Raw genomic sequence first — 57,671 nt, 5'->3', positions numbered from 1 at the left:
AATATTACGGTTATTTATATTTTGAAATACTTTATCCTCAATAGCATCAAGACTTACATTTATTCTTCTTAAACCTGCATCGTATAAATTTTGTCCGTGCTTTTTTAACAGTAATCCATTTGTAGTTAAACCTATATCTTCGATAGCATCTATTTGTGACAACTGTTCTATTAACTTATATAAATCTCTGCGCATTAATGGTTCGCCACCAGTAATGCGAATTTTCTTCACGCCAAGTTGCGTATAGATTTCGGCAATACGAGTCATTTCGTCAAAAGTTAATAACTCTTCTTTTGGGAGAAATACGTAGTCATCTCCAAATATTTCTTTCGGCATACAATAATCACATCGAAAGTTACAGCGATCGGTAACTGATAATCTTAAGTCTCGAATTGGTCTACCTAATTTATCAGTTATTTGTTCAACCATTTTAAGGACCTCCTTATTTATTTAACACTTGTTCTAAAGAGTCCAAATCTTGTTGATAATTAATATTTTTAAACCAATATTCTGGTGCATCAATATCTCCAACGTTTAACCAAGCATGATCGACTCGGCTATATACATTTTTGAAGCTATAATCATCAGAATTTAAAGCTTGTTCAATATATTGTAATGTTTTAGGACTGTAAAATGCTATAGTCGGGATTGGGTAATTATCTGCGATAAAACCGGCTATATCTAATTTATCTTCTATTAAATGCGCTACCATGAATTGATAAAGTTTGCTAATTGCTTTTTTAGAAATCATCGGTGTATCAACAGAAACTACGAAAAATAATTCATCGTCATATTGTTTCATGACTGTGCAAAGTCCTGCCAATGGGCCCTTATCTTTAAATTGCGGAGCGTCTACGACCACATCGCTATAATCAAATTTTGGCGCTAATGTTTCGTTTGTACTAATGATTATTTTATTAAACATGTTTGTTGCTTCAAGCACATCTATAATGCGTTGATAAAAATACTGTCCTTGTATTTGTGCAAATGCTTTTTGAGCGCCAAATCTTTCCGAACGCCCACCGGCAAGGATTATTGCTTTCATCTCTATATTAACCTCCGCTAACTGGTGGAATCAACGCAACCGTATCATTTTGTTGCACGATGTCATCGTCTTTAACAAATTCTTCATTAACGGCTACTTGATAAGTTTTATTTTTTAATGCTGGATATTGTTCAAGTAATTTATTTTTTAATTGTTCAACAGTCAGTGTATTATCTAAAGGTATTTCTTCTGACTGTTTAGCTAAAATTTCTTTTATTTCTGCAAAATATAAGACTTTCAATTCCTAGCCTCCTTCAATTGCATCTTCATGATAACCTCTTTGATGGCCTTGCCATTCGGCACCATCTTCCCATATTTCTTTTTTCCAAATTGGTACAATCTCTTTAATGCGTTCTATCGCATATTCATTTGCTTCATATGCATCTCTTCTATGTGGTGAAGATACTGCGATCAATACTGCTATGTCAGAGATATTTAACGCACCTATTCTATGAACAATGCTCGTCTTTGTGTCTGGCCAACGTGCTGTAATTTCTGCGCCAATTTGCGCGAGTTTCTTTTCTGCCATTGGTACATACGCTTCATATTCCAAATACTCAGTCTTTATCCCTTTTGTCCACTCTCTCACATGGCCAGTAAATACAACAGCAGCACCTTTTGTAGCATCAACTACAAAAGCTCTATATTGTTCAGTTTGAATAGGTGTATTTGTAACTTCAAACTGTTTCATCGAATCAGCCCTTTTGTACGTAGAAAAGTAAGTAACCATGCTTCATATTGTTTGTAAGCCATTTCTTCGCTTAAATTAATATGATATTGCACGTTAGATAATTGAGTTAGCTTATGATAATCTGCTTGATTATGATATACGATAACTTTATCATACGGTGCGTCTTTAAAACCTTCTACTAAGATTATGTCACTGTCTATTGTAACAGATTCAGCAATCAGTTCCTTAAGATTTTGTTTTGCTACATGTGTTACTGTTTGACGATAATTTTCTCCCTGCACAATGCTTTGATCGGCTCCAGCAGAAAAATGTTTCATATGGTCTACATTACTATCTTGTAGCGTTATTTCACCACCATGACCATGATTTTTTACTGTAGCAACCTTTAAACCCAACGATTTCAACAATTTAATTGTCTGTCTCATTAAAGTTGTCTTCCCTGTATTTTTATAACCGACGATTTGCAAAATCATAATAGTAATTCCTCTTCGTAACTCGATGATTCAGTCAAAATCACATCGACTGTACGTCCTTTTTTATAGCCTCTCGTACCACCAGGCAACATTATCATCGCATTGCTGTGTGCTATAGCTACAACTGCACCAGATTTATTAAAGCCGGACGGCACGGCTGTCATTTCACCGCCTGTAAAGGTTGCTTTCGCTCTAATGAATCTGCTAAATGGGTTCGGTTTTGTAAAGTCTTCCATTAACGTTGCTTTAACAATTTGGGGGTAGCAAGCGTTGGCACCTGTCATCTTGTTAAGTGCAGGTTTTACAAATAATTCAAAACCTGTAAAACAAGCAGACGGATTACCAGACAAACCAAATAAATAAGTATTACCTGCTACTGCAACAGTCGTTACGCTACCTGGTCGCATGGCAACTTTATTAAACAAAACTTCTGCATTTAACGCTTCATAAATCGCCGGTAAATAATCAAAATCTCCGACTGACACACCGCCTGTAGTAATTACCATGTCATGTTTCCCTTTAGCTTCTTTAACGACTTGAATACTACTTTCTAAATCATCTTGTTGTATTTTATATGTTTCTACCTCTAGACCGACTTTAGTAGCTAATGCTTGAATCATTGGACCATTCGAATTACGAATCTTACCAGGTTCGAGATCATCACTGACGTCCAACAATTCACTACCTGTGGCAATAATCGCAACGCTAGGCTTTTTATAAACAGGGACGTCTTGATAACCGTAAGTAGCTAAAACAGCAATACCTCCTGCATTAAGATGTTGTCCTTTTTTTAAAACAATATCCCCAACAGTTGTTTCTTCGCCTTTTAACGATACATTTTCATATGCTTCAAATGGTTTTCTAATAGTAAATGAGCGTTCTTTCTCTATAGTTTGTTCCAACATAACTACAGCGTCGGCACCTTGAGGTAACTCGGCACCTGTCATGATTCTAACTGCATCATTAGGACCTAATTTTTTATCAGAAACGGAACCAGCTCCAATATGATCAATAACATTAAATTCAATACGCTTATCTCCACTTGCACCGACTGAATCTTCACTTCTTATCGCAAAGCCATCGTACGGTGATTTATTGAATCTAGGTATGTCATAAGTCGCTACAATATCTTGCGCTAACACATGATCTAAACTTTGTTGTAAAGGTACTTCAATAATAGGCATTGTAATGTTTTGTTTCATAACTCTCGCAATTGCTTCTTTTACAGTAATTGGATTTCTTTTTTCTACTGTCATTCCTAATCCCCTTTCTTATTTACGCCATGTTATACTATGAATTGTTTAGGAGGTATATTATGTCAAAATTCACACATATTAATGAACAAGGTAATGCAAAAATGGTTGATGTATCAGACAAAAGCAATACTAAACGTACTGCTATTGCACATTCTAGCATTACCGTTAATGCCGATATTCATCAACAAATCGTTGAACATACGAACCAGAAAGGTAACGTCCTTAATACAGCTCAAATAGCTGGTATCATGGCAGCCAAAAATACTTCAACTATCATACTGATGTGCCATCCCTTACCTTTAAGTGGCATCGATGTCAGTTTTGATTGGGTTACTAACGACAATGACTATACACTTAACATTACAACTTCAGTTTCTACGACAGGTAAAACTGGTGTTGAAATGGAAGCTTTAACGGCCGCCTCTGTTGTAGCACTAACCATTTACGACATGACAAAAGCATTAGATAAAGGTATGGTTATCGGTGAAACTTACCTATCCTCTAAAACTGGCGGTAAATCTGGAAACTATACGCGTAACCAATAATATACTTTTTGGGCAGGATAAACATTTAAATAACATGATTATATCTTGCCCAATTATTTTGTTAATTCATGTACTAAATGATTTAATTCAGGCTTAATTAATTTATTTAATGCTAATTTCACTGCTCCACTAGAACCCGGTAAGCAAAATACCAATTTATCATTTACAGTGCCTGCAATGGCTCTAGATAATAATGCTTTTGTGCCTACATCTTCGGTATAGCTTAAGTACCTAAACAATTCACCAAAACCTTCTATTTCTTTCGAAAATAATGGTCTAAGTGTTTCTATAGTAATATCTCGTGGTGATATGCCAGTACCCCCAGTAGTAATAATGACATCAATGTCAGCGTTTAACCACTGTTCAATTTGAGACTTAATGGCTTGTGGTTCATCTTTAACAATTTTATAAGCCGCTTCCCCTACTTCAACATTTTCTTCCGCAAGTAAAGCCTTAATCAATTGGCCACTTTTATCCGTCTTATAATCTCTTGTATCAGAAATCGTCAACACTGCAACTTGTATTTTTCGTGTTAATTTGATATCACTATGCATCAAAATGTCCCCTTTTTTATCCAAATAATTTATTCATTAGTTTTGCCGCTTCACTCGGTTGTGACATATTATGAATGAGAAATCTACCATCATGAAAGTTGACTAAACGATAGCCATCGTAATGAAACATAATAAGATAATCGTTTGTTTTATAATTAATATTATTTTCTACTAAAAAGTTTACTAACATTTCCTGGGAAATATGTTTATTTTGATATTGTACCGTATCTCTACCACATAATGACGCATATTCATGTGCTTGTTTATTTAACTGGGGAAACGTAGGTTCTGCGCCACACGTTAGACAATCATTATCTGACATGCGACTAAAACCAAAGACATGATGTTCGCCATTCCAAATATCACCGTAAGTATATTTTGCTGGGACATTATTCCCCGTTATAATTTTAAGGGCATCTTTCAATTGCAAACTTGTAGTCATAGTTACAGCTGGTTGAATAACGCCAACAGTATCACATGTTAAGTTAATCGCAGGCAGTTGTGGTAATAAACAATTAAAGCAAGGCGTCTCTCCAGGTATGAATGGTGCTTCAACATAAGTACTTTGTACTACACCCCCATAAATCCATGGAATATTATATTTAAAGGCAAAATCATTGATTAACATTCTAGTATCAAAATTATCCGTAGCATCTAATATTAAAGTCACTTCACGACTATGTTCTTCTAAAAAAGCATAGTCAACTTGTTCAATAAATGTATGAATCGTGACGTCCCCACTGATAGCTTGCAATGCTTTTTTTGCAGCAATAACTTTAGGTAAGGCTTCAACCGCATCATTAGCTGAATACAACGTTTGGCGTTGTAAATTACTTTCTTCAATATAATCTCTATCTACTATTGTTAATTCACCAATACCCGCTCTTACTAAACCTTCAGCAAGGTGTGATCCTAATGCACCCATACCTATAATAATGACGTGTGCCTGTGCTATTAAAGTTTGTCCTTTTTGACCAATACCTTTAAATAGTATTTGTCTTGAATAGCGATTATTATCCACAGCAATTGTCCTCTCTTAAATCCATTACATCTATTATAAATCTAACTATGATGAGTCACAATAATTTTAAGTGCTACATCAATCATCACTAAATAGAAAATTGAGCTTGCTATTCATAATGTATTAAAATCTCAACAGAATAATTAAATTCAAAAAACCCCTTTACTTATTAAGTAAAGGGATCCAAATATATCTATGCAATATACTTAATTACCAAATGTAATAATTTCATGCGCTAATTGCTCTGCTTCATAATTTGAATGTGTCACAAATATAATAGGTATTTGCCATTCTTTAAATACATTGTTAACTATTTTTATACTTTCATCCTTAGTATAGTCATCTAAACTAGAGAATGGTTCATCCAACAATATTAAATCTGGTTTGGTACTCAATGTACGTGCTAAAGCTACACGTTGAGACTCTCCACCAGACAATGTATATGGATATTGCTCAACTAAATGCGCTATATTCAACTCTGACGTTAAGTCTTCAATATGTTGTGAATATGGCGTCATAAAAGTTATATTTTTCAATACATTCATATTAGGAAATAGTTGGTAATCTTGAAACAAATAGCCTATATTACGTTGCTGAATTTTTACATTCACATCAGCTTCAGTATCTGTTAACACATTATTATTCACTTTAATTAGTGCTTCGTTAGGCTGTCTTAGACCCGCAATCATGTTTAATACCGTTGTTTTACCTATACCAGAAGGTCCCCTCAAAGCATATATTTTAGGCTCTTGGTCATTAATATCAATCGTTATCGGAGTATTTTTTAATTGATGTTTTAATTTAATAGTCAGCATCTAATCTCCCTCCAAATAACGGTCTTTGTTCAAGACATTAATAGTACCGATTATCGTTATTGCGAAGGCAACTAAGACTAGTACCCATAACCAGGCTTGATTTTCTTTACCTTGTTCCACTAAGAAATAAATTTCTAATGGTAAAGTGTTTGTCTTATTTGGTATATAACCAGCAACCATCAACGTAGCACCAAACTCGCCAATACCTCTAGCAAAACTCATCATTACGCCAGATAGGATAGAACGTTTCGATAACGGTAATATAAGTTGCGTGAAAATTTTATTTTCACTTGCTCCCATCGTACGTGCCGTATTTAACATTTTTTTGTCAATCCCTCTGAAGCCTTGCACCGTGTGCTGATACATTAATGGAAAGCTTACAATAATAGAAGCAATGATTGCACCTGTCATGGTAAACACGACAGGAATATGCAAAACATGACTAAAGAATTGACCAACCGGACTTTTAGGTGAAAAAACAATAAGCAATATAAAACCCATCACCGTCGGAGGTAAAACAATAGGCAATACAATAATACTTTCTAATAGTCTAGCGACTAAGCCATGCCTACTATACAACCATCTTGCGACTATGATACCGATGAAGAAAACGATGATCGTACTACTAACTGCTACTTTAATTGATATCCAAAATGGCGTTAAGTCGACCATCGCACTCCCTCCTTCAGTTACTATTCTTCAAATTTATATTTTTTCATGATTTTTTTAGCATCTTTTGTTTTTAAGAAGTCTACCCATTCTTTAGCTGTTTTTTTGTCTGAAGTCGTTGCTGCTTTATAAGTAATTGGTTTTTTCAACTTAGCAGCATTGATTTCTTTAACTTTGTTGTTACCATTTTTTTGACTTTGTGCTAAATCTGTTTTATAAACATAGCCTAATTGCGCATTTCCTTTTTCTACGTAGTTCAATACTTGGCGAACATCTTTCGCGTATACCAAGTTTGATTTTACATCGTTATATAACTTTTGATCTTTTAAGTATTGTTCGGCATATTTTCCAGCCGGCACAGACTTAGTCTCACCTATTGCTAATTTATCGCCTTTTTTAATATCTTTTACAGATTTATATTTACTATCTTTATCACCGATAAGAACTAGCTTATTCTGTGCATAATTATATGTATTTTTTGCTTTCTTATCTTTTACTAACATATCGACGTCTTTTGTGTTTGCAGACATCATAACGTCACTTGGTGCACCTTTTTCAATTTGTTGTCTTAACGCACCAGAACCACCATAATTAAATGAAATCTTTGTATTTTTATGGTCTTTCTTAAATTCTTTAGCTAAGTCTTTGCTTACGTCAGTTAAACTTGCTGCTGCAGAAACTGTAATTTGCTGTTTTTTATTGGAATCGCTTTTAGAACTCTCTTTACTCTTGTCGTCACTTCCGGAATTTGAGCACCCCGCTAACACTACACTTGCCGTAGTCATACCAACTAATAATTTTTTTATATTCATTTTATTACCACCTATATATTTTTATTATAGACTTGTGAAATATAAAAAAAAAGGATGAATGTATCATCCTTCTTAAAGAACATTTAAAAATTGTTTAAATGCATTATTACCTTGCTCATTATCCTTAAATACACCTGCGTCTGCTAATACACTTTTAAATTTAAGTCCGACTTCTTTGTGTATAATCTCATCTACGTTGTCATTATCTATTTGATAATTTTGAGCCATCGTTTCTGCCCATTGTTTATGTGGTCCTAGTTCATTATAACTTTTCCCAAGTAAGTAGTTTTTCACATCGACAAGTTCACTTTTTAATCTTCCGGGTAAAATTGCCGTGCCCATAACTTCAATTAGCCCAATATTTTCCTTTTTAATATGTTGCACATCTTGATGAGGATGGAATATACCGTCAGGATATTCATTCGATGTTTGATTATCACGTAAAACAATATCAATTTCATATTGTTCATTTTTATAACGTACTATCGGTGTAATCGTATGATGTCTTGTGCCATCATCGCTATACGCTTTTATATCAACACTACTGTCTGAATAATTATTCCATTGTTCCATAACATAGGTAGCAGCTTTAATTAATCGTGCGCTATTATTACTTTTCAACCTAATAACACTCATCGGCCATTTTAAAGTAGTGGCATCGATGTCTGGAAATGAAGTTAATTTAAAAGTTTCTTTAGTTGTTGCTCTATCCATTGGAAATTCATGTCGTCCTGCTTGATAATGATTGTGTGATAAAATTGATCCGCCCACAATTGGAATATCAGCGTTGGAACCTATAAAATAATGTGGAAACTGTTGAACAAACTCCACTAAGTTTTCAAATGTTTGTTGATTAATCGCCATTGGTTCATGCGTACGCGATAATACGATGCTATGTTCATTAAAGTAAGCATACGGTGAATATTGAAATCCCCATTCGTTTCCTGCTAAATTCATTCGGATAATGCGATGATTCGTTCTAGCTGCTTGTAATACAGACCCAATATATCCTTCATTTTCAAAGCATAGTGCACATTGCGGATAAGCACTTGCAGTCGCATTTTTTTCTTTAGCTATCTGCTTACCATCTTTCTCAGGCTTTGATAAATTTATTGTTATTTCAATATCACCGTAATCTGTTGCAACATTATAACTAATATTTTTAGCAATAGCGTCTTCCTTAACATAATGATTGCGTTTAGATAACTCATAAAAATAATCAGTGGCTAGTTTTGGATTTTCTTTATGTTGTTGCCAAAAATAATTATTTACCGCTGAAGGTTTAGGTGTTATTAAATCAAGTATTTGGGCCTCAACTATTTCTCTAATATAGCGTTCATCCTCAATAGTATTCGCCTTAACTGCTTGGTCAATCCATAACTGCGCGATGTCATTAGGCGTCATCGATGAAACTGCATCTATCGTTAGCTCATCTTCAATACCTTGTGCATTAAGTATAGCGATGAGCTTATTTTGTACATAAACAGCATCCAATACATCAAATTCACCCATATCCACTGTGTACTTTATAAACTGATCTACGAGTTGTTTATTGAGTAACATTACTTAACCTTCTTCCTGTTTGTAGCCATGCGGATGAGATTGATGCCACTTCCATGCATCTTGTATAATTTCTTTAATATCGTCATGTTGTGGTACCCAACCTAACAATGATTTAGCTTTATCGCTTGATGCAACTAACGTACCTGGATCGCCTGCTCTTCTTTTACCGACTTCAGCTTTGATCTCTTTACCTGTTACCGCACGAGCCGCTTCTAATATTTCAAATACAGAATATCCTTGGCTACTACCTAAATTAAATGCACCAGAAGTACCGCCCTTTTTTAAATAATCAAAGGCTAGTATATGTGCAGCTATTAAATCTTCAACGTGCAAATAATCCCTAATACATGAACCATCTGGTGTATTGTAATCATCGCCAAACACTGTCAAATTGTCACGTTGTCCTAAAGCAACTTGTAAAACAATTGGTATTAAATGTGTTTCAGGTCTATGGTCTTCGCCAATTTTGCCATTTGGATTAGCACCTGCCACGTTAAAGTAACGTAATGCCGCAAAATTAATTCCGTAGGCTTCGTGACACCAACGCATCATTTTTTCCATTACTAACTTACTTTCTCCATATGGACTTGTAGGATGCGTCGTATCATCTTCTTTAATAGGAATTGAATTCGGCTCACCGTACACTGCCGCTGTAGAAGAAAAGATAATTTTATCCACATCGTGATCGTACATAACTTCTAAAAGCGTTTGTAATCCATGAATATTATTATTGAAATAAGTCAGTGGTTTTTCAACAGACTCTCCAACTAATGAGTATGCGCAAAAATGGAAAACGCCATCGATTTCTTCTTTATTAAATACGTCATCTAAAAATGCTTTGTCTCTAATATCGCCTTCATAAAATCGAGCCTGCGCACTAACCGATTCTTTATGTCCCGTACCTAAATTATCGATAACGACAACATCGTAACCTTTATCTATAAGTTGATGTACACAATGGCTACCAATGTAGCCCGCTCCACCTAGTACTAGTACTGACAAATAAATCTTCCTCTCATTGATAAATTAATTTAAACTTTTAACGCCGTCACTAATGTTCACATGATAAAACGATGGTGCATAGCCGATTTTGTCTGTATAAGTTGAGGTAACCTCTTGTTCTAATGCTTTAACACTATCTTTATGTACTAAAGCAATAGCACAACCTGCAAAACCTGCGCCAGTCATTCTTGCGCCTAAAACCCCATCAATAGATTGTGCCGTTTCAGCTAATGTGTCTAATTCTAACCCTGTGACTTCATAATCATTTTTCAATGATTCATGCGAGTCGTTTAATAATTGCCCAAATGCTGTAAATTGATTGTTCGACAACATCTCATGCGCTTGTTTTGTTCTTTCATTTTCGCTAATTGCGTGACGTGCTCGCTTCAAGTTAGTAGGATTATCTATTAAATGTTGATAACGCTCAAATGTAGCTACATCGATATCACATAAATGTTCAATCATTAATTGTTGTTGTAATGATGCTAATGCCGCTTCACATTCAGAACGACGTTCGTTATATTTAGACTCCGTCAATGATCGACGTTTATTAGTATTCATAATTGAAATGACATAATCTCCAAAATAAGCTGGCACATAGTCATATTTTAAGGTACCCGTATCTAGTAATATGGCATGTTCACTTTTTCCTAGTCCAATTACAAATTGATCCATAATACCAGAATTAACGCCAATATAATTATTCTCAACTTTTTGTCCAATTTTAACTAAGGTCAGTCTATCAAGCTCAAGATCAAATAAGCTTTTAATGAGCCAACCACTTACAAGTTCTATTGAAGCTGACGACGATAAACTTGCACCATTAGGTATATTACCTTCAAATAGAACGTCAAAGCCTTGATTAATAGACGGAAAAGAAGCTAGCAAATATTTAATAACACCTTTGACGTAATTAGCCCAATCGTGATTTTCATCATATGCTAGGTTATTTAAGTCAAAAGAAATAACTCCCTTTTCTTCAAAATTCATAGAATAAACATTGATTTTATTGTCTTCACGTATACGCGCTAAACCATAAGTTCCTAATTCAATTGCTGCCGGAAATACATAACCACCATTATAATCAGTATGCTCACCAATAAGATTAATTCTTCCTGGAGCAAATGCATAATGTGTGGGTTCAGAATCAAAAATCGTTGCAAACTTAATCTTTAAAGATTCTAACATTTCTCCCACCCCTTAATTTATAAAAATACGAAGAGTAAACATAATTAAAGTTTACTTGTTTACTTATTAACGTGTCAATATTTTATCATTGTGTACTAAAAGTTGTACGCTCTATCAATCTTGCTTCGACAACAATATGTTGTGCAACTGACCTCAAATGATGAATTCGTTCTTCTGCCATCTTTACCGCACTACGTCCAAACTCATCAATTGCAATATGTACACTACTAATAGTCGGTATTACATATTGAATTACTTCTAAGTCATTAAAACTAATAAGTTTAATATCATCGGGTAATTGAATTCCATGTTGTAATAATTGCTGAATAATACCTATTGCTACCATGTCATTTCCAGCAATCAACACTTCAGGTAATTGTGCTTTACTTATTAATGATTTTATTTGTTCAGCACTTTGTTCCTTATTCCACCCACATAAATATGCTCGTTGTTCAATGTTATTATCTGCGCACCACTTTTTATATATTTTGTATCTAGGGTCATTGTCATTCATTGTGGCATTTCCTGTTAAATCTCTAGTTGTATGTAGTCCTCCCATATATCCAATATTCGTAAGACCTGTGTTTTGTATCTTAGTTAATAAATTTTGCATCGCATCTTCGATATTAGAATATACCGCATCTATATATTGTGGGGTTTGCGGATTATTAATAACGACTAAATTGGGATTAATTGCATATAATTGTTCCAAAGCTTCAACTGAAAAGTTGCCTATGACTATCAAGGCACCAGCTTTAGCAATTTTTTGCTCATCAAGTGCTTGTGTTGTACCGTCTATACGTATCGTTTTTTTCAATGATAGCTTTAACCGTTTTACTTCTGATTCTATAGCTAAACGTATCTCTCGATAATATGGATCGGACATTTCTCGCTCTTTTGATGCATACGTAATTAATTGAATACTTTTGTTTGTGCGTGTCACTTTTTCATAACGTAGTTTTTCAGCAATCGATATAATTCTTTCTCTAGTATTTTGCGCTACAGAGATAGTTGGATCATTATTTAATACACGTGAAACGGTACCAGGGCTTACGTTTGCCTCACGTGCTATATCTCTAATACTTGCCATTTTAGAACCTCGCTTTGTTTACTTATGTTTACTTATTTACTTCTATTATAGTTTACTTACCCTATGTTACAACATATTTTTATTTGCTTAGCGAACGCCTAATCATTTATCTAGTGTGAAATGTACGATAAAATAACAATTAAGATAAAAAAGGAGTTGGGGCACATGAATGAGGATGTTTTAAAAGACCAACCCATCGTACGCTATGAAAATGGTGAATTGGTAAATACACAAGATAGCTATGTTACAGAATTTCCTTTAACGATTATGGTCAATGGTGAAGAATTCGCTACTGTAATTTGTAGTCCAAACAATATGGAAGAATTAGCTTTAGGGTTTCTCGCATCTGAAGGCGCCATCCTAAAATATGATGAGTTAAAGTCATTGCAAATTGATGATAGTAAGGGATTTGCTCATGTTGAATTAACAAAACAACTAGGTACGAGATTTCAATATTCTACAAAACGTATGATTGCTTCTTGTTGTGGTAAAAGTAGAGAGTTTTATTTTCAAAATGATGCTGCCATTGCTAAAACCTCTATGTCTAAAATTACATTAGTACCAGAACAAATTCTTTCGATGATGTCGCAACTTCAAAATGCCAGTGCGCTTTTCAAACAAACAGGTGGCTTACATAATGGTGCAATTAGCGACGGCAAAACTTTTTTTGAACACAGACAAGATATTGGTAGACACAATGCGTTAGACAAATTATATGGATATTGTATTAAAAACCATATCCCAGTACGTGATAAGGTATTAATCTTTAGCGGTCGAATTTCGTCAGAAATTTTAATTAAAGCTGCTAAAATCGGAGTTGGCGTTATATTATCAAAGTCTGCTCCTACCACTCTAGCCGTCCAATTAGCTGACGATTTAAATATTACTGCCGTAGGTTTTATTCGTGATGGCAATTTTAACGTCTATAGTCATCCTGAACGAATAAAAAGCTGTTAATGCTACTATTGATTATTAATAGTAGCATTAACAGCTTTTCTTTAATTTAATTGCTCTTTGAGAATATTGTAGCTATAACTTATGTAGACATATCCTTGGTTTAAATACATATCTTTGGCAGTATCTTCTCCGTCAGCCACTAAGATAATCGTTCTATTATTTGCAACCGCGGCAACAAAACTTTGCATAGCTTGTCCTATACCTTGTCTTTGATACTCCGGTAAAACACCAAACCCATCAATCTCTATCGTATTCTCACTTTTGATCAAGTCCAAAATACCGACTGGAATCGCGCCTTTGTATGCGATAACTCTGTCTTTGTTATCATCAAGGAATTGATTCCGAATTATTTCAGTGCTTTGTTGAACATAATCATCGCCAAATGGTTCTGCAAAAACTTGATGAATGCTTAAATAATCTTCTATGTTCAATTGCGTAACAAATCGAACATCTAGCTCAAGTGCAGTATCAAAATTTAATTCTTCAGGACTAATTGCATAAAGTTCTAAGTAACTTAATTCAAAACCTCTAGCCTTTATTTCTTTAAGAAATTGATTATCTGGCGTTTCATTTTCAGGAAACGTAAATGATAAATGGTTTGACCCTTGTGCTTTATGCATTGAAGCTTGTGTTTCAATATCTGCGAACCACTGATTTATTGAAGGCATTTGCTTATATGTCCAACTGTTTGAGACATAGACTATGGGTTCACTGGGTGTTAAATAAATTAGTTTTTTGTCATCTTCCATTTTCAACTGACCAGATTGATAAATGTCTCGCATTGTTATAGCACTCATAGAACATTATTCCCTTCAAAGCAATCTTCAAAATTACTTCATTAATTGTTTAAATCTACTATGATTTAACATCACATTACCAATGATACTCGCTAAAATCGCTTTTATAATGTCGCCAGGCATAAAGACAAACGCCAAACTAATCGCTTTAGAAATTGGTAAATTTGTAATTAGCCCCATAATGATTGTTCCTAATATATCAAGTAATACGACACCAATCAATAATGTAGCTACTATTAATACTATAAAGTTAATATTTCCGAAGTATTTATCTCTTACTAATCCAATTAAAAATGCTACAACGGGATATAAGAATAAGAAACCGGCAGACGGCCCTACAAATACGCCTATACCACCTCTACCGCCTGATAATAACGGTAAGCCTGTTGCTACAAGTAATAAAAATACAATGACACTGAGAGTTCCATATTTTCTACCTAACAAAATACCTGCTAAGAAAATACCTGTATTTTGAAATACTATAGGTACGGGCATAAAAGGAAGTGGGATTGAAGGTATAACTCCCATCACTGCAATTATTGCAGTCATTAATGCCGTGTATACTAAATTCTTTGTGGACATATTCATTCCTCCTCACATGAGCAAAATTATACCACAAATGTTAACTTTTAATAATACTTAGTTAACATTATTTTTTTACATATTACTCTTTTTTCTTTACCAATAACTTGGAACACGTTGCAGCGCATTTGATTTACTTATATTACTGTGGAAAAGTCAGCTAATCAAAAAAACGTCAATTTCAACGTTAGTACGTTGGAAATTGACGTTCGTGTGTAGTCAGAGCTATCGATATCTCTGATATTTATCTTTCCCAATAAAACAATTCACTGATAAATCATTTTGTTATTTTATTTTTCTAATAATTTTTTCTTCAAATCTTTACGCATGAAATCTATAGTATATGGATCATTGTACCAATATGAAGTTGCATCTACATGAATAACTTTATCTTGCTTGACTGCAGGTAAGTTTTTCCATAAGTCTGTTTTTTCATAACTTGGTGTTGCTTTACCTTGTCTTGTTGAAACAATGTAATCACCAGCGTAGTCACCAAGTTTTTCTTGTTTAACTTCTGCCCAACCTTCTTTTTTCGTTAATTCTTCAAGTTTAGTAGGCATTTTCAATCCAAAGGCTTGATATAAAACTTCGCCGCCTCTTCCCCAGTTTTCTCCATATGTGTAAAGTTTTTTATCAAATTCATCGAAAATTGATACCGTTGCATCTTTACCGATATGTGATTTAATTTCTGCCGCATCAGCTTTCGTTTTAGCTTTCCAATCTTTTTCCCATTTTTGTTCTTCTTTTTCTTTGCCAACAATTTTAGCTAACTCTTTTTGTTGGTCTAGATATTTATGTTTATTAAAGTCAAACACAATAGTTGGTGCAATCTTTTGATATTTTTTAATATTCTTATCTGTAGAATATACAATGATTAAATCAGGTTTTTCTTTTGCTACCTTTTCTACGTCATTGTCTCCAACTCTTGTTACACCCTTGAACTTATCTTTAATAACACTACTTTGATCTACTTGGTTACTTACCGCGACTAAGTTAGCTCCTAAATATTTAAGACCAGGTGCATATGTAGGTGCAACTGCAGCAATACGTTTTGGATCTTTCGGTATATCTATCTTCTTACCACTATCTAATGTATATGATTTAGTTGCCTCTTTTTTGCTCTTATCGTCACTATCTTTTTTATTACCACATGCAGCAAGAATTAGAACTAGAGCAATTAACGGCAATATTAATTTTTTCATAAACTAGCCTCCATTGAAAATGATTATCAGTACCAATTCATTATAAAAAATTATTTCAACTTTTACAATATAAATTTATAGAATTTTGCAATATTTTTTAATTGTTTAAAGTACAGTGTTTTTCATATAAAAAAGCTTAAAAGCTAATTACTTAGCTTTTAAGCTTTTTACATAGCATTATATTTAAAATAAATCGAGTACAGATTTGGCAATATTTGTATAAGCCATATCTTCCATCGGCGGATTGTGCAAACCAGCACGCATATCTCTATAATAACGTTGTAATGGTCTGTCCATTTCTAAGCTTTTTGCACCAACTATTCGCATAGCTAAATCAATCACTTCTAACCCTTGATTCATAACTAACACTTTACTTGCTGACGTTTCATTCCATATTTTAGTAGCGTTGTCATCGTTATTATAAAGCTTAGCTGTACTCCATAGAAATTGGCGTGCAGATAATAATAAAGATTCCATTTTTCCGACATTTTGTTGTACCGTAGCAATTTCACCTATTGTGCCATCGATACTGTTTGGGTGGTAAGTTTTCGCAAAATCTATTGCGTAGTCTCTTGCTGCTTGCGCAATACCTAAATATGTACTAGGAATATGAAGAATCCAGCCATTTGGTTTTTTAGCGCCAATTGCTCTTGTTTCAACAAAATTTTCTTTTGGAATATGTACATCATTAAGTACTAAATCGTGACTTTCTGTAGCTCTCATACCTACCATATCCCAATTGTTGGCTATTTCAACGCCGGTAGTATCTTTATGTACAAGATAGTAACCAATTTGTTCCGATTGTTGATCAAAGGCACTCACAATAAAGTGTGTTAATCGTTTACTCATTGATGTAAAAGTTTTAACACCATTTAATGTATAGCCATCTTCTGTCTCTATGGCATTCGTTGCTGGTCTTCCGCCTCTTGTTGGACTCCCCGTTTCAGCTTCACTTATAGCTCTATTAACTAATGCACCATCTACTATATCTTTTGCAAAACGATCTAACATAGATTGTTCCCATAATTGTTGTTCATATAGTTGACCAACGACGCTAATGTGCCAACCAATCGATAGCGCAGTTGCCCCATCGATTGAGCCTAGATATGTTTGTAAAATGACCATATCTTCTATCGTACCGCCTTCACCACCATATTTTTTAGGTAAGGAAATTAACGTATAGCCTTCATCTATTAGCCATTGCACATTATTATATGGGAATTGTGCATGTTTATCATTATAATCAGCATTCTGCTGGAATTGCTCTTTTACATTTTCTAACTTCTTAATCCACTTTTGTTGTATTTCTGAATGTATCATAGCGGAAGTATTCAAATTATTCACCTCATTGATTATGATATAACGCAATCATCCTTAGTTTAACACTCGACATTATTAAACAAAAGACTTCAGTACTTTGCATGCGGTAAATCACTTGTTTTATTCTTATAAATATTTGTCACCAATAAAAAATGCCGATAAAGCATTCAACTTTATCGACATTTTATTGTCTTACTTTTTATTGATTTTATGTATCTGTTTGCTCATTAATAAAAATGTTTATTTAAAGCATTTATTGTAAATTCAATTTTAGCTTTCTCTTGATGACTAATAAATACAATAACTGTTCTCTCATCATGTTCACTTCGTTTTTTATCTAAATAACCCATATCTTTCAACTTTTGTAACGCTTTAGTTATGTAGTAAGGTTTTAAATTGGTTTTTTGCGCAATTTCCTTTGCCGTTACTTCATAGCCGTTACAGTTATTTAAAATATTCAAGATGTATATTTCTTCAAAATTCAGTTTAAATTGATCTTTGATTATTTTAAAAAATGATTTTACTTGATGATTGATGGTAAAAAGTTCATCTAATGTTTTAAATGCTTTTTCTTCCATAGTATCACTCCTGTTGTGTTAGTCTTAGTTGTCAATACTTAAAAATATAATTATTTTTGTAAATATTATAATATTTATTCTATAACACTTTAGCATACAAATCCAATATATATTGAAAATCAATATAGTAATTCAAATTCATGCGTCATATTTAACTTAACTGTTATCTCCAATTGTTATAAAAATTCATGTATGCAATTACTGTAAATCTAAAAAAAATGAAGGAACATCATTATTGTATGATTTCCTTCATTATATATTTTCAGGAAGAAACATATCCTGTCATTAATTATTTATTTTTACAATCGAAAGTGTCTAAGAAACTTAGTGCTGCCATACCTGATAAATCAAGTGCATGTTTAGCGCCTTCTTTACCATGTCCAGCTTCAAAATGTTTATAAGCTGCAACACCTAAAACAGCAATTGTTAATAATGAACCTAAACGAGATAATTTTTTACTAGCAAAGCTTAGTACGAAAAATACTGCACTTAATGCTTCAACCGCACCAGCTAAAGGTACTGCTTTTTCTGGTAAACCAAAAACGTCAACAAAAGTATCTTTCATTGATTGGTCACCTTTTAATTTAGGTTGTGCTGCATTGAATAATTCTTTCGCTAATTTTATATTAGCTAAATAACGTAATATCATTACATTCTCTCCTTATAAATAGTTATTAGTTACTAAACTAGCCATTCTCCTACGAACTAAATTTGTCAAAGTAAGAGAAGAAAATACGCTACCAACTGTACAAACTTGCAGCATTTATGACTAGCTATAATTTAATTACTTAAGTATTATAGCATATGTTTTTTTATAATCCTCATTCACTTGCTCGCGAAATGTTTTTTAGATTAATTTAAGCGCTATTTATATATCTTATGTAAATCAACATTTATTTATCAAATATCGAAAAGCGCTAATTTAAATTTTCTGTTATTTTACAGCTTTTGTAATAAACTTCGTGTATTTTTACTCTATAAATTATAAAAAAGCCTTACTGCTAGGTTTTAGCGATTTAATTAATTAAAGCCATTTGTTACAAAGTTCTGCTTTTTATTAGAACTAAATTACAAAACTATAACATTGCGCACAAATGCACTTTTTTCTGATATATTAATCCATGTCGTTTTAACCACGCCTTAGAGCGTGACATTGGGAAAATTATTGAAAAAATTTTTAGGAGGATATTTTTACAATGAAAAAAATCGCTACAGCTACAATCGCTACTGCAGGAATCGCTACTGTTGCTTTTGCACATCATGATGCTCAAGCTGCTGAAAATAATAATGGTGGGTACAATCCAAATGACCCTACGTCATACAGCTACACTTACACAATAGATCAACAAGGTAACTACCACTATGATTGGAAAGGTAACTGGAATCCAAGCCAAGCTAACCACAATAACAATAGTAATGTTAACTATTCAAATAATGCTGGGTCAACTTCAAACGCGACTCAATCATATACAGCAAACAATAATACAACTGGTGGAAGAGGCGCAGTTTCTAACTCAACTTCTAATCACAACATCAAAGTAACAACTCAAACTGCACCATCAAGCTCAGCTAACTCAATCGCTAGCACTTCAGGTTCATCAAACAATTTATACACTTCTGGTCAATGTACATACTATGTATACGACAAAGTTGGCGGTAAAATTGGTTCTACTTGGGGAGACGCTAGAAACTGGGCAAGCGCTGCTGCATCTTCAGGTTACACTGTAAACAACACACCAAAAGCAGGTTCAATTTTACAATCATCTGCTGGTGCTTATGGACACGTTGCATACGTTGAAAGCGTTGGAAGCAATGGTTCAGTTAAAGTTTCAGAAATGAACTATGGTCACGGTGCTGGTGTAGTATCATCACGTACTATCTCTGCTAGTGAAGCTTCAAGCTATAACTACATTCATTAATAAAAAAAGCAACCATGCGGTTGCTTTTTTATTTTCCTTAATTATTATAGGGGGCTAGACAAAGTACTATACTTTGTCTAGCCCCCTATTTTATATGCTTACTCATTTTATAATAAATCACTATCTCTACTAATATGTTTGTTAACGCAATCAGTTTTGTATTGCTCAATCGCTACAAAAGAAAACAATACAAAACCGATTATTGAAAAAATAATTGAAGGATATTTTTTCTTATGAACATTCAAATTGAATTATTGATGTATTTCAACACAACATAGCAATATCGCTACAATGATTACTACATATATCGTTGGAATCATCTCATCCATATTATTAATTTATCCGTTTTCACATCTTCTAAAACTTAAATATTAAAATTGTTTATATTTTTTTCAAAAATAATTTCACACTATCACTTTCAACTCTTTTATGACGGTAATTCTTTATCTTCAGATTTATTATTTACCTTTTTAATACCAATACCTGTAAAGCCATATATAATTGCAAAAACGATACATAAGTAACAAGGCACTGTCCAAATAAAGAATTTATCGACGGCTACACCTAGTTGTTGTGTATAGTATATACCAGAAGTACCCCATGGTATTAATGGTATTAACATCGTTCCAGAATCTTCTAATGTTCGTGATAAATTAGAACGATCTAAATCCATTTTATTGTACATGTCCATCATTAATACACCGACCATAATAATAACTACAGATGCTACACCGGCAGCTAGCACCATGATAATACCACCGATAATAGTTGCTAATATTAATTGTCCAACAGAGTTAATGTTTTTAGAGATTTTTTCCAAAATAACATCTAAACAACCCGCTTTTTCCACTATTCCAGCAAATGCATAGCCAGTAAAGATCGTAATTATAATTTCGGTCATGCTCATCATGCCACCTTGTTGCACAAGCGCGGTCGTCTTTTCTGACAAACCACTGCTATGCACGAGCATCGTATCTTTGAAACCATCAAAAGTTGCTTTAAAACCATCAACTATATTGAAATGGTTGTTGAATGTACCGACTAAAATCGCGCTTAGACTTGATGCCAACATCGCTGGTACAGTAGAGATTTTCAATAATAAACAAACGACTATAACGATAATAGGAATCCACACGAAAAAATTGATATTATAAATTTGTGCAAGCTCTGATAATAACCTTTTCATTTGTGAAGTGTTTGTATTACCTTGATATCTCATACCTGCAAAAAACCATACGATTAGACCAATAATCGATGCTGGAACTGTAGTCCAAATCATTGCTCTGATATGACTGAAAATATTTACTTTAGTAACAAGTGCCGCCAAATTCGTTGTATCTGATAAAGGCGACATTTTGTCCCCGAATACTGCGCCTGCAATAATTGCACCGGCAGCCATACCACTATCAATATTTAATTGTGTACCAATTGCCATTAATGAAATACCTGCCGTAGAAGCTGAACCCCAAGCAGTACCAGTAGCAACGGATGTGATTGCACTAATAATAAATGCCGAAACTAAGAAATAATGCGGATTCAAAAATTCTAAGCCGTAATAAATTAATGAAGGCACAGTACCCGAATACATCCATGTACCAACAATAATACCTACGGCTAGAATAATGAATAACGCTGGCATCGCCGTGGATAGCCTTTTGGTAATACCATCTTCAAGATCTGTCCAATTTAAACCTACTCTTCTTGCAATCCATGCTGCATATGCAGATGATAAGATAAGTAATGCCTGAATAGGTATATTAAAAACAATAAATCCTGTTACTACAATGACAATCATTACTAAAATAGTTGAAATAGATTCTAAAAATGTAGGTTTTCTTGTCATACAATTCCCCTTTACAAATTATTTTCTAAACGACTATTTTAATCTAACCCTAATTTCTCTAGTCCTAGTTCTTCGACTGTAAGTCCTTCTTCAAAGAAGTCCCGTTCTAATATAGTTGATGCAATAACGATAATGGCATCAATATTAGGAGTTTCAACATCTAACGCTCTTCCTAAACTAGACCACAATACAAGTCCAAAAGCGATATCTTCAGTTAAATAACGATTTTTAACTTCGTTCGGTCCCTTTATTTGTGAAAATACTTCACTTGAATTGAATAATCTATGCAATGGCATATCTTCATCCTCTTCGGATAGATAACCACGTTCTATTCTGGCACCTTTCGCAGTATTCAATTCAAAACCTAACTTTCTCCCTAAAGTTAATCTTTCTAATTCAACTGCGTGCAACAATTTAACTGTATGCAAAGTTATACCCTCTTTATACAATGCAAACTCGTCCGCATAATCGATACGTCCAACATTTAATAAAGTAGGCCCCGGATGCACTTCAGGGTTCCCGTTTTCAAGGTTAGTTTTCCATAAACTTTCTTCTTTAACAATATTTGGATAAAGTTCTTCAACTAATTTAAAGCTGTCTGCTAAATAAGATTTATCATAAGTAGAAAAATGAACTTTTCTCACATTTAAAGATAAATTGACTTCTGCTTTATCAAAGTCAACTCTTGTCCCATAAGTTAATGTATTGACTTCAGCAAATTTCGGCATCGTTTCGATATGCATATCTTCAAGTACATTAATAAATCTAATTGACCCCATTGCTGCTGCCATGTTAAATAAAATAAATTGATCATTTGTTAAAAATTCTGCCATTGTTTTAGCATAATGTTCTATAAAAGAAGATGGAATAATGATTTGTATGACTTCTGCATCCTGCAATACATATTCCATATCATCACTAATATTTGTAAATTCTACAAACTGTTCTTCGCCTTCATTATTAAAATGAAAGCCCCCATTATTAATAGCAGTTTCAAATTTATGAATTGATTGGTTTCTACAATATAATTTTACTTCATGACCCTTAGTTATCATATCTAGCGCAGCTGTCACCGCACCGTTACCTGATCCTACGATTGCTATTTTCATGCTTATCACTTCTTTCTTTAATAGGATTTAACTTGCCGCAGTTCAATTTAGTATATAAACCACTTCATTGTAAACTATCATATTACCGAAGTATTTGCTACACAATATATTAATTATTTCAATAGTTTGTTATAATCCACTCAAAAGGAGGGATTATATGACGAATAATGATGCATATCAATACGATTATGATGATACTAAACAAACTTTAAATACGACGAGTGAAGAACGTTTAATGGTCATGTTAATTTATATATTAAGTTTCTTCACTTCTTTTATAGGTCCATTAATTATATGGTTAGTTAAACGTGAAGACTCACCTTTCGTCGACCGTGGTGGAAAAGATTACTTTAACTTTTTAATTTCTTATTTTATTTGGACAATCGTTGCTACGGTACTGATATTAATTCTAATCGGATTTGTATTATTACCTATTGTAGCCATTTTAAATTTAATTTTCACAATTATTGCCATAGTCAAAGCTAGCAATGGTGAATATTATCTACCACCTTTATCCATAAAATTCATAAAATAAGCCAAACACAATATTATGAAAATTTACAAGGCCTTGTAATAAAGTATTACCACAAATTCATATAAGTATTATGGTTATCGTCTCTATTCCCATTACTGAGCTGATATCATTTTGTAACTTCATGTAGCGTTTATTACAACGATATGTGAGGTTTTTTTAATTACTTTACAAAACAATAACAAACCACACAAACTCGTTTTCTTCTGATAAAGTATTACTTGTCGTAATCGCTAGTAGTATTCATGCGACATTAGAATAAAGTCATTTCAGTCAATCGCTTAGAAATATAAAGATAGAAATTTTTGGGAGGATATTTTTATTATGAAAAAATTAGTAACAGCTACAACATTAACAGCAGGTATCGGAGCAGCAATCGTAGGATTAGATCATGGACATGAAGCTCATGCAGCAGAAACTGCTAACACTCAACAATCAACACAATCAAGCAATACACAAAACGCTAGTGGTAATTTATACACTGCAGGTCAATGTACTTGGTATGTTTACGATAAAGTTGGTGGAAACATCGGTTCTACTTGGGGAAATGCAAATAACTGGGCTTCTGCAGCTTCTGCAGCAGGATACACAGTAAACAATTCACCTTCAGCTGGTTCAATCTTACAATCATCTGCTGGTGCTTATGGACACGTTGCTTATGTTGAAGATGTAAATAGTGACGGTTCTGTTGAAGTATCAGAAATGAACTACAGTGGCGGACCATACTCTGTAAGTAACCGTACTATCTCAGCAAGTGAAGCTGGTTCTTATAATTACATTCACGTAAAATAAAACTTAACTTATTATTAATAAATAGATAACAAATGGCTTCGGTCATTTGTTATTTTTTTGCCAAAAATCATTCTCATTGCATGACATTATAGTTTCTGAGAAAATGGTGGAGTTTATTACATATATAAGGAGGTCTACTATGCAATGGCTTAAAGTATTTTTAGCTGGTTTGGTAGAAGTTATTTGGGTTACGGGCTTGAATAAAGCCGACTCGTTGTTTGCGTGGCTTGTCGTCGCCATTTTTATTATTTTAAGTTTTTATTTAGTTATAGCCGCTTGTAAAACATTACCGGTAGGTACTGTTTACGCCGTTTTCGTCGGCATGGGGACCATTGGTACAGTGTTAGTCGATATATTATTTTTCCATGAACCATTTAGTTTAATAAAAATTATTTTAATCGCTTTATTAATCATTGGAATAATCGGACTTAAATTAACTACGAATGAAGGTGAAGCATAATGGCATGGTTAATATTAGTAGCAGCAGGTTGTATGGAAATTGTCGGTGTTATTATTTTAAATGAACTTTCAAAGCGACATCATAAATCACTAATCGTCGCACTTGCCATAGCTTTTATTTGTAGTTTTAGCACATTAAAAATTGCTATGCTTCAAATTCCTATGGGGACTGCCTACTCTGTGTGGAGTGGAATAGGTACTGGTGGTGGCACGATTGTTGGGATGTTGTTTTACAAAGAATCTAAAAGCGTCGCGCGCATTTTCTTTATAGGGTTAATCATCGTAGCAGTCATAGGATTAAAATTAATAAGTTAAAACACTACAGTTTGTGACTCTTTAAAATCTTTATTATACTAGTGGTAAAGGATGTGAACATAAATGTCAAAAGTATTTATTGCTGGAGCAATCCCACAAGTAGGTTTAGATTTACTCGAACAACATTTTGAAGTTTCTGTTTATGAAGGTACTGGTATTATAGACCAACAAACATTAAAAGATGGCGTCAAAGATGCCGATGCTTTAGTTAGTTTACTTTCTACTAATGTTGATAAAGAAATTATCGATGCTGGTAAAAATTTAAAAATCATTGCAAACTATGGCGCTGGCTTTAATAATGTGGATATTGATTATGCACGACAAAACAATATTGATGTTACAAATACACCTAAAGCTTCAACAGACGCTACTGCTGAATTAACAATCGCATTAGTTTTATCAGTTGCTAGAAGAATTCCTGAAGGCGATAAACTATGTCGTACCACAGGTTTTGATGGCTGGGCACCTTTATTCTTTAGAGGTCGTGAAGTATCTAAAAAAACGATTGGTATTATCGGTTTAGGTGAAATTGGTAGTGCTGTTGCACGTCGTGCCAAAGCTTTTGATATGGATATTTTGTACACAGGGCCACATCAAAAACCGGAAAAAGAACGTGAAATTGGCGCTAAGTATGTAGACTTAGAAACTTTGCTTAGAAATGCTGATTTTATAACTATCAACGCTGCTTACAACCCTTCTTTACATCATCAAATTGATAAAGAGCAATTTGAGATGATGAAACCGACAAGCTATTTAATCAATGCATCTAGAGGACCCATCGTTAATGAACAAGCACTCGTCGATGCTTTAAAAGCACAAGAAATCGAAGGCGCAGCACTAGATGTATTTGAGTTTGAACCTGAAATAAATGATGAACTAAAAACATTAGACAATGTTGTTATAACGCCACATATAGGTAACGCTACTTTCGAAGCACGTGATATGATGTCTAAAATTGTAGCAAACGATACTATTAGTAAACTATCGGGGGACGAACCTCAATTTAAAGTAAACTAAGCAGTTTAAAAAGATACACCCATTGTCTTATGACTGGCAAACAAAAACGACGGTTATAATGGTATTTCCATTGTAACCGTCGTTTTTTATTATGATAAATATGAATTTCAAACGTTAATCTCAAGAAACTTTGCATTAATATTTACAGGTAGGTTCTTAAGATTATTATCCTGCAATAATATACAAAAACCAATCAACACATTTATATTCAAACATGTTGATTGGCTATTTGCATTTCTGCACTTACTTGCTACTTATCTTTAGTTTTATAAATAAACTTAGTTTGATTAGAGATTAATTTGTTGGGTATCAATTTCGTCATAAAATTTCTTAATCTAATAACTAAACCATTTGAACTTTGCGCTATTTTACCTATTGATCTTGATTTTTTAATGACCTTTTTCGTATGTCCCACACGCAATTCATCATAACGTGATAATGCTTTTTCAAAGTCATAAGTTTTAATACAGTTTGCTAAGACGATTGCGTCTTCCATTGCTTGTCCTGCGCCTTGGCCTAAATTAGGCGTCGTAGCATGTGCAGCATCTCCTAATAACAATGTACGTTCATAAACAAAAGTTTTTAAAGGTTTTAAATCATAAATGTCATGTAATAAGATACCTGTTTCTTCTTGTTTATCTAAGACCGTTCTCACTTCATTTGGTAAATGATTGTACTTAGCTTGCAAATGCGGTTTAGCATAAGATTTATATTTTTCATCCTGTTCGTTAGCATTAACAGAAATAAACCAATATGCTTCATTATTTATAAGCGGTACGATACCTACTCGCCCTTTTTTAGTCCAATACTCTTTAGCTACATGAGGCTCTTTCAAATGAACATCTTTTACTAATCCTCGAAAGACAGTATAGCCTTGATAAATAGGCTTGCTTTCTGGTTCAACACTTGCTCTAACACGTGAGTGTAAACCGTCAGCGCCAATACATAAATCATACGATTTACTTTCTTGTTGCTCAAAGTGCACTTCTACTTTATCGCTATTATTTTCAACATGTGTGACGTTGTGATTTGTAAAAATTGAAGATGGTTCAACATATGATTTAATCACGTCTAGCAACGTTTGACGACGTAACGTTAAATTGATGGTATTTTCTTTTAAAGAAGCCGTCGAAAGTGTCTTTCCTTTATCATCTAATACTTCCATCGCATTGATCAATTGACCGGCGTTTTTAATACCTTTTGCTAAGTCATGTCCTGCTAATTTAGCAAGTACATTGCCACCAATACCTATGCCTGCCCCTACTTCTTTAACCGTCTCGTTGCGTTCATATATTTCTACTTCATGGCCTTGTTCTTGTAATAAAGCTGCGGCAGTTAATCCGCCAATACCTGCACCAATAATTGCTATTTTCAATTTCCTTGCACCTCAAATCTAAAATTGATGAAATAAACAAAAAATCACGAAAATTATATTATGACGCCATTACTTGATTATTAACTTACAAATAATGATGCTTATTAATATGATCTTTTTTAATTCCTAGTTGTTCATAATAATGTTTCATTACTTGAGCGATATTATCATCCCAATTTATATCACTCGCATATTGATGCTTACCTGGATCTTCAGGATGCCATCTCATTTGATATAAAGATAATTGATTATTTTCAAAATAATTTTCTCTGACAAATTTTGCGCCACCCATAATTGCCTTATCTGGTGAGTCCCAATTTGCTTTTTTTGCATAACTATTACCATGATGTAAAGCATTTTCATCAAAAGCACCTATGCCAAAGAAGTTATAATATCGTTTACCGTCATCTTTTAAACCTTTTGCTAAATCTGATTTACCATTACCAGTTTCGACAAGTGCGTGACTTATTAAGTAAATAACATTCACATCATATTTATCTTGAGCGTCTAAAAATGCTTGTCCTTTATTTTTAAATACGCCCTTATCACGCAACATATGATTCACTTCTTTTTTGGACAAGGCAACTTTTTCAGTAATTTGCATATGGTTAATACTATCGTTCTTATCGTCTACTTTCATTGCTTTTCTAACATCTGCTTTCGAAGCATCTTCAAAACCATTACTCGTATCCTTTGTATTTAAAGCGTCATTACCAACTTGTTTATTTACCGCTTCTTTAAACGTATAATTTCTTTCATTATGAAATAAATTCGTTTCATTAATAATTAATAATATGGCAAAAACCACTAATATTACTATTAAAATTATAGTTGGTAGGCGTTTTTTAATGCGCTTGTCCATCGTGTTAAAATCCCCCTACAGGTTAATTAGGTTAATATTTTATATGCTATAACAATAACAAATATGACAAGGATAAATGAAACATTTACCGCAATTCTCATGCCTTTTTTGTCTCTAAATAAAGCATTAAAAATAACTAAACTAATTGCTAATGATGCCACAAACATAGCTATTGCCGGTATGAGCTGCATTAGAATTAATAATATAATTCCTATAACGAGTAAGATATTAGAAAATATAGCCATTATTTTAATGATATTTGGATTGATAAGCAGTCCACTCCTTTATCTAGTTACACGTCTTAAAATGACGCAACAATTCAAATTGTACCATAATTTAACTTAAAGCTATATGACAATAAGACAACAAAAATAGCATACTGCCACTTGAACACGTGTGCTAATGTTCAAATGGTGTATGCTATTATAAAACTAATACTATTCTCTAGACATACCTCGTAGCATATTTAACATGTACGTAAGGCTTTTGTTCATTTCGTCGTCCCGTAATACGCCCATCAAACCTGTAATTGATGTTTTTTGATTAGGGTTAGCTTGATTTGCGACATGTAAACCTTTTGAAACTTTGTTAAGCATTGTCGTTAAATCATCTACGTTTAAATCACCTAGTAAAAATACGAGTGAAGCCATGTTGGATATTAGCCCAGTATATTGCTCTTTGTTCAATTCCACGGCAAATTTGTTAGCGATAACGCCTCTACCATTTACCGCTCCAGACATGGCGTCTAAAAGTTTCGCATCATCCAATGCTTTTACTAAGTTAATTGCTTTTAAAATGCTATCCTTGTTTTCGGCTATGGCATCTGTAACTTCGCTTAGACTCTCTGCTTTGATTTGTTCTTCTGACTTTTCTATTCGATTAATTTTACTAATTCTTTCAGCCATTATTTATCCACCTGATTTCCTGGGAAAATATAGTCGCCACGTTCCCATTTCTTCTGTACTTGAACGCTATATTGCGGTTTGCGTTGTTTGTCCACACGGAAGTTTGTAGGATTTAACGGCGATTTACCACGACGTGTTTTCACTTCCATACGACAACTTGTACGTTTGTAAGACGGTGTATCAGTATCTTTATCTACATCACTATTTGTTAATAAGTTAATCGCACTATTATCACCATGTAACATCGCATTATTATTTAAAGGTATGTAAATTTCTCTACCTTTAACTCTGTCTGTTACATGAACGACAATTTCAACTTCACCCGTATCAGAAATTAGTTTTACTTCAGCACCTTCATGAATACCACGATCTTCAGCTAACTCAGGTGATATCTCTACAAAGGTATTCGGCATTTTATATTCTAAGCCTGGCACTTTATAAGTCATATTACCTTCATGGAAATGCTCTAATAAACGACCATTGTTAACATGTAAATCATAAACTTCATTTTCTTTAAAGAAGTTATCAAAAGATAATGGGAAGAATTTAGCTTTTTTATTGTCAAAGTTGAAACCATCTAAATATAATAATGGTTGGTCTGTGCCGTCCTCAGCTACAGGCCATTGTAAACTATTATATCCTTCTAAACGGTCAAAGCTCACACCAGAATATAATGGTGTTAATCTAGCTATCTCATCCATAATTTCACTTGGATTGTTGTAATTCCAATCATAACCTAATGCTTTTGCTACAAGCTGAATAATTTGCCAATCCGGTTTAGAATCTCCTTTTGGATCAAAGGCTTGATATAGACGTTGGATACGTCGTTCGGTGTTTGTAAATGTACCTTCTTTTTCCAGTGATGGACTCGCAGGCAATATTACATCGGCATAAGTAGCTGTAAAAGTAAAGAACTCATCTTGTACGACTAAGAACTCTACCTTTTCTAAAGCTGCTTGTACGAAATTAATATTAGAATCTACAATGCCTGTATCTTCGCCATATAAATACAACGAACCGATTTCGTCATTGTGTATGCCTTCCATCATTTGGTGATTATCTCTACCTGCTTTGCTTGGTAATTCAGTACCATATTCTTGTTCAAATTTAGCACGGATTTTATCATCTGTTACTAATTGATAACCTGGGAACTGGTCAGGCATACTACCCATATCGCTACAACCTTGTACGTTGTTGTGGCCACGTAAAGGATATGCACCTGAACCCGGTTTTCTATAGTTACCAGTAGCTAACAATAAATTTGAAATAGAAGTAGACGTATCGCTACCAATATCTTGTTGTGTTACACCCATAGCCCAACAAATTGATAATGCTTCTGCATCTACAACTTGATGTGCAAAGGCAATAAGATCTTCTTTAGGAATTCCAGTAGTTTCTTCAGCAAATTCCATTGTGAAAGGTGCTAAAGATTCATAATATTCATTGAAATTATCCACCCACTCATCGATAAATGCTTGGTCTTGTAGTCCTTGATCAATGATATATTTGGTTACTGCTGAAATCCATACTAAATCAGTACCCGGTTTAGGTTGGTAGAAATAGTCAGCACGTTCTGCCATTTCATGTTTTCTAATATCAAAAACAGTTAAATTGTTGTTATATAACTTGTGACCGCGTTTAATTCTAGACGCAATTACTGGATGTGCTTCGGCAGTATTTGTACCAATTAAAACTACCATACTTGCTTTTTCTAAATCATCGATAGAACCTGAGTCACCACCGTGACCTACCGTTCTAAATAATCCTTTGGTAGCTGGTGCTTGGCAATAACGTGAACAGTTATCGACGTTATTTGTTCCGATAACTTGACGTGCAAGTTTTTGCATTAAGTAAGATTCTTCGTTTGTTGCCTTAGATGATGAAATAAACGCTAAGCCATCTGAACCTTTTTCTTCTTTTACTTTTTTGAAGTTATCAGATACTACTTTTAAAGCTTCATCCCATTCTACTTCATAAAATTCACCATCTTTACGTACTAAAGGTTTAGTTAAACGTTCGTTAGAATCTACATAATCCCAACCAAATTTACCTTTAACACAAGATGATATTTTATTTGCTGGAGATTCAGGTTGTGGTTGTACTTTTAAGACTTCACGGTCTTTTGTCCATACATCAAATGAACAACCAACACCACAATATGTACATACTGTTTTAGTTTTTTGGATACGTTCTTTACGCATTGCCGCTTCAGAATCTGACACTGCAAACAACGGACCATAACCCGGCTCTGCTTTCTTAGTTAGATCAATCATCGCTGCAAGTGAACCTGGTTCCATATCGGTCATATAACCTGAGTTACCTTCCATATTCACTTCCATCATTGCATTACAAGGACAAACCGTTGCACATTGGCCACAGCCAACACAAGAAGAGTCATTGATTGTAGTATCATTATCCCAAATTACTCTTGGTTGTTGACGTTCCCAATCAATAGTTAACGTTTCATTAACTTGAACGTCCTGACAAACTTCTACACAACGACCACATAAAATACATTGATTTGGGTCATAGCGATAAAACGGACCATAATCTTTGTCATATGGTTTTTCTTTATATTCATAAGTCTGATGTTCAAGACCCCATTGATCCATCGTATTATGAATTTCACAATCTCCGTTATTATAGTCACAAACGGTACAGTATAATTGATGTTTCTCTAGAATTCTGTCTAGTGCTTCTTTTTGACTCGTTTGGACGCTATCATTTTGTGTGTTTACAACCATAGGTTTATCAATTGTTGTGCTACACGCACGAGCAATTTGACCATCTATTTCTACAGTACATGTATCACACGTTTGGATAGGACCTAACGATTCGTTATAACAAATTGACGGTACGAAAGTATCTTGAGATTTAATAAATTCAAGTAAATTTGTACCCGGTTCTACTAAATAGTCCTTACCATCTAGCGTAATAATTAAATGCGTTTGCATTACAACAGCCCCTTTTATTATTTGATGCCCGACTGACAAAGGTGACATTTTTCTATTTTAATAAGCCCCACACTCATTAAAGATAGAATTATATTTAGTGTATACCCGATAAGCTAAAATGTTAAGGTATTTTACAATATTTTTCATATTTTCATTTTATGAAATTCAAAGCGTATTATAACTATTCTTCAACAAAATTTCTGAACACTAAATGAATCTGAGCGCATTAAAAAAGACCTTCTATTAAAAGAAGGTCTTTATTTCAATATTCAAACTGTGAAGTTGTGAGTTTATATACCCAGATTATTGTCTATAGCTGATTTAATACTATTTAATGAATCATCACTTGGCACGAAGTAATACAATCCATCATCTTGAATACCACCTTGGCCGTCTAATTGATGTCTATTTACAGTGTCATTTGCCTTATTGTATTTACTTCTAATTGTGTTAATATCGCCTATTGATAAGTCCGTTTTAACATTATCTTTGATATGATTCATTAAAGAATTGAAGTGCGTTACAGATTTAACGCTCGTTAATTTGTTTGCTAGAGCTTCCATAACAATCTGTTGTCTTTGTTGTCTACCGAAATCTCCGCCTGCACCACTTTCTTTTCTACTTCTGATAAATGCCATCGCCTGTTTACCATTTAGATGAACTTTTTGTCCTTTTTCAAAACTTTGACCATCATATGAGAAAGTACTATTACTTACAACTGTTACACCACCAAGTGTATCAATCATTTCTTTCATACCGTCCATGTCGATTGTTGCGTAATGGTCAATAGGAACATTTAATAACTTTTCTAAAGATTTAACAGCCATGGTAGGACCACCATATGCATATGCATGGTTGATTTTTTCCGTTGTTCCTCTACCTACTATTTTAGCTTGTGTATCACGGGGCACACTTACGATTTCAGAAGTTTTTTTCTTAGGATTCATAGATACAACCATAATTGAATCACTACGTTGACCACCGTTATTCGCTGCACGTTTAGCGTCTGAATCTACGCCAAAAAATGCGATTGTGAATGGGTCGCCATTTTTTAAACTCACATCGCTACTTCTTAGTGATGACTTGTTTCTATCTAAAGGATTATGTATTGCGTTTCCTACTGATAGTATTTTAAACCCAATATAAATTACTGCAATAACAGCTATTATTGCAAGTATGCCAATTATCCATAAAATAGCTTTTTTCGGCGCACTCATCTTTTTCTTTGTATAGTAATCTGAGCGGTTCACTCACATCACTCCTATTCTCTTATTCTATTTTTAATTACTTAACAAATATTATATATTAAACGTCATATAAAAACATAGTGCTTTAGACCTATATTTTAATTTATATAGAATTAATTAGTTAAAATTTTTCATAACCATTTCCACTATTTAATATATTCAAAATTTCTTCATGACAACCCTCGTTACTGATAATAAACGGCCCACTTGTAGCAAAATCAAGTTTATCATTACTTAACGTCGTCATTTTTAGTCCTAATTCTTGGGCAAATAAAAACTGCGCTGCAATATCCCAAGGTTTTGGATTTGTGTTAATATGCGCACCAAACTGACCATGTATAACCCTTACTGAATCTAAACCACATGAACCGATAAAACGGTAACTAAATGCCGCATCATACAACGCATTAATTGTGTCATTATTCATTACTTGTGAATTAAATGAAATAATTAAGTCTTTGAGTGGTTGTGGTTCAGGCTTTGGAATTAATGCCCCATTCGTATATGCGCCTTGTTCCTTTATTGCCTTATGTAAAGTTTGATTTGGATAATCATATATGTATGAAAGTGTCGGTATACCATCAACAAAATATCCTAAAATAATACAATAATCATATTGTTGTTTGACTAGATTAGTCGTTCCATCAATTGGATCCATTATCCAAACATGACCTTCTTTAGGTTGAACGTCATCGTTATTTTTTTCTTCTGCAAAAAGTTGATGTTGCGGATAGTTTTCGTTTAGAAATTGTTCGAAATGTTGTTGGATTGTTTTATCTACGTTTGTAACTAAATCAAATCTGTTTTGTTTCGTCGTAGTTTCCATTTCTGCAATTAGTTGTGGTATAACAGCATCTAATGTACTTAACCATTCTCTAATATGTTTATCTATTTGTAGTAAGTCTTCCTTTTCCATTATTACACCTCTCAATGCTTTTTTACCGTTGCATAATTTTCTTCATTCTACCATATATCCCCTTCATCAACTATCATACTTTTACCACCTTAATATAAAACAAAAAAACCGACTAGTTTAACTAGTCGGCATTAGAAAGGAAAGTAAGTAATAAATATTGAAGATGTTTGAATAGTAACTAAAGCAATTAAATATTCAACAAAACTATATGTATATAGCTACCCCTTTGTTTTTCTTTAATGCTATCCCCTTTGTTACTAATTAATATACTAACATATGTCGCACAATAATGTAAGCGTTTTCTAAAAATTTTTAATAAAACCTGTCAGAATATCGTCATCATCGTATTTATGCTATACTAAATGTAATATGTAATGATTTGGGAGGTGACTTTCTTTGAATAAACGCGAAAGACAAAATATGATTGTAAATGCAATTCATCATAATAAGCAGATAACCGCTGCTGAATTAGCTCACAATCTTAAAGTTTCCAAACGTACCATATTAAGGGATATACAAGAATTAGAAGATCAAGGCGTTAAAATTTTAGCTAAACATGGTAAGTTGGGTGGCTATCAATTACAAGAATCTCAGCATAATTACGCAATTGAGCTTACCGAAAGTCAGTTGTCCGCTCTATTTCTTGTGTTAAATGAAAGCCAATCAATTTCCACATTACCTTATAAAGAAGAAATATCCGCAATAATAAAAAAATGCTTAAATTTACCTTATAGCAAAATGAGAAAGACACTAAAACGATTAGATCGTTATATTAAATTTGAACAACATGAACATGTGGCATTACCTTCATTATTTTCAGACCTATTAATTTATTGTACTGAACGTAATGTGATGTCTATGGAATATTTTGATGAAGAACAATTATTTACAGAAAATGTTATTTTCATTGGCTTAATTTGTGAAAATGGACTTTGGAAAGCGGTCGTTTTCGAGATAGGGCTTGGTAGCACAAGTGAGATTCCTATCGCAAATATTCAAGATATAGCTTACTCATTTGAGAAAAAAATAAAAACCCAAGATATATCTATTAAAAACTATCGTGAATTTTTAAATCCAACTGAAGTCTAAACTCCAGTTGGATTTTTATTACTTATTATTACATTAAAATTGTAATGATAAATGCTAGTAAATTATTCAACATATGCAAGCTTACGCTTACCCCTAATTTTCTCCCAGATTTTAAATAAGCATAGACGATACCTATAGCAATAATGCAATAACTTCCAAATTCTAACGGTGATGCTGCATCTGTAACATGCATAAAACTAAATGCAATTACAGATATAATGCCCATTATTTTGAAGTTAAATTTTTTTCCTAATTCCCCTATTAAAAGATGTCTAAAAAATAATTCTTCAATAAATGGCCCCACGATTACAATAAGTATGAAGGTTATTGGTAAAAATACTGGGTTACTAAAAATGACTTGTAACGACAATTCATTTTGCGTTTCTGAAAAACCTAAGTCTCCGGGTAGATACTGAACGCCATAATTATATATGTATGAAAGCAAATATGTAATAACAAATACCTGCGCAATAAATTTCCAATCCCTTACTATATAATTAAAATTTGCATTAAATCTAGCTACAAAACTTTTCCTCTTTATGAACCAATAACAAAGTATAGTTGCCGTATAAGCTAGTAATTGTACAAATGCTCCTAGCATGACATGCTCACTTTTAGTTAAATCCTCAACCACAACACTTGCATATAATCGACCTAATAATATAAAAATAATCATCGTAACGAAAAGTATTGGAATTGCTAGAAAATCAATCTTATTTATTTTTGCTCTTGTATACTTCCCACTTCTCCGCATAGCTGTACCTCGCTCTATTCTACTTAACATATATATTTCATCTCATTGAATTCTCTTACTTGAAAGGAATGTTTATATTTAATGATACTACAACAATTAATAAAACTAGAACAGCAAATCAATAGCTTATTAAATGATATAGAACTTTTTAAATTTGCCTACATAACTAATAACAATAAACTTAATACTTATCAAAACAATGTAAACAACAATATTCACAAACTGTATAACGATTTAAAAGAACAACCCATTGTACACTGTTCTCTTCTGCATTATAAGTTTTTTAATTTTTTAACCGACTGTTATCATAACCCCATTGAACCTTTAGACAATGGTAATACAAAAGCATACATTGAAGACATTCAAAAAAGATTATTATTGTTACACGAAAGTATCGTCTTTATATTGAAATAATATTTCAATATAAATTGTTATTAATTACCAAATTGTAATACTATTTCATATATTGTATAATGTAATCGATTACATAAGGATGGAGGGATTACAATGCATGGGTTTTCTGTTTATTTAGGACAAGATAAAAATGAAAACTATATTCAAACAATGATTGATTTGAATTATGACACCATTTTCACATCGATGCAGATACCAGAAGAAAACGACACGACTAAAATACAATATTTAACGTCTCTTTTAACATTCTTACAACATACGAACGTAACTTATATCATAGATATAAACCCTAAATTACTTACAGAATCATTATATAATAGTCTGTCATTTCCAAAGGCGGATATCGTCATACGTATCGATGCAGAAACTTCTAAAGCAGTCGTAAATGATATTATCAAACACGGCTTCAAATGTTGTTTAAATGCAAGCACTGTCACTTACGATTTATTAAACGACTTATATCAGTCCGTAACGAACTTTGAACAGATATTGTTTTGCCATAATTACTATCCACGACCAGATACAGGACTTGATAGTAACAGTGTCACACATCAAAATAAGTTAATTTTATCATTTAACAAACATGCAATTATTTATGGTTTTATACCCGGAACTACAACAAGAGGACCATTGCATAAAGGTTTACCTACATTAGAAGAAGCACGTTACGGCAACCCAATTGTAAATGCTCACAACTTATTAGCAACTGGTATTAATAATGTTATCGTCGGAGATAGCGCTTTAAACGATCGCGAAGCATCTCTGTTAAGTGATTATTTACATAAGCAACATCTTACTTTTAATGTGACGTTATTTGATGAGCAATACAAACAAATTTTCCAACATCAACATACGTCTAGACCTGATAATCCAGCGACTAGTATTCGCTCACAAGAAGCAAGGTCATATTGTAACACCAGTATCGCTCCTTTAAATGCAATCGAAAGAAATATAGGTGACGTTACAATCGATAATCATTTGAACGGCAGATATGAGGGAGAATTACAAATGATGAAGTCTAACTTACCTAGTCACGAGCATGTCAATGTTGCGGGTCATATTGATGAAGATGAAATTGCTTTATTACATTGTATTAAAGGTAACTATACGTTTTCATTCAGCATAAATAAAGGGAGATGAATACAGTGAACCATTTATCTACAGAAAAAAGAAATGACGCTACACAAAACTTAGATGAAATGTCTATTCAAGAAGCACTTACAGTTATGAATCAAGAAGATCAAAAAGTAGCTTTATGTATTGAACAGTTATTACCACAACTTGCTGAAGTAGTTAACTTAACCACGCAACAATTTAATCAAGGTGGAAGAATTATTTATATGGGTGCTGGAACAAGTGGTCGTTTAGGCGTGCTTGATGCGGCAGAATGTGTACCTACATTCAATACTACGCCAGATGAAGTTATCGGACTTATCGCAGGGGGTCAAGCAGCGATGACTCAAGCAATTGAAGGCGCAGAAGATAGTGAAATCGGTGCACAAAATGACTTGAAAAACATTAATTTAACTTCATTAGATGTAGTTATCGGCATCGCTGCTAGTGGCAGAACGCCTTATGTTAAAGGCGGTTTAAAATATGCTGATTCTATTAACGCACACACCGTAGCGATAGCATGTAATACTCAGGCCGAAATTAGTAACTATGCACAATTTCCCATTGAAGTCGATGTTGGCCCTGAAGTACTTACAGGTTCAACACGATTAAAATCAGGCACCGCACAAAAATTAATTCTAAATATGATTTCTACCATCACAATGGTAGGTGCTGGCAAAGTTTACGGTAATCTTATGGTAGACGTGAAACCAACGAATAATAAGTTAAATGACCGAGCAATCAATATTATTCAAGAAATATGTAATATCGATGCGCAATTAGCAAAAAACCTCTATGACAAAGCACAACACAACTTAAAGGTAGCTGTCGTAATGTATTTATGTGATTTAGATGCCGCTGCAGCTGCAAACAAGTTAGAAAGCAATAATGGCATTATTAAAGAAGCTATCAAATAAATAATAAAGGTGGTTAGTCATATGTCAAAAGAACAAAAATTAGCCGATCAAATTATTTCTGCAGTCGGTGGCATGGACAATATAGACAATATTATCAATTGCATGACAAGAGTTCGTATTAAAGTTAACGATGAAAACGCCGTAGATTACGATACTTTAAAATCGATTGAAGGTGTACTTGGAGTCGTTAACGACGATCGTGTACAAGTAGTTGTAGGGCCAGGAACTGTTAATAAAGTTGCCAATCATATGGCAGAACAAAGTGGCGTAAAATTAGGCGATACAATCCCCCACCAACAACAAACTTATAGAGAAGCGGCAGAATCTAAAGCTGCTGAAAACAAATCAGAATTTCAAAGTAAGCAAAAGCGCGGTAAATTTAATAAATTATTAAAAACAATTGCTAATATATTTATTCCTTTAATACCTGCCTTTATCGGTGCCGGTTTAATTGGAGGTATTGGCGCTGTCTTAAGTAACTTAATGCAAGGTGGTCAAATATCAGGGGAATGGGTTACACAACTTGTGACGGTTTTTAACGTGATTAAAGACGGTATGTTGGCTTACTTAGCAATCTTTGCAGGTATTAACGCAGCAAAAGAGTTCGGTGCAACACCTGGATTGGGTGGCGTTATTGGTGGTACGACATTGTTAACAGGTTTAACCGATAAAAATGCGATTACGAATATATTTACTGGGGACCATTTACAAGCAGGTCAAGGTGGTATTATTGGTGTTATTTTTGCAGTTTGGTTGCTTAGTTTAGTTGAAAAAAGATTACATAAAATCGTACCAAACGCTATAGACATCATTATAACACCGACCTTAACACTCTTAGTCATCGGTTTAATGACTATATTTATCATCATGCCTTTAGCGGGATTTGTCTCAACTGGACTTGTCTCTGTTATAAACTGGGTTATCGGTATCGGGGGTATCTTTAGTGGCTTTATTATAGGTGCTTTTTTCTTACCATTGGTTATGTTAGGATTACATCATATATTTACCCCTATTCATATCGAAATGATAAACCAAACTGGCGCAACTTACTTGTTACCAATAGCGGCAATGGCAGGTGCGGGTCAAGTCGGTGCAGCTATTGCGTTATGGTTTAGATGTCGTAAAAATAAAACATTACGTGATACAATTAAAGGTGCTTTACCTATAGGTTTCTTAGGTATCGGTGAGCCACTGATTTACGGTGTGACTTTACCTCTAGGCAGACCATTCTTTACAGCTTGTATAGGTGGTGGCATTGGAGGCGCCGTTATTGGTGGTATCGGACATATAGGTGCTACTGCAATAGGACCGAGTGGTATATCTCTTTTACCGTTAATATCTGATCATATGTATTTAGGTTACATTGCAGGACTACTCGCAGCATATATAGGTGGCTTTGTATTCACTTATCTTTTCGGTACCAATAAAGCAATGCGAGAATCTGATCATTTAGGTGATTAAACATGAAAAATATACTTCATCAGATAGAGAGCAAGTATCAAGATTTCACAAAAAGTGAGAAAAAAATTGCTGACTTTATATTAAAGTCTCCGCATCTTATTATAAAAATGTCAGTACAAGATTTAGCAAAAGAAATAGATACGAGTACCGCTTCAATCGTTCGTTTCAGCAAAAAGATTACAAATCAAGGTTTCCAAGAGTTAAAAATTTATGTATCTCGTTATTTACCAGCAGATACGACAAAAAATAATTATATGGAAATTATTGATAATGAAGCTGTCGATACGTTAAAGAGTAAGATGTTAACCCGAGCTACAGACACAATGTCTTACACCGCTCAACAAATTGACAATGCTACGATTGATGAAGTATGTAATGTATTAAAACAGTCACGTACTATTTTTCTTTTTGGTTATGGTGCTTCTTCTATTATCGTTAATGATTTATTTCAAAAGTTATCTAGAATTGGTTTAAATGTACGTTTGATGGAAGAAACTCATTTATTCATGACTACACTAGCAACACATGACGCCAATGATTGTATTATTTTCGTGACAAATCAAGGTCATCATAGTGAAATGCAATCTATGGCAAAGGTAGCAAACGATTATCAAATACCTATCATTACGATAACAAGCACACATTCTAATCCAATAGCGAATATGTCGAATCATACCATCGCTTATGGTTCAACGGATGAAAATGAATTGCGCATGGCAGCTACGACTTCATTATTTGCCCAACTTTTCACAGTAGATGTACTATACTATCGTTATATATCACTACACTATCGTGAAGCGTTAGACTCTATTACGCAATCCAAAATGGCCTTAGATAATTATCATAAACATTTATCAAATATTAAATTTAAACATTAATAAAAACACTTCATAGTAGCCTAAGGCTTCGCTATGAAGTGTTTTTTTACCCGATAAAAAAATCGGACATATTCAAACTGAATTGAACATGCCCTTTGTTATTAAATTTGATCTTCTTTATTTAATTTATGATAGCCTTTTACGAAGTAGAAGATAGTCATAAATGCTAAGAATACAATACCGATAACTACGGATACTACAGTTTCTTTATTAAATAACATTCCAATAAGTACTAATAAGAAGAATAAAATAGTAACATAGCTAGCAAATTTACCACCTGGCATTGTGAATGGGTGACCTTCTGCTTTTTCAGGATGTAATTTTCTAAATCTTAAATGACTAATTAATATCATAAACCATGGCACCATACCAGGTAAAATCGATGCACTATATACATATACGAAGACGCTATCTGCACCTTTAATAAATAAAGGTAAGATTACGTTTAGTAAAGCACCAATTAAAATACCAATCGCAATAGCAATAACTGTATATGCTGGTACGCCATTTTTCATTACTTTTAAGAATACTTTAGGCATTTGCCCTTTTTGAGCTAAAGTGAAAGTCATTCTACTTGCACTAAATATACCTGAGTTACAGCCAGACATTGCCGCTGTTAACACTACAAAGTTAATTAATCCTGCAGCAAATGTGATACCTACTTTAGCAAAGGTTGCTGTGAATGGACTACCGATATTACCAAGTTCATCCCAAGGATAAACTGTAACAATAACGAAAATCGCACCTAAATAGAAAATTAAAATACGCCAAATGATACCATTAACTGCACTTTTTATATTTTTTTGAGGGTCTTTTGTTTCACCGGCTGATATACCGATAAGTTCAACCCCTTGATATGAACCAATAACAATTGATAATGCAAAGAAGAAGCCTAACCAACCATTTGGCATAAAGCCACCGTTTGACCATAAATTAGATAAACCAATTGCATGACCACCGTTGCCGAAGCCAAAGAATATTAAACCTAAACCTGCAACAATCATCAAGATAATTGTTACTACTTTAATCATAGCAAACCAGAATTCAAATTCACCAAATGCTTTTACAGAAACTAAGTTAGCTCCTAATAATAATAAAACAACGATAACTCCCGGAATCCATTGAGGTAAATGCGGGAACCAGAAATTCATATATTCACCGACGGCTATAACCTCACTCATACCGACGACAATCCACTGGAATATATTACTCCATGCTGTTAAGTACCCAGCAACTGGATGTATGTAGTCACTTGCAAAGTTAGCAAACGAGCCTGTTGTAGGATATAGATAAACCATCTCACCCATTGCTCGCATAACTAAGAATAAAAATAAACCTGCAATTAAATAAGCAAAGATAACTGAAGGTCCAGTCCATTTAATTGTACTCGTTGCCCCCATAAACAATCCGACACCGATAGTACCACCGAGTGCGATCATTCTAATTTGTCGAGCACTCAGCCCCCTATGTAATTCTGTTTCATCATTCATTTAATTCAAACCCCATCTCTCTTAAAAATAAACGAAAATTGTAAATGTTATATCTCGCTATTATACTATAAATTTTTAATTAAAAACACAGTTTTCAAAATGTAAGGGCTTTCATAACCCCTCATATATTCTATGATACTTTCACTAAAATTGCAAAAGGTATTTTTCTTTTTAATTAAAATTATTATGATGTCTAAAAATCGAACCCTTTATAATGCTATTGTTTTCTCATTATAATAAAATAAAACTATATGCTATAATTTCCTCTATATTTACAAAAAGGAGTTCATTATGAATAAAAATTTATTCAGCCGTACCGTTACCATAACTATAATTTTTGGCATCCTGTTTTTTATACTGAATTATTTCGGTCAACATGATAGAGACATTCCCGCTCTCGTAGGTAAGTCTATTTTAGCTGCACTTGTTTTAGGCGTACTATACTTCACCTTATTTGCGATGATGCACACGCCAGAACTTAAATTTAAATTTGGAACGACTATCCCAATTGCAATGCTTATTTGTGTTATTATTGGTGGTATTTTATCCACCTTAAAAATAGCGATTATTGCTGGTCTTGTTTTAGGAGTTATCGCAGGTTATATATGGGTATATATCGATAAACGTAAACAAGGAGGTGGCCCTAAATGACTATCTTCTTAGGTATAGTAATTATTATTTTATTATTAGTTAGTTTGATACCAAACATGAAAGCTGCTAAAAAAAGCAAACTTGCCGGTCAAAAAAGCACACGTTTTAATATTATGATTGGCGTCGATGCCCTATTACTTGTATTAGTAATAGCAACTTTAGTATTTCAATTTCTGAAATAACTTGTTAACACACGAAAAAACAGATGACTATCTTTTCAATTAGATAGCCATCTGTTTTTTTATTTAAAATTTACTGGATAAGAAAAAATGATACAGTAACCCAGCACAGATTAAATATATGATTGTACTCACTATAAATGATCTTACTTGGATTCTAAAAGGAATTTTTTTATTAAAAATTGGTCCAAGAATAAGATTGCCAATAGCTAAAATTATAGGTCCTGCTAAAAAGAATAATATTAAATTCATAGCCATATTAAGCACCTTTCATTTTGTTACGCTTCAAAATAGTTAGCAATTATATTTGCAGTACTAATATCTTTATTTAAATATGCCACATTTGCAAAATCTTGATTTTCAGTCATTTTATTCGTATTAACGATGACATCAAGACCTGCATTTATAGCAGCCGTTGCACCATTTACAGAATCTTCTAATGCCAGACAATTCACTGGATTATAATTTAAAGCCTGCACTGCCGTTAAGTATAGTTCTGGATTTGGTTTTACTTCTGCGACATCTTCCCTACCTACAACAACATCAATATAATCGTCTAATGCTAATTGTTTAAAAGCAGGTTCGATAGACGCTCTATAACTACTTGTCGCTATTGCCATTGGAATATGGCGTTGTTTTAAATACGCCATCAAATTTTTTATTTCTTCAAATATTGGTAAATCCTTACTCGTTTCATGGTGTTCAGTATATATTTCTTCTTTCAGTGCTTCTCCTAATTTATCCTCTAAATATTCGTGTAAATCGTTGGCAGCTCCACCAATTGAGCCCGTATAAAAGTCTAGCGATACAGGTTCATGGTTATGTTTGGTTAAATGCTTATTTATTATGTCATATAAATGTTTTTCTGTATCAATAATTGTGCCATCAAAATCGAATACTACTGCTTTATACATTTTTTATCCTCCAAACCATGTTGTCTATTATATATTCATTAATACACAGTTTATCACATAATATTTTTGTAAGTCATAAAGAAACTGAGATACGCTTATACGTACCTCAGTTACTAAGTTATTATTTTTTAGACCAATATCTTGCAAGTATAGGCCCTGTAATATTATGTACTAAGCTAAATACGGCTCCAGGAACTGCTGCTAAAGGATTGAAATGCACGGTTGCCAAAGAAACGGCTAAACCTGAATTTTGCATACCTACTTCAATTGAAACAGCTTTTTTATCTGCTCTTTCTAATTTTAATACTTTAGCCAAACCATAACCTAAAGCGTAACCTACTATATTATGTAGAATAACGACAGCGAATATTAATAAACCTGTTTGTAAAATTTGAGATTTGCTACCACCTACGACAGAGGCTAAAATCAATGAAATAGCAATGACAGAAACGATAGGTAATGCAGTTGCAGATTTAGCAGCAAAGTTTTTAAATACTTTTTGTAAAATAAAGCCAATGATAATTGGAATTAGCACGACTTGTACGACTGACCATAACATGCTTCCAAATGAAACATTTAACCATTGGTTAGCAAATAAGAAAATGAGCGCTGGTGTAACGATTGGTGCAAGTAACGTAGACACGCTCGTAATTGCGACAGAAAGTGCTACGTTAGCCTTTGCTAAATAACTCATCACGTTACTAGAAGTACCGCCTGGACAACATCCTACTAAAATAACCCCAATAGCAATTTCAGGTGGTAATTGAAAAACTTTAGCGATAACGAATGCCGTAACCGGCATAACTGTAAACTGTAAAATAACCCCAATAATAACTGAACGTGGCGCTTGAAATACTATTTTAAAGTCTTTCGGATCAATCGTTAACCCCATACCAATCATCACAATACCTAATAAATATGGCACATATTTACTTATTTGTGCCAATTCAGTTGGAAAAACAAATCCAATAATAGCTGCGACTAACATCCAAAACAAGAATGTGTTTGTTGCAAATCTACTTACTTTTGTTAACATCTCTCAACACTTCCCTTAATTATGTAATACAGAAAAATGTATCACACTTTAGTAATGAGCTCAATATATTTTCAGAAAATTCTAAAGAATTACTTAATTAATTTATAATTTTTCAAATTACTTTGAGTTCATCCCAAAGACCTAGTGCTATTACAAAAAAAGAGTGGTACAATTTAATAGAACTAGAAAAAATCTAACATTACCTACGACAATGTAATGCTAAAATTTATTATATAGAATGGGAGGACTCAGATGTTTATTGATAAAACTGAAACGTTTATTTTAAATATTGGTGGTTTAAATAAACGTAAAAACCGTAAACAACTCTTAAAATTATGTCGTCAAATTAACTTTTGTAGTGCTTTAAACTACACAATTACAAAATATAAGCATATTTATGCTTTAGAAATCACTCTACCGAAACAACAATTACCTTTCTTAATAAGTTTTTTAAGTTTTAATAATTATACTATTTATCAAGTAGTTAAATCTTCAAAAGCTCACACTCTTATTGATTCAGAACAATTACCAAGAGCATCTAAACGTTTTGAAATTTACATAGACGGTTTAAGCGATGCATTTATTAAAGATAAAATCATCGACATTATGAATATGCTTACTACATCTGAGTCTATCGCATATACAATGTCTAAAAATACACTTAATGTTAACTGCTCTGTCGCAACATTCGCTCAGCTTATCTTCCAATTAGCAACGAAGAATATCGATATATTCAATGCCGTATATTGCCCAAAAGTAGCTAGTATACGTAAAGAACATATATCATAATAACGATACGATAAAATAAAGCACGCATAAGACGTAATCATCTTATGCGTGCTTTTTAATGTTGTTCTATTAATTCTTTATTTATTATTTAATATCTCTTCAAATGCTTCTCTAACTTGTGGCACTGACATACCAACGATAACTTGTACATTTTTTCCACTTTTAACTAAACCGTGAGCCTGCTGATTGTGAATAAAGTAATCGTTGCCTTCAACCTTTTCAGGATCATTGACAGTCAGACGTAATCTTGTCGCACAATTTGTCACGTCTTTAATATTTTCAGCTCCACCTAAACCTTCTAAATAGTAGATAGCTTTATCTTCGTATTCGTTACCTGTTGAAGCAGTTGCTCCACCTTTACTTTCTTTATAGTCATTTTTACTGTAAAGCTTAACATTTTCTTCTTCCTTTTTACGTCCAGGTAAAGGTATATCGAATTTCAAAATTAAAAATCTGAATACTACAAAGTAAATACCTGTAAATATTAAGCCGATAATAATTTGTATAACATAGGTCATCCAATGGTTTTGTCCTAACGGAATCCAGTTAGTTGCAAAGAAATCAATTAATCCTCCGCCAAAGTTACCTACTAATCCAAATCCATACATTACAGTATCCATTGTTGCAGCTAATATCGCATGTATGACAAAAAGATATGGAGCAATAAATAGGAACGTAAATTCTAATGGTTCAGTGATACCTACCACTACTGCGGTAAGTGTCGCTGGTATTAATAGCGCCGCTACTTTTTTCTTGTTTTCTTTAGGCGTAGTTGAATACATCGCCAATGCTATACCAATAGCACCAAATACTTTCCCATTTCCTTGTAACATAAAGCCATAATGGAATTGGTCTTTTAATGGTTTTGTACTTTTAGCAAATTCATTTACATGTTTAAACCATTCAGCTTTCAAGCCATCATTGACTACTACTGGACCAACTTCAACTGGTGCGTATATAAAATGATGTAACCCTGTAGGTATGAGTACTCTTTCTAAGAAGTGATATAACCAAACACCTACATAACCAGATCCTATAATGAAACCTTGTAGTGACGAAATTGCATCTTGTACTGTTGGCCATACTATACATGTAATTAGCGCAATAGGTAACATGACAAAGAATGAAATAGTAACAACAAAGGTTAACCCTTGGAAAATACCTAACATCTCAGGTAATTTTTTACTATAATATTTATTATGTATCCAAGTTACAATACTTGAAATTATAATAGCGCCTAAAATATTAGTGTCCAATGTATCTATACCGGCAATAGATTTTAATCCAGTAACATTTTCTACACCTTTATTAAAGTTAGCGCCAAAAGTATGTGGCCATTGCGTTAATATGGCATTAATAAACGTATTGAACATTAAATATCCCATTAATGCTGCTAATGTTGCATGTCCCGATGCTTTCTTAGCTAGGGAAATTGGTAAGCCTACCACAAAAACTATTTCCATATGATTGAAAATAGTCCAACCACCTGATTCAATAACCGTCCAAACTTTAGTCCAAGCCGTACCACTATCTGCAATACTTCCCATAATAGCTGGATTTTTGAATAAAGTCGCAAATCCTAAAACTATCCCGAAGAAAGCAAACATAAGTACGGGTACAATCATAGCACTACCAAATCGTTTAATTGCATTCATATAGACACCCCAATACTATTTATAAAAATTGATTGTATAAAGCTTAACAGCTAATTTATTTTTCAATTTTTTTACTTAATCATATGTTATAGTAAACGCTTACATTTAAACAACAGTTTGACGTCATTTTGAAATGTTTTGTATAATCAGATTATATTTTCAAAAACCGAAAATATTTTCAAGTAAATGAGGTGCTCACTTGTTTTTAGACGAAAGATTAAATAAAAATTTCGATAAGCTTAACGATAATGATTTACATATCGCCCAATTTATTAATACACATATTCACGCATGTAAATCGATGAAAATACAAGAACTTGCTGCACATACGCATGCTTCTAATGCTTCTATACACCGATTCACTAAAAAATTAGGTTTTGATGGTTATAGTGATTTTAAATCTTACCTAAAATTTGAAACCGAACAAGTGCAACAACTTCCTTCAGATTCAATTGAAGGATTTCAGCAAGAAATTAAGAATACATTCGCTTATTTAGAACGTATTGACTATACGCTTATTACCGATAAATTACTAGAAGCAGATACAATTTATCTATATGGCACAGGATTAGCACAATTAAATGTCGCTCAAGAAGCTCAACGTGTGTTATTGACAATACACAAAAACATTATTGTTCTGCACGATGTACATGAATTAAAAATGATATTAAACAAGTCAACGCCTCAAGATTTATTCTTCATCATCTCTTTATCTGGCGAATCTTATCAAATACCGGAGATCACAAATGCTTTACAACTTAAGCAACAATATTTTATTTCAGTAACGACATTAAAAGACAACAACCTAGCGCAAAAAGCGAATTACAATGTTTATGTTTCTAGCAATACATTTTACCTTCATGATGGCACTGATTATTCAAGTTTCATTAGTTATCATATCTTTTTTGAAACAGTTGTAAGAAAGTTTAATGAGCGTATCGAATTTGGCACACTTTAAATTAAATTTAAGCAATAAAAAAGCTAGGATGAAAGACGACTTCATCCTAGCTTTTAATTAATTTGAACCATTTTCACGTTCATCTGCAACAACTTGTTGTAATTTATCGAACATCATTTCAAAACCATGGGCAGTGGAATCATGATATTCTTTTTTCTTTTGTTTATATTCTAAATTTGAAAGTCTTCTTTCTTTAGGTACTACCGCATTATAATTAAAAATCATTTGTGTAATACCTGCTTCTCTTTCAAAGATTTCTACTGTGACCTTATCTTCCGCGTCACTAATTTCAGGCATACCTATCGTCATAGCTATAAATTCGTTTTCTTCTAATGACTCAAATCGGCCTTGAACTTTGTTTTCTTTCCCTTTACGTATATCTATAATTTCATAAGAACCTTGTTCTTGCGCATCAATTTTAATAAGTTGATTTGTTCTTTCCGAAGTCATAAACCAACGTTTAAGTAATCTTTCGTCCGTCCATGCACGATATAAAAGCTCAGGAGAAGATTTAAATAACCTTTCTAGGTTTACATTAACGTTATCGTTTTCCACATTATATTTGGCCATATTCGTCACCTACTTTCCCTCTTATATTTATATTAACTTATTATTTGAATATGCTAAACAATTATTACTTTAATTACATAAATAATTATATAACCACTTGTGCATCTTTAGTTATTAATAAGCTGTGTTTTTTTGTTTCTTTTTATTTAAGTTTGGTAGTTTAAAGAATATAGCTATTAAACCACAAATACCTAATAGAACCGGATAAAAACTATAACCCATCAGTTCTACCGGTGATATTTTAGCTACACCAGCGGCCGCTATCAATTGAGGACTGTATGGCACGAATCCTTGGAAGCAACTCGCAAATATATCAAGTATACTAGCTGATTTTCTTGGATCAACATCAAACTCATCTGAAATATCTTTCGCGAGTGTTCCGGCCATAAGAATAGAAATTGTATTATTAGCTGTAGAGATGTCTGCGACACTTACCAAGCTAGCAATGCCAAATTCAGCACCTCTTTTAGATTTAACTTTGCTTCTAATAAAGTTCAGTAGCCAAGCGATACCACCGTAATATTCAATTAATGCGACTAGTCCGCCAATTAATAATGCAATCATAGCAATATCTTCCATACCCGTGATACCTTTAGAAATTGACTTCAATAGATGTGTCCAATTAAATGAGCCGTCAATCAAGCCTATAATCGCTGATAATACAGTACCACCAATAAGTACAAGTATTACATTGATACCGATAAGAGCTAAAATTAACACTACTAAATACGGAATTACTTTAATTATATTAAAATCATAATCTTTCGTGCTATCAACATGTATACCATGCGTCATAAACCACAAGACAATAATCGTTAAAATCGCCCCTGGTAATACAATTTTGAAATTAACTTTAAACTTATCACTCATTTTCGTCTTTTGGGTACGAACGGCCGCAATCGTTGTATCAGATATCATTGATAAATTATCACCAAACATAGCACCACCTACTACAGTAGCCATCGTTAATGCAGCAGAAACGTCTGTTGCTTGACTTAGGCCAAAACCAACTGGTGCAATTGCTGCAACTGTTCCTACAGAAGTACCCATAGAAATAGAAACAAACATACAAATGATAAACAATCCAACAATCAACAAGTTTTCTGGTATTAACGTTAACCCTAAATTAACTGTTGATTGGACACCGCCCATATCTTCAGTGGTTTGGGAGAACGCACCTGCCAAAATAAAGATAATCATCATTAATACAATATTTGAATGCCCTGCACCTTTTGTAAATACTTCCACTTTTTTCGTGAATGATTCTTTGCGATATAACAACAATCCATAAATTGAGGCAATGACTATAGCAACGTTAAGTGGCATTGTCGTAAAATCACCTGTAATTATGCCTATACCTAAAAACAGTAAGACGAATAGTAACAGTGGTGATAATGCCCATAAATTACCTTTTCGCTTCTCTTCCATATCCAACCTACTCCCTTAAAAATAAAAAACTCTTTTCTTAATAATGAAGAAAAGAGTGTATAGTTAGTCTGATTTACCTATAAATCACCAAGACAATACGAAAAATATTGCAATGGATATACAGTAATATTGCGAACACTTCGCTTCCTATATTTATAGGTAAATTAAATAAATTCGTATATACGTTACAATATTTACACTTATAAGTCAAATTGACATGCATAATAAACGTCTTGCAACTATTTAATCACTTTTATTCAGTCGGACGTTCAATCGTAAATTTGTCTCCTAGACGTGCGTAATCATTGCCAGATAACCTAGCAATAGGTTGTAAAGCCTCTGCGTTTATTTTACTATCTTCAAAATAAACCTGATCATCTATATGGAACATGACAACTTCGCCAATAATTAAATCTGACCCTTCAAGTTCATCTCCCAACTGTATAAGTCGATCAAGTTTACATTCCATACGTACTTTAGCATGTTTTACACTGGGTGCATCAACAACTGTAGAGTCTATTAATTCCATTTGAGTACGTTCAATCTCATTTTGCTCTCTTGCTATTGGTGCTGCTGTGCTATTCACGTCTTCGACATTGTCACTATCAGTAATGTGCACTACAAAGTTTTCTGTTTCTTCTATATTTAATGAAGTATCCTTACGTTGTCCATTATTTCTACCCGTTGAAATCATAATCATTGGAGGTGCACTATTAACGACATTAAAAAAACTAAAAGGCGCAGCATTTACATTACCAGAACTATCTTTCGTTGTTACAAAAGCAATAGGACGCGGAATCACACTACCACTTAACAGTTTATAATTTTGTCTTTTTGATAAATCTTTCGGATTCAACCGCTTCATTTTAATCCCCCTTAACATAAAGGGAGTGAGACAGAAATCTATTTGATTTCGTTGTCTCACCCCGGCAAAGATAACTAGAATTGAAAAAAGCAGTTTGTGCGCATTTTCAATTCAGTTAGCCACTGCCTTTCCTTGTTTTGAGGCTATGCTTTTAAGCATAGCTTAACTTCTATTAATGACTCTTTTGAGCCGACAGAAATCTATTTGATTTCGTTGTCTCACACCGGCACAGATAACTAGAATTGAAAAAAGCAGTTTGTGCGCATTTTCAATTCAGTTAGCCACTGCCTTTCCTTGTTTTGAGGCTATGCTTTTAAGCATAGCTTAACTTCTATTAATGACTCTTTTGAGCCGACAGAAATCTATTGATTTCGTTGTCTCACCCCGGCACAGATAACTAGAATTGAAAAAAGTTGTGCGCATTTTCAATTCAGTTAGCCACTGCCTTTCCTTTTTTTTGAGGCTATGCTTTTAAGCATGGCTTAACTTCTATTAGTGACTCTTTTGAGCTGACAGAAATCTATTTGATTTCGTTGTCTCACCCCGGCAAAGATAACTAGAATTGAAAAAAGCAGTTTGTGCGCATTTTCAATTCAGTTAGCCACTGCCTTTCCTTCTTTGAGTCTATGCTTTTAAGCATAGCTTAACTTCTATTAGTGACTCTTTTGAGCTGACAGAAATCTATTGATTTCGTTGTCTCACCCCGGCACAGATAACTAGAATTGAAAAAAGTTGTGCGCATTTTCAATTCAGTTAGCCACTGCCTTTCCTTTTTTTTGAGGCTATGCTTTTAAGCATGGCTTAACTTCTATTAGTGACTCTTTTGAGCTGACAGAAATCTATTGATTTCGTTGTCTCACCCCGGCAAAGATAACTAGAATTGAAAAACTACTGTGCTATGATTTTTAATCTAACTGTGTACCACCTGTAACTCCGTAAACTTGACCAGTTGTGTAACTAGACTCTTCGGCTGCTAAGTGTACGTAAGTACCAGCAAGTTCCACTGGCTGTCCAGCTCTACCTAACACTTCCTTTTGTCCAAAGTGAGGTATTTTTTCTTGAGGTTGACCACCAGAAATTTGTAATGGTGACCAGAATGGTCCTGGTGCAACACAGTTCACTCTAATACCTTGAGCGCCTAGTTCTTCTGATAAGCTTTTAGTTAAAGAAATAATTGCTGCTTTAGTCGCTGCATAATCGTGTAAAATCGGGCTAGGATTATAACCTTGTACTGATGACGTTGTTGTAATCGTTGCGCCTGGATTTAAATAATCTATCGCTTTTTGAACTAACCAAAATATTGGATAGACGTTAGTTTCAAAAGTTTCGGTAAATGAAGCTGTATCGAAACCTTTTATATTTTCTCGATATTGTTGATGTCCTGCGACGATTGTTACATTATCTAAGCCACCAAGTTGTTTTTGTGCTTGTTCAACTAAATCATAGTTAAACTGTTCATTTCTTAAATCACCAGGAATCAAGACAGCCTTTCTACCAGCTTGTTCAATTACTTGTTTAACTTGTTGCGCATCTTCTTCTTCAGCCGGTAAATAATTAATAGCTACGTCCGCACCTTCTTTAGCATAAGCGATAGCCGCAGCACGACCTATAGCGGAATCTCCGCCAGTTACTAACATTTTGTAATCTAATAATCTATCATGACCTGTATATGATGTTTCCCCACAATCGGGTTGAGGATTTAATTTGCTCTGTAACCCTGGGATTGGTTGCTCTTGTTTTGGAAAATCTGCATTTGAATATTTACTTCTAGGATCAGTATTTGCCATTATCAAAACTCCTTTAAATCAAGTTATGATAATAAATACCCAAGAAGCACCACCTGTTACACATTATTAATCATAAATTATGACTCATCGAATAATTTATTTACAAAAGTAACAAAATAATCTGGTACTGTTTCTAAGATACGCTCGTCTGGATCGAATTTTGGATGATGTAAGTCATATTCACTATTTGAACCAATAAAAGCAAAAACACTAGGGTAATGCGTTGCATACCCAGAGAAGTCTTCACCGATAGTTAATGGTTCATCCATGATCGATACGTCATAACCAACTGCTTTCGCCACTTCTACTGCGTCGTTTGTTAGTTTTGTATCGTTATGAACGGCAGAAGTAACTCGATGATAAAGTGTTTCAATTTCTAAATCAAAAGCTTGAGCTAAACCATCGCCAATTTGCTTCATTCTATCTTCAATTTTTTGACGCACTGTTTGGTCGAATGAACGTACCGTACCTTGCACATAGGCTTCATCGGCAATTACATTCCAAGTATTACCTGATGACACTTCACCGATAGTAACAACTGCATTATCAAAGGCCGCTAAATTTCGACTTACGATTGATTGTATACTATTAATAAGCTGGCCTAGCACGATAACTGTATCATTACCTTGTTCTGGTTTTGCCGCATGTGCACCTTTACCTTTAATCTTAAATTCAAAACGGTCTACGGAAGACGTCACTGGTCCAGATTTAACCATAAATTCACCAATATTTAACGTAGGGAAATTATGGTATCCTAATACCGCTTTAACGCCTTCTAAGGCGCCTGTATCGACAATACTTAACGCACCAAAGCCAACTTCTTCCGCAGCTTGAAATAACAATCTCACTCTACCTTTTAAATTGGCTTCATTTTCTTTAAGTTTAGTCGCAACAGCTAATATGCTTGCCATATGAATATCATGTCCACACGCATGCATTGCACCATCGTTAGATGACTTAAAATCATGATCAACTTGTTCAGTGATTGGTAAAGCATCAATATCAGATCTCACTGCTACAAATTCATCACCTTGACCTACCTCTGCTATTAATCCTGTCTCTAACGGAAGATCAAGCACTTTAATATCGTAAGAAGTTAAAATTTCTTTTAGTTTTTTTGTCGTTTCATATTCATTTTTAGACACTTCAGGATATTGATGAAAATGTCTTCTCCATTGAACGTAATCTTCAAAATGAGACATTACGTATCACTTCCTTTATTTTTAAATGTATTATTTATAGTGTAGTAAAATATAGTGCCAAATAAAACACCGTAAGCAAGATTATTGCTTGCTAATATAATAATCATCGTTGCTATGATGACAGTCCCATTTTTAAGTGGTGCTGCTTGGATATATGATTTTGTTCTTCTATCAAAAGTAGTTAACGAAATAGTTATAAGTACCGTGGCTAATACTGCCATTGGAATCTTGCCAATAATATTACTAAATGCAAATAGGCTAACAAATAAAAAAACACCTGTTACAAATGTAGTAATTCTAGAAGTTACACCCATAGACACGACAAACCGTGATTGCCCAACTAAACCACTACCTCCAATACCACTAACTGCACTTGTAATAATTGTTGCAATGCCTTGACCTATGGATTCTCTATTTTTGTTACTTGTTGAATGAGTAAGTTCGTCTATTAAGCGTGCTGTAAGCGTAGTTTGAACTGTAGCAACTATTGCCATCATTAAACCATAAAAAATAATTACGCCTACGCTATGTATAGTTAAAATGTCTAATGGAAGGTATAGCTTAGGCATCATAATATGTATGGTTGTTAAGTCTGCGACGTATTTAATGTCCGGCTTAAAGTACCAAGCACATAAGGTTAAAACGATGATTGCAACCAAAGGAGACGGTAGTATTCTAGTAAATTTAGGTACGACCCAAATAATGATAAATGAAATCATAACAAACACATATGTCATGATTGAAACATGAAAGACGTTAGATAGTTGAGAAGTAAATAACAAAATACCTAATGCATTCATAAATCCAATAACTACAGTGTTGGGTATTAGATCTAGTACTTTATTTATATGGCATAACCCAAAAATTATTTGAATAATTCCCATAGCGAGTGTGGCTAATATTAAATATTTTAGACCATGGTGCGCTACTATTGGCGCAGCAACTAATGACACCCCACTACTAGGCGCCGTTACCATTAACGTGCGGTTACCTGTAATACTAATGATCATCATAATAAAACTGGTACTTAATAGTCCCATAGCCGGACTAACCCCAGCAATAAAAGAAAATGCGATAGCTCCAGGTAAAAGTGCCAAAGCTAAAAGGATACCTATGATAATGTCATTACTATAATATTTTGCTTGCCACTGCCTTAAATACTCAAGACTACTCACAAGCACCCCTCCCTATTAACCCCATTAACTCTATCGTATCACAATTTTCTGAATTTTTAAGACGTCTAAAATTAAAATAAAAAATAGGCCTTGAATAAGGCCTATTGTTATAATGCTATGCATTAATTGTTGATTCTGATATCGCATTATCAAAAATAATACGTCCATCTTTGATAACTTTATCTGCATGGTTAACACCAAAATGATATAAAATATATTCATAATTCGGTGCATCCCATAAGACAATATTTGCTTTATCACCTTTATTAATTGTACCTGCCTCACTGTCTATTGCTTTTGCAGCATTGACAGTTACAGCGTTCCATATTTCATTTGAGGATAACTTCAATTTAAGTGATGCAATAGACATTACGAGTTGTAAATTATTCGTTACACAACTACCCGGGTTAAAGTCGGTTGCAATCGCAATAGCCCCATTATTGTCTATCATGCCTCTTGCATCTGCATATTGCTCTTTACCTAAATAGAATGTCGTTCCTGGTAAAATAACAGCAACAGTGTCACTATTATTTAATTTTTGTTTACCTTCTTCACTTGAAGCAACTAAGTGATCGGCACTAATTGCATCTTCGTCTATTGCCAATTCTAATCCACCGAGTGGATCAATTTCATCAGCATGTATCTTCACTCTAAATCCAGCTTCTTTAGCAGCTTCCATATATTTTTTAGATTCTTCTATCGTAAAGACACCTGTTTCACAAAATATATCCGCAAAGTCTGCATATTGTTTGGCTTCCGGCAACATTGCAATCATTTCATCTAAAAATGCTTGATTAGATGTAGCATCTTTAGGAATTGCATGAGGTCCTAAAAATGTATGTTTCATTTCTAAATTAAACTTGTCAGCTAATTGGTTAGAAACACGTAACTGCTTTAATTCAGTTTCTTTATCTAAACCATAACCACTTTTAGCTTCAACTGTTAACACGCCATGTTGCATCATAGTTAATAGTTGTTTTTCAGCTTTTTTCAGTAAGTCAGCCTCTGAAGTATTACGCGTAGCTTCAACTGTTGAAAGTATGCCGCCACCTTGTTCTAATATTTCAAGATATGACACGCCTTGTCTCTTCAAAGCCATTTCGTGTTCTCTAGAACCGCCGTGCACTAAATGCGTATGCGCTTCAACTAAAGATGGTGAGACAACTTTATCGCTTGCATCAATTGTTTCTTTAGCTTCATATTCATCAGTATATTCACCGGAATATACAATTTTGCCATCTTTAACAACAACTGTACCATTGTCAATCGTTGTCAATTCATCTAACTCTTTCCCTTTTAATGGTCGATTAGTAGATTTAGGTAAAATTAACTGTTTAATATTTTGTATAATTAAATCATTCATTATTGATCACCTTCTCTATCTATCATTGGAATTTTGACACCTTGTTCTTTGGCAACTTTTACTGCTGATTCATAACCCGCATCAACATGTCTTGCTACACCCATACCTGGGTCTGTAGTCAGTACTCTTCCTAAACGTTTATCTGCACGTTCTGAGCCATCAGCTACAACTACCATACCTGCATGTAGCGAATAACCCATACCTACGCCACCACCATGGTGGAATGAAATCCATGAACCACCAGCTGCAGTATTAATTAATGCATTAAGGACAGCCCAGTCACCTACTGCGTCAGAACCATCTTTCATTCCTTCTGTTTCTCTGTTAGGACTGGCTACTGAACCTGAATCTAAATGGTCACGACCAATAACGATAGGTGCAGAAATCTCACCATCTCTAACTAATTTATTAAGTGCTAAGCCCATTTTGGCTCTTTCTCCATAACCTAACCAGGCAATACGTGACGGCAAGCCTTGATACGCAATTTTTTCAGATGCTAAGTCTAACCAACGATTCAGTTTTTCATTATCTGGGAATAATTTTCTCATTTCTTCATCTGCACGTTCAATATCTTTAGG

The 57,671-nt window shown here is 33.7% G+C and carries 61 protein-coding genes (2 of these 61 cut by a window edge); 17 read left to right on the top strand and 44 right to left on the bottom strand.

The window, feature by feature from the left end; genetic code table 11:
- The 6 genes in view from moaA to ISP08_RS03380 are tightly spaced (at most 13 nt apart) and all read right to left on the bottom strand, a layout consistent with a single transcriptional unit that may run on beyond the window.
- On the bottom strand, positions 1–429 hold the 5' end (the start) of the coding sequence (gene moaA, locus ISP08_RS03405; protein WP_195719417.1) for a GTP 3',8-cyclase MoaA. The gene continues 594 nt to the left of window position 1, outside the view; 429 of the gene's 1,023 nt are visible here — the first part of the coding sequence; it begins with the start codon at positions 427–429; the stop codon falls past the left edge of the window.
- A gap of 13 nt (positions 430–442) precedes the next feature.
- Positions 443–1,045 carry a molybdenum cofactor guanylyltransferase MobA gene (gene mobA / locus ISP08_RS03400; protein WP_195719416.1) on the bottom strand — a complete coding sequence of 201 codons (603 nt, stop codon included), beginning with the start codon at positions 1,043–1,045 and terminating at the stop codon, positions 443–445.
- Positions 1,046–1,052: 7 nt separating this feature from the next.
- Positions 1,053–1,286: a molybdopterin converting factor subunit 1 gene (moaD, locus tag ISP08_RS03395; RefSeq protein WP_195719415.1), complete on the bottom strand. Its 234-nt coding sequence runs from the start codon at positions 1,284–1,286 to the stop codon at positions 1,053–1,055.
- Positions 1,287–1,289: 3 nt separating this feature from the next.
- Entirely contained in the window at positions 1,290–1,736 is a 447-nt protein-coding gene (locus ISP08_RS03390; RefSeq protein WP_195719414.1) for a molybdenum cofactor biosynthesis protein MoaE, read from the bottom strand.
- A complete protein-coding gene (gene mobB, locus ISP08_RS03385) occupies positions 1,733–2,209 on the bottom strand; it encodes a molybdopterin-guanine dinucleotide biosynthesis protein B (protein ID WP_195719413.1) in 477 nt (158 codons plus the stop codon). Before mobB ends, ISP08_RS03390 begins: the two co-directional genes overlap by 4 nt.
- Positions 2,206–3,465, bottom strand: coding sequence for a molybdopterin molybdotransferase MoeA (locus tag ISP08_RS03380; RefSeq protein ID WP_195719412.1), 1,260 nt, complete (start codon positions 3,463–3,465; stop codon positions 2,206–2,208). Before ISP08_RS03380 ends, mobB begins: the two co-directional genes overlap by 4 nt.
- A 59-nt stretch (positions 3,466–3,524) precedes the next feature.
- On the opposite strand from ISP08_RS03380, the gene moaC reads away from it, so the two are divergent.
- Complete coding sequence (moaC, locus tag ISP08_RS03375) at positions 3,525–4,010, top strand: cyclic pyranopterin monophosphate synthase MoaC (RefSeq protein ID WP_195719411.1); 486 nt, start codon at positions 3,525–3,527, stop codon at positions 4,008–4,010.
- Positions 4,011–4,063: 53 nt separating this feature from the next.
- On the opposite strand, the gene ISP08_RS03370 is transcribed toward moaC, so the two are convergent.
- The 9 genes from ISP08_RS03370 to ISP08_RS03330 all read right to left on the bottom strand — a co-directional run bounded on the left by ISP08_RS03370 (position 4,064) and on the right by ISP08_RS03330 (position 12,724).
- On the bottom strand, positions 4,064–4,564 hold the full coding sequence (locus ISP08_RS03370) for a MogA/MoaB family molybdenum cofactor biosynthesis protein (RefSeq protein ID WP_195719410.1): 501 nt from the start codon (positions 4,562–4,564) through the stop codon (positions 4,064–4,066).
- A 16-nt stretch (positions 4,565–4,580) separates the two neighbouring features.
- On the bottom strand, positions 4,581–5,585 hold the full coding sequence (locus tag ISP08_RS03365; RefSeq protein WP_195719409.1) for a ThiF family adenylyltransferase: 1,005 nt from the start codon (positions 5,583–5,585) through the stop codon (positions 4,581–4,583).
- Between the two features lie 206 nt (positions 5,586–5,791).
- Positions 5,792–6,400, bottom strand: a complete 609-nt coding sequence (locus ISP08_RS03360; RefSeq protein ID WP_195719408.1) for an ATP-binding cassette domain-containing protein — start codon at positions 6,398–6,400, stop codon at positions 5,792–5,794.
- Entirely contained in the window at positions 6,401–7,072 is a 672-nt protein-coding gene (modB, locus tag ISP08_RS03355; protein WP_195719407.1) for a molybdate ABC transporter permease subunit, read from the bottom strand.
- Positions 7,073–7,092: 20 nt separating this feature from the next.
- A complete protein-coding gene (gene modA, locus ISP08_RS03350) occupies positions 7,093–7,881 on the bottom strand; it encodes a molybdate ABC transporter substrate-binding protein (protein ID WP_048792999.1) in 789 nt (262 codons plus the stop codon).
- A 72-nt stretch (positions 7,882–7,953) separates the two neighbouring features.
- Positions 7,954–9,444, bottom strand: a complete 1,491-nt coding sequence (gene galT, locus ISP08_RS03345) for a UDP-glucose--hexose-1-phosphate uridylyltransferase (RefSeq protein WP_195719406.1) — start codon at positions 9,442–9,444, stop codon at positions 7,954–7,956.
- 3 nt (positions 9,445–9,447) lie between these two features.
- Positions 9,448–10,446, bottom strand: coding sequence for a UDP-glucose 4-epimerase GalE (gene galE, locus ISP08_RS03340; protein WP_195719405.1), 999 nt, complete (start codon positions 10,444–10,446; stop codon positions 9,448–9,450).
- Positions 10,447–10,470: 24 nt separating this feature from the next.
- A complete protein-coding gene (locus ISP08_RS03335; protein ID WP_195719404.1) occupies positions 10,471–11,634 on the bottom strand; it encodes a galactokinase in 1,164 nt (387 codons plus the stop codon).
- A gap of 85 nt (positions 11,635–11,719) precedes the next feature.
- On the bottom strand, positions 11,720–12,724 hold the full coding sequence (locus ISP08_RS03330; protein WP_195719403.1) for a LacI family DNA-binding transcriptional regulator: 1,005 nt from the start codon (positions 12,722–12,724) through the stop codon (positions 11,720–11,722).
- Positions 12,725–12,889: 165 nt separating this feature from the next.
- On the opposite strand from ISP08_RS03330, the gene fdhD reads away from it, so the two are divergent.
- Positions 12,890–13,681 (top strand): formate dehydrogenase accessory sulfurtransferase FdhD, encoded by a 792-nt coding sequence (gene fdhD / locus ISP08_RS03325; protein ID WP_048793004.1) that lies wholly within the window; start codon positions 12,890–12,892, stop codon positions 13,679–13,681.
- A gap of 41 nt (positions 13,682–13,722) precedes the next feature.
- On the opposite strand, the gene ISP08_RS03320 is transcribed toward fdhD, so the two are convergent.
- The 6 genes from ISP08_RS03320 to ISP08_RS03295 all read right to left on the bottom strand — a co-directional run bounded on the left by ISP08_RS03320 (position 13,723) and on the right by ISP08_RS03295 (position 18,809).
- Positions 13,723–14,478, bottom strand: a complete 756-nt coding sequence (locus ISP08_RS03320; protein ID WP_195719402.1) for a GNAT family N-acetyltransferase — start codon at positions 14,476–14,478, stop codon at positions 13,723–13,725.
- A gap of 33 nt (positions 14,479–14,511) precedes the next feature.
- The gene (locus ISP08_RS03315) at positions 14,512–15,060 is read right to left on the bottom strand and encodes a biotin transporter BioY (RefSeq protein ID WP_195719401.1); all 549 of its coding nucleotides are present in this window, start codon (positions 15,058–15,060) and stop codon (positions 14,512–14,514) included.
- Positions 15,061–15,350: 290 nt separating this feature from the next.
- Entirely contained in the window at positions 15,351–16,262 is a 912-nt protein-coding gene (locus tag ISP08_RS03310; protein ID WP_048793007.1) for an ABC transporter substrate-binding protein, read from the bottom strand.
- A gap of 183 nt (positions 16,263–16,445) precedes the next feature.
- Complete coding sequence (locus tag ISP08_RS03305; protein ID WP_411847793.1) at positions 16,446–17,582, bottom strand: acyl-CoA dehydrogenase family protein; 1,137 nt, start codon at positions 17,580–17,582, stop codon at positions 16,446–16,448.
- 227 nt (positions 17,583–17,809) lie between these two features.
- Positions 17,810–18,160 carry a transcriptional regulator, SarA/Rot family gene (locus ISP08_RS03300; protein WP_048793008.1) on the bottom strand — a complete coding sequence of 117 codons (351 nt, stop codon included), beginning with the start codon at positions 18,158–18,160 and terminating at the stop codon, positions 17,810–17,812.
- A 289-nt stretch (positions 18,161–18,449) separates the two neighbouring features.
- A complete protein-coding gene (locus ISP08_RS03295) occupies positions 18,450–18,809 on the bottom strand; it encodes a DoxX family protein (protein ID WP_048793009.1) in 360 nt (119 codons plus the stop codon).
- Between the two features lie 547 nt (positions 18,810–19,356).
- On the opposite strand from ISP08_RS03295, the gene ISP08_RS03290 reads away from it, so the two are divergent.
- Positions 19,357–20,079 carry a CHAP domain-containing protein gene (locus ISP08_RS03290; RefSeq protein ID WP_195719399.1) on the top strand — a complete coding sequence of 241 codons (723 nt, stop codon included), beginning with the start codon at positions 19,357–19,359 and terminating at the stop codon, positions 20,077–20,079.
- Positions 20,080–20,506: 427 nt separating this feature from the next.
- Here ISP08_RS03290 and nhaC read toward each other — a convergent pair whose 3' ends face one another.
- Together nhaC and ISP08_RS03280 are read right to left on the bottom strand one after the other, a co-directional pair.
- Entirely contained in the window at positions 20,507–21,922 is a 1,416-nt protein-coding gene (nhaC, locus tag ISP08_RS03285; RefSeq protein WP_195719398.1) for a Na+/H+ antiporter NhaC, read from the bottom strand.
- A gap of 38 nt (positions 21,923–21,960) precedes the next feature.
- Positions 21,961–23,031, bottom strand: a complete 1,071-nt coding sequence (locus tag ISP08_RS03280) for an NAD/NADP-dependent octopine/nopaline dehydrogenase family protein (RefSeq protein WP_195719397.1) — start codon at positions 23,029–23,031, stop codon at positions 21,961–21,963.
- Positions 23,032–23,188: 157 nt separating this feature from the next.
- On the opposite strand from ISP08_RS03280, the gene ISP08_RS03275 reads away from it, so the two are divergent.
- From ISP08_RS03275 to ISP08_RS03255, 5 genes are all read left to right on the top strand, one after another.
- Positions 23,189–23,566: a DUF4870 domain-containing protein gene (locus ISP08_RS03275; RefSeq protein ID WP_195719396.1), complete on the top strand. Its 378-nt coding sequence runs from the start codon at positions 23,189–23,191 to the stop codon at positions 23,564–23,566.
- 321 nt (positions 23,567–23,887) lie between these two features.
- Positions 23,888–24,355: a CHAP domain-containing protein gene (locus ISP08_RS03270; protein ID WP_048793014.1), complete on the top strand. Its 468-nt coding sequence runs from the start codon at positions 23,888–23,890 to the stop codon at positions 24,353–24,355.
- Positions 24,356–24,494: 139 nt separating this feature from the next.
- Entirely contained in the window at positions 24,495–24,815 is a 321-nt protein-coding gene (locus ISP08_RS03265; protein WP_048793015.1) for a DMT family transporter, read from the top strand.
- Positions 24,815–25,129 (top strand): DMT family transporter, encoded by a 315-nt coding sequence (locus tag ISP08_RS03260; protein ID WP_048793016.1) that lies wholly within the window; start codon positions 24,815–24,817, stop codon positions 25,127–25,129. Before ISP08_RS03265 ends, ISP08_RS03260 begins: the two co-directional genes overlap by 1 nt.
- Before the next feature lie 63 nt (positions 25,130–25,192).
- On the top strand, positions 25,193–26,146 hold the full coding sequence (locus ISP08_RS03255; RefSeq protein WP_195719395.1) for a 2-hydroxyacid dehydrogenase family protein: 954 nt from the start codon (positions 25,193–25,195) through the stop codon (positions 26,144–26,146).
- A gap of 250 nt (positions 26,147–26,396) precedes the next feature.
- Here ISP08_RS03255 and ISP08_RS03250 read toward each other — a convergent pair whose 3' ends face one another.
- The 7 genes from ISP08_RS03250 to ISP08_RS03220 all read right to left on the bottom strand — a co-directional run bounded on the left by ISP08_RS03250 (position 26,397) and on the right by ISP08_RS03220 (position 34,405).
- Complete coding sequence (locus ISP08_RS03250; protein ID WP_195719394.1) at positions 26,397–27,521, bottom strand: FAD-dependent monooxygenase; 1,125 nt, start codon at positions 27,519–27,521, stop codon at positions 26,397–26,399.
- 85 nt (positions 27,522–27,606) lie between these two features.
- Positions 27,607–28,383 carry an N-acetylglucosaminidase gene (locus ISP08_RS03245; protein ID WP_195719393.1) on the bottom strand — a complete coding sequence of 259 codons (777 nt, stop codon included), beginning with the start codon at positions 28,381–28,383 and terminating at the stop codon, positions 27,607–27,609.
- A 26-nt stretch (positions 28,384–28,409) separates the two neighbouring features.
- Complete coding sequence (locus ISP08_RS03240; RefSeq protein ID WP_048793020.1) at positions 28,410–28,628, bottom strand: hypothetical protein; 219 nt, start codon at positions 28,626–28,628, stop codon at positions 28,410–28,412.
- A gap of 192 nt (positions 28,629–28,820) precedes the next feature.
- Complete coding sequence (locus tag ISP08_RS03235) at positions 28,821–29,288, bottom strand: helical membrane plugin domain-containing protein (RefSeq protein ID WP_048793021.1); 468 nt, start codon at positions 29,286–29,288, stop codon at positions 28,821–28,823.
- Positions 29,288–32,242 (bottom strand): formate dehydrogenase subunit alpha, encoded by a 2,955-nt coding sequence (gene fdhF / locus ISP08_RS03230; RefSeq protein WP_195719392.1) that lies wholly within the window; start codon positions 32,240–32,242, stop codon positions 29,288–29,290. Before fdhF ends, ISP08_RS03235 begins: the two co-directional genes overlap by 1 nt.
- Before the next feature lie 290 nt (positions 32,243–32,532).
- Positions 32,533–33,459: an LCP family protein gene (locus tag ISP08_RS03225; RefSeq protein WP_229294190.1), complete on the bottom strand. Its 927-nt coding sequence runs from the start codon at positions 33,457–33,459 to the stop codon at positions 32,533–32,535.
- Between the two features lie 151 nt (positions 33,460–33,610).
- Positions 33,611–34,405 (bottom strand): inositol monophosphatase family protein, encoded by a 795-nt coding sequence (locus tag ISP08_RS03220; protein WP_195719390.1) that lies wholly within the window; start codon positions 34,403–34,405, stop codon positions 33,611–33,613.
- 396 nt (positions 34,406–34,801) lie between these two features.
- Between ISP08_RS03220 and ISP08_RS03215 the strand changes: the two genes are divergently transcribed.
- Complete coding sequence (locus ISP08_RS03215; RefSeq protein WP_048793025.1) at positions 34,802–35,494, top strand: helix-turn-helix transcriptional regulator; 693 nt, start codon at positions 34,802–34,804, stop codon at positions 35,492–35,494.
- 28 nt (positions 35,495–35,522) lie between these two features.
- On the opposite strand, the gene ISP08_RS03210 is transcribed toward ISP08_RS03215, so the two are convergent.
- A complete protein-coding gene (locus ISP08_RS03210; RefSeq protein ID WP_229294189.1) occupies positions 35,523–36,278 on the bottom strand; it encodes a CPBP family intramembrane glutamic endopeptidase in 756 nt (251 codons plus the stop codon).
- Positions 36,279–36,755: 477 nt separating this feature from the next.
- Here ISP08_RS03210 and ISP08_RS03205 point away from each other — a divergent pair, with 477 nt between their 5' ends.
- The 4 genes from ISP08_RS03205 to ISP08_RS03190 are packed head-to-tail and all read left to right on the top strand — an operon-like array spanning position 36,756 to position 41,031.
- The gene (locus ISP08_RS03205; RefSeq protein WP_195719389.1) at positions 36,756–37,802 is read left to right on the top strand and encodes a MupG family TIM beta-alpha barrel fold protein; all 1,047 of its coding nucleotides are present in this window, start codon (positions 36,756–36,758) and stop codon (positions 37,800–37,802) included.
- A 5-nt stretch (positions 37,803–37,807) separates the two neighbouring features.
- Positions 37,808–38,692, top strand: a complete 885-nt coding sequence (gene murQ, locus ISP08_RS03200; RefSeq protein WP_195719388.1) for an N-acetylmuramic acid 6-phosphate etherase — start codon at positions 37,808–37,810, stop codon at positions 38,690–38,692.
- A 21-nt stretch (positions 38,693–38,713) separates the two neighbouring features.
- On the top strand, positions 38,714–40,153 hold the full coding sequence (locus ISP08_RS03195) for a PTS transporter subunit EIIC (protein WP_195719387.1): 1,440 nt from the start codon (positions 38,714–38,716) through the stop codon (positions 40,151–40,153).
- Between the two features lie 2 nt (positions 40,154–40,155).
- A complete protein-coding gene (locus ISP08_RS03190) occupies positions 40,156–41,031 on the top strand; it encodes a MurR/RpiR family transcriptional regulator (protein ID WP_195719386.1) in 876 nt (291 codons plus the stop codon).
- Between the two features lie 101 nt (positions 41,032–41,132).
- Here ISP08_RS03190 and ISP08_RS03185 read toward each other — a convergent pair whose 3' ends face one another.
- Entirely contained in the window at positions 41,133–42,521 is a 1,389-nt protein-coding gene (locus ISP08_RS03185) for an amino acid permease (protein ID WP_048793031.1), read from the bottom strand.
- A gap of 291 nt (positions 42,522–42,812) precedes the next feature.
- Here ISP08_RS03185 and ISP08_RS03180 point away from each other — a divergent pair, with 291 nt between their 5' ends.
- Both ISP08_RS03180 and ISP08_RS03175 read left to right on the top strand, forming a co-directional pair.
- On the top strand, positions 42,813–43,172 hold the full coding sequence (locus tag ISP08_RS03180; RefSeq protein WP_195719385.1) for a hypothetical protein: 360 nt from the start codon (positions 42,813–42,815) through the stop codon (positions 43,170–43,172).
- Positions 43,169–43,354, top strand: coding sequence for a hypothetical protein (locus tag ISP08_RS03175; protein ID WP_048793033.1), 186 nt, complete (start codon positions 43,169–43,171; stop codon positions 43,352–43,354). Before ISP08_RS03180 ends, ISP08_RS03175 begins: the two co-directional genes overlap by 4 nt.
- Positions 43,355–43,417: 63 nt before the next feature.
- Here ISP08_RS03175 and ISP08_RS12890 read toward each other — a convergent pair whose 3' ends face one another.
- From ISP08_RS12890 to ISP08_RS03165, 3 genes are all read right to left on the bottom strand, one after another.
- Positions 43,418–43,609 (bottom strand): hypothetical protein, encoded by a 192-nt coding sequence (locus ISP08_RS12890; protein ID WP_229294187.1) that lies wholly within the window; start codon positions 43,607–43,609, stop codon positions 43,418–43,420.
- 20 nt (positions 43,610–43,629) lie between these two features.
- Positions 43,630–44,265 carry an HAD family hydrolase gene (locus ISP08_RS03170; RefSeq protein WP_195719384.1) on the bottom strand — a complete coding sequence of 212 codons (636 nt, stop codon included), beginning with the start codon at positions 44,263–44,265 and terminating at the stop codon, positions 43,630–43,632.
- Between the two features lie 121 nt (positions 44,266–44,386).
- Complete coding sequence (locus ISP08_RS03165; protein ID WP_048793035.1) at positions 44,387–45,301, bottom strand: bile acid:sodium symporter family protein; 915 nt, start codon at positions 45,299–45,301, stop codon at positions 44,387–44,389.
- 252 nt (positions 45,302–45,553) lie between these two features.
- Between ISP08_RS03165 and ISP08_RS03160 the strand changes: the two genes are divergently transcribed.
- Entirely contained in the window at positions 45,554–46,090 is a 537-nt protein-coding gene (locus ISP08_RS03160; RefSeq protein ID WP_048793036.1) for a hypothetical protein, read from the top strand.
- A 77-nt stretch (positions 46,091–46,167) separates the two neighbouring features.
- Here ISP08_RS03160 and ISP08_RS03155 read toward each other — a convergent pair whose 3' ends face one another.
- Positions 46,168–47,745, bottom strand: a complete 1,578-nt coding sequence (locus ISP08_RS03155) for an alpha-glucoside-specific PTS transporter subunit IIBC (protein WP_048793037.1) — start codon at positions 47,743–47,745, stop codon at positions 46,168–46,170.
- 199 nt (positions 47,746–47,944) lie between these two features.
- Here ISP08_RS03155 and ISP08_RS03150 point away from each other — a divergent pair, with 199 nt between their 5' ends.
- Entirely contained in the window at positions 47,945–48,703 is a 759-nt protein-coding gene (locus ISP08_RS03150) for a MurR/RpiR family transcriptional regulator (RefSeq protein ID WP_048793038.1), read from the top strand.
- 57 nt (positions 48,704–48,760) lie between these two features.
- Here ISP08_RS03150 and ISP08_RS03145 read toward each other — a convergent pair whose 3' ends face one another.
- From ISP08_RS03145 to hutU, 8 genes are all read right to left on the bottom strand, one after another.
- Positions 48,761–49,273, bottom strand: coding sequence for an SRPBCC family protein (locus ISP08_RS03145; RefSeq protein ID WP_048793039.1), 513 nt, complete (start codon positions 49,271–49,273; stop codon positions 48,761–48,763).
- A gap of 114 nt (positions 49,274–49,387) precedes the next feature.
- A complete protein-coding gene (locus ISP08_RS03140) occupies positions 49,388–50,701 on the bottom strand; it encodes a Na+/H+ antiporter NhaC family protein (protein ID WP_195719383.1) in 1,314 nt (437 codons plus the stop codon).
- Positions 50,702–50,954: 253 nt separating this feature from the next.
- Positions 50,955–51,566, bottom strand: a complete 612-nt coding sequence (locus ISP08_RS03135; RefSeq protein WP_048793041.1) for a flavin reductase family protein — start codon at positions 51,564–51,566, stop codon at positions 50,955–50,957.
- 905 nt (positions 51,567–52,471) lie between these two features.
- Positions 52,472–53,353, bottom strand: coding sequence for an SDR family oxidoreductase (locus tag ISP08_RS03130; RefSeq protein ID WP_195719343.1), 882 nt, complete (start codon positions 53,351–53,353; stop codon positions 52,472–52,474).
- Positions 53,354–53,430: 77 nt separating this feature from the next.
- Positions 53,431–54,555, bottom strand: a complete 1,125-nt coding sequence (locus ISP08_RS03125; protein ID WP_195719342.1) for an amidohydrolase — start codon at positions 54,553–54,555, stop codon at positions 53,431–53,433.
- Entirely contained in the window at positions 54,555–55,730 is a 1,176-nt protein-coding gene (locus ISP08_RS03120) for a SulP family inorganic anion transporter (RefSeq protein ID WP_244138709.1), read from the bottom strand. The genes ISP08_RS03125 and ISP08_RS03120 overlap by 1 nt, the downstream gene beginning before the upstream one ends.
- A gap of 115 nt (positions 55,731–55,845) precedes the next feature.
- Complete coding sequence (hutI, locus tag ISP08_RS03115) at positions 55,846–57,093, bottom strand: imidazolonepropionase (RefSeq protein ID WP_048793045.1); 1,248 nt, start codon at positions 57,091–57,093, stop codon at positions 55,846–55,848.
- Positions 57,093–57,671: the 3' portion of a urocanate hydratase gene (hutU, locus tag ISP08_RS03110; protein WP_195719340.1), read on the bottom strand. 1,083 nt of this gene lie beyond the right edge of the window; the window shows 579 of its 1,662 coding nt (coding positions 1,084–1,662); its start codon lies beyond the right edge, outside the window — the gene reads right to left on this strand; the stop codon is at positions 57,093–57,095. Before hutU ends, hutI begins: the two co-directional genes overlap by 1 nt.

The sequence above is a fragment of the Staphylococcus lloydii genome (genome assembly GCF_015775975.1).
In the GTDB taxonomy this organism is placed as follows: Bacteria; Bacillota; Bacilli; order Staphylococcales; family Staphylococcaceae; genus Staphylococcus; species Staphylococcus lloydii.
Note: the sequence above shows the minus strand (reverse complement) of the source record. Positions and strands in the feature narration are given on the sequence as shown.

Bases quoted from the DNA above. Each gene is read 5' to 3' on its own strand.
- ISP08_RS03265 (WP_048793015.1), top strand. From the start codon at position 24,495: ATGCAATGGCTTAAAGTATTTTTAGCTGGTTTGGTAGAAGTTATTTGG.
- nhaC (WP_195719398.1), bottom strand. From the start codon at position 21,922: ATGACAAGAAAACCTACATTTTTAGAATCTATTTCAACTATTTTAGTA.
- fdhD (WP_048793004.1), top strand. From the start codon at position 12,890: ATGAATGAGGATGTTTTAAAAGACCAACCCATCGTACGCTATGAAAAT.
- ISP08_RS03240 (WP_048793020.1), bottom strand. From the start codon at position 28,628: ATGGCTATATTTTCTAATATCTTACTCGTTATAGGAATTATATTATTA.
- hutI (WP_048793045.1), bottom strand. From the start codon at position 57,093: ATGAATGATTTAATTATACAAAATATTAAACAGTTAATTTTACCTAAA.
- ISP08_RS03305 (WP_411847793.1), bottom strand. From the start codon at position 17,582: ATGATACATTCAGAAATACAACAAAAGTGGATTAAGAAGTTAGAAAAT.
- ISP08_RS03220 (WP_195719390.1), bottom strand. From the start codon at position 34,405: ATGGAAAAGGAAGACTTACTACAAATAGATAAACATATTAGAGAATGG.
- ISP08_RS03330 (WP_195719403.1), bottom strand. From the start codon at position 12,724: ATGGCAAGTATTAGAGATATAGCACGTGAGGCAAACGTAAGCCCTGGT.
- ISP08_RS03175 (WP_048793033.1), top strand. From the start codon at position 43,169: ATGACTATCTTCTTAGGTATAGTAATTATTATTTTATTATTAGTTAGT.
- ISP08_RS03195 (WP_195719387.1), top strand. From the start codon at position 38,714: ATGTCAAAAGAACAAAAATTAGCCGATCAAATTATTTCTGCAGTCGGT.
- modA (WP_048792999.1), bottom strand. From the start codon at position 7,881: ATGAATATAAAAAAATTATTAGTTGGTATGACTACGGCAAGTGTAGTG.
- ISP08_RS03290 (WP_195719399.1), top strand. From the start codon at position 19,357: ATGAAAAAAATCGCTACAGCTACAATCGCTACTGCAGGAATCGCTACT.
- ISP08_RS03180 (WP_195719385.1), top strand. From the start codon at position 42,813: ATGAATAAAAATTTATTCAGCCGTACCGTTACCATAACTATAATTTTT.
- ISP08_RS03370 (WP_195719410.1), bottom strand. From the start codon at position 4,564: ATGCATAGTGATATCAAATTAACACGAAAAATACAAGTTGCAGTGTTG.
- ISP08_RS03275 (WP_195719396.1), top strand. From the start codon at position 23,189: ATGACGAATAATGATGCATATCAATACGATTATGATGATACTAAACAA.
- moaC (WP_195719411.1), top strand. From the start codon at position 3,525: ATGTCAAAATTCACACATATTAATGAACAAGGTAATGCAAAAATGGTT.
- ISP08_RS03210 (WP_229294189.1), bottom strand. From the start codon at position 36,278: ATGTTAAGTAGAATAGAGCGAGGTACAGCTATGCGGAGAAGTGGGAAG.
- ISP08_RS03390 (WP_195719414.1), bottom strand. From the start codon at position 1,736: ATGAAACAGTTTGAAGTTACAAATACACCTATTCAAACTGAACAATAT.
- ISP08_RS03155 (WP_048793037.1), bottom strand. From the start codon at position 47,745: ATGAATGCAATTAAACGATTTGGTAGTGCTATGATTGTACCCGTACTT.
- ISP08_RS03295 (WP_048793009.1), bottom strand. From the start codon at position 18,809: ATGATATTACGTTATTTAGCTAATATAAAATTAGCGAAAGAATTATTC.
- ISP08_RS03165 (WP_048793035.1), bottom strand. From the start codon at position 45,301: ATGTTAACAAAAGTAAGTAGATTTGCAACAAACACATTCTTGTTTTGG.
- ISP08_RS03160 (WP_048793036.1), top strand. From the start codon at position 45,554: ATGTTTATTGATAAAACTGAAACGTTTATTTTAAATATTGGTGGTTTA.
- ISP08_RS03360 (WP_195719408.1), bottom strand. From the start codon at position 6,400: ATGCTGACTATTAAATTAAAACATCAATTAAAAAATACTCCGATAACG.
- ISP08_RS03135 (WP_048793041.1), bottom strand. From the start codon at position 51,566: ATGAAGCGGTTGAATCCGAAAGATTTATCAAAAAGACAAAATTATAAA.
- fdhF (WP_195719392.1), bottom strand. From the start codon at position 32,242: ATGCAAACGCATTTAATTATTACGCTAGATGGTAAGGACTATTTAGTA.
- ISP08_RS03190 (WP_195719386.1), top strand. From the start codon at position 40,156: ATGAAAAATATACTTCATCAGATAGAGAGCAAGTATCAAGATTTCACA.
- ISP08_RS03310 (WP_048793007.1), bottom strand. From the start codon at position 16,262: ATGAAAAAATTAATATTGCCGTTAATTGCTCTAGTTCTAATTCTTGCT.
- ISP08_RS03205 (WP_195719389.1), top strand. From the start codon at position 36,756: ATGCATGGGTTTTCTGTTTATTTAGGACAAGATAAAAATGAAAACTAT.
- ISP08_RS03125 (WP_195719342.1), bottom strand. From the start codon at position 54,555: ATGTCTCATTTTGAAGATTACGTTCAATGGAGAAGACATTTTCATCAA.
- modB (WP_195719407.1), bottom strand. From the start codon at position 7,072: ATGGTCGACTTAACGCCATTTTGGATATCAATTAAAGTAGCAGTTAGT.
- mobA (WP_195719416.1), bottom strand. From the start codon at position 1,045: ATGAAAGCAATAATCCTTGCCGGTGGGCGTTCGGAAAGATTTGGCGCT.
- ISP08_RS03300 (WP_048793008.1), bottom strand. From the start codon at position 18,160: ATGGAAGAAAAAGCATTTAAAACATTAGATGAACTTTTTACCATCAAT.
- ISP08_RS03185 (WP_048793031.1), bottom strand. From the start codon at position 42,521: ATGAATGATGAAACAGAATTACATAGGGGGCTGAGTGCTCGACAAATT.
- ISP08_RS03280 (WP_195719397.1), bottom strand. From the start codon at position 23,031: ATGAAAATAGCAATCGTAGGATCAGGTAACGGTGCGGTGACAGCTGCG.
- ISP08_RS03335 (WP_195719404.1), bottom strand. From the start codon at position 11,634: ATGTTAGAATCTTTAAAGATTAAGTTTGCAACGATTTTTGATTCTGAA.
- ISP08_RS03245 (WP_195719393.1), bottom strand. From the start codon at position 28,383: ATGGACAAGCGCATTAAAAAACGCCTACCAACTATAATTTTAATAGTA.
- ISP08_RS03260 (WP_048793016.1), top strand. From the start codon at position 24,815: ATGGCATGGTTAATATTAGTAGCAGCAGGTTGTATGGAAATTGTCGGT.
- ISP08_RS03380 (WP_195719412.1), bottom strand. From the start codon at position 3,465: ATGACAGTAGAAAAAAGAAATCCAATTACTGTAAAAGAAGCAATTGCG.
- ISP08_RS03255 (WP_195719395.1), top strand. From the start codon at position 25,193: ATGTCAAAAGTATTTATTGCTGGAGCAATCCCACAAGTAGGTTTAGAT.
- ISP08_RS03270 (WP_048793014.1), top strand. From the start codon at position 23,888: ATGAAAAAATTAGTAACAGCTACAACATTAACAGCAGGTATCGGAGCA.
- galT (WP_195719406.1), bottom strand. From the start codon at position 9,444: ATGTTACTCAATAAACAACTCGTAGATCAGTTTATAAAGTACACAGTG.
- ISP08_RS03320 (WP_195719402.1), bottom strand. From the start codon at position 14,478: ATGAGTGCTATAACAATGCGAGACATTTATCAATCTGGTCAGTTGAAA.
- ISP08_RS03170 (WP_195719384.1), bottom strand. From the start codon at position 44,265: ATGTATAAAGCAGTAGTATTCGATTTTGATGGCACAATTATTGATACA.
- ISP08_RS03130 (WP_195719343.1), bottom strand. From the start codon at position 53,353: ATGGCAAATACTGATCCTAGAAGTAAATATTCAAATGCAGATTTTCCA.
- ISP08_RS03225 (WP_229294190.1), bottom strand. From the start codon at position 33,459: ATGAGTGCGCCGAAAAAAGCTATTTTATGGATAATTGGCATACTTGCA.
- ISP08_RS03235 (WP_048793021.1), bottom strand. From the start codon at position 29,288: ATGGCTGAAAGAATTAGTAAAATTAATCGAATAGAAAAGTCAGAAGAA.
- ISP08_RS12890 (WP_229294187.1), bottom strand. From the start codon at position 43,609: ATGGCTATGAATTTAATATTATTCTTTTTAGCAGGACCTATAATTTTA.
- ISP08_RS03145 (WP_048793039.1), bottom strand. From the start codon at position 49,273: ATGGCCAAATATAATGTGGAAAACGATAACGTTAATGTAAACCTAGAA.
- ISP08_RS03315 (WP_195719401.1), bottom strand. From the start codon at position 15,060: ATGTCCACAAAGAATTTAGTATACACGGCATTAATGACTGCAATAATT.
- ISP08_RS03140 (WP_195719383.1), bottom strand. From the start codon at position 50,701: ATGGAAGAGAAGCGAAAAGGTAATTTATGGGCATTATCACCACTGTTA.
- mobB (WP_195719413.1), bottom strand. From the start codon at position 2,209: ATGATTTTGCAAATCGTCGGTTATAAAAATACAGGGAAGACAACTTTA.